Annotated in this window: 55 protein-coding genes and 4 tRNA genes (1 of these 59 cut by a window edge); 16 read left to right on the top strand and 43 right to left on the bottom strand. The window is 65.6% G+C overall.

The window, feature by feature from the left end; translation table 11 throughout:
* Positions 1 to 260 carry the 5' end (the start) of a hypothetical protein gene (locus MHX64_RS04475; protein ID WP_181889779.1) on the bottom strand. Its footprint begins 331 nt before the window's first position, so only the first 260 of its 591 coding nucleotides appear in the window; it begins with the start codon at positions 258 to 260; its stop codon lies beyond the left edge, outside the window.
* An 81-nt stretch (positions 261 to 341) separates the two neighbouring features.
* Between MHX64_RS04475 and MHX64_RS04470 the strand changes: the two genes are divergently transcribed.
* Positions 342 to 962, top strand: a complete 621-nt coding sequence (locus tag MHX64_RS04470) for a DUF1707 domain-containing protein (RefSeq protein WP_239355873.1) — start codon at positions 342 to 344, stop codon at positions 960 to 962.
* Between the two features lie 99 nt (positions 963 to 1,061).
* On the opposite strand, the gene MHX64_RS04465 is transcribed toward MHX64_RS04470, so the two are convergent.
* From MHX64_RS04465 to MHX64_RS04410, 13 genes are all read right to left on the bottom strand, one after another.
* A complete protein-coding gene (locus tag MHX64_RS04465; protein ID WP_239355874.1) occupies positions 1,062 to 5,060 on the bottom strand; it encodes a DNA-directed RNA polymerase subunit beta' in 3,999 nt (1,332 codons plus the stop codon).
* An 84-nt stretch (positions 5,061 to 5,144) separates the two neighbouring features.
* The gene (locus tag MHX64_RS04460) at positions 5,145 to 8,642 is read right to left on the bottom strand and encodes a DNA-directed RNA polymerase subunit beta (RefSeq protein WP_239355875.1); all 3,498 of its coding nucleotides are present in this window, start codon (positions 8,640 to 8,642) and stop codon (positions 5,145 to 5,147) included.
* Between the two features lie 294 nt (positions 8,643 to 8,936).
* Positions 8,937 to 9,875 (bottom strand): DUF3068 domain-containing protein, encoded by a 939-nt coding sequence (locus MHX64_RS04455; protein ID WP_239355876.1) that lies wholly within the window; start codon positions 9,873 to 9,875, stop codon positions 8,937 to 8,939.
* 91 nt (positions 9,876 to 9,966) lie between these two features.
* Entirely contained in the window at positions 9,967 to 10,356 is a 390-nt protein-coding gene (gene rplL / locus MHX64_RS04450; protein WP_181889774.1) for a 50S ribosomal protein L7/L12, read from the bottom strand.
* Positions 10,357 to 10,408: 52 nt separating this feature from the next.
* A complete protein-coding gene (gene rplJ, locus MHX64_RS04445) occupies positions 10,409 to 10,930 on the bottom strand; it encodes a 50S ribosomal protein L10 (RefSeq protein WP_239306526.1) in 522 nt (173 codons plus the stop codon).
* Positions 10,931 to 11,231: 301 nt separating this feature from the next.
* Positions 11,232 to 11,453, bottom strand: coding sequence for a hypothetical protein (locus tag MHX64_RS04440; RefSeq protein WP_239355877.1), 222 nt, complete (start codon positions 11,451 to 11,453; stop codon positions 11,232 to 11,234).
* Positions 11,446 to 11,679 (bottom strand): colicin E3/pyocin S6 family cytotoxin, encoded by a 234-nt coding sequence (locus MHX64_RS12055; protein WP_181889771.1) that lies wholly within the window; start codon positions 11,677 to 11,679, stop codon positions 11,446 to 11,448. The genes MHX64_RS04440 and MHX64_RS12055 overlap by 8 nt, the downstream gene beginning before the upstream one ends.
* A 52-nt stretch (positions 11,680 to 11,731) precedes the next feature.
* Entirely contained in the window at positions 11,732 to 14,005 is a 2,274-nt protein-coding gene (locus tag MHX64_RS04435) for a choice-of-anchor M domain-containing protein (protein WP_239355878.1), read from the bottom strand.
* Complete coding sequence (locus MHX64_RS04430) at positions 14,002 to 14,871, bottom strand: anchored repeat-type ABC transporter permease subunit (RefSeq protein WP_269952415.1); 870 nt, start codon at positions 14,869 to 14,871, stop codon at positions 14,002 to 14,004. The genes MHX64_RS04435 and MHX64_RS04430 overlap by 4 nt, the downstream gene beginning before the upstream one ends.
* Positions 14,864 to 15,616, bottom strand: coding sequence for an anchored repeat-type ABC transporter ATP-binding subunit (locus tag MHX64_RS04425; protein ID WP_239355879.1), 753 nt, complete (start codon positions 15,614 to 15,616; stop codon positions 14,864 to 14,866). Before MHX64_RS04425 ends, MHX64_RS04430 begins: the two co-directional genes overlap by 8 nt.
* A complete protein-coding gene (locus MHX64_RS04420; RefSeq protein WP_239306522.1) occupies positions 15,613 to 16,467 on the bottom strand; it encodes a choice-of-anchor M domain-containing protein in 855 nt (284 codons plus the stop codon). Before MHX64_RS04420 ends, MHX64_RS04425 begins: the two co-directional genes overlap by 4 nt.
* Positions 16,464 to 17,963 (bottom strand): anchored repeat ABC transporter, substrate-binding protein, encoded by a 1,500-nt coding sequence (locus MHX64_RS04415; protein ID WP_239355880.1) that lies wholly within the window; start codon positions 17,961 to 17,963, stop codon positions 16,464 to 16,466. Before MHX64_RS04415 ends, MHX64_RS04420 begins: the two co-directional genes overlap by 4 nt.
* Positions 17,960 to 18,904, bottom strand: a complete 945-nt coding sequence (locus MHX64_RS04410) for a choice-of-anchor M domain-containing protein (protein WP_181890046.1) — start codon at positions 18,902 to 18,904, stop codon at positions 17,960 to 17,962. The genes MHX64_RS04415 and MHX64_RS04410 overlap by 4 nt, the downstream gene beginning before the upstream one ends.
* A 173-nt stretch (positions 18,905 to 19,077) precedes the next feature.
* Here MHX64_RS04410 and MHX64_RS04405 point away from each other — a divergent pair, with 173 nt between their 5' ends.
* The gene (locus MHX64_RS04405) at positions 19,078 to 20,160 is read left to right on the top strand and encodes an HNH endonuclease signature motif containing protein (protein ID WP_239355882.1); all 1,083 of its coding nucleotides are present in this window, start codon (positions 19,078 to 19,080) and stop codon (positions 20,158 to 20,160) included.
* A gap of 64 nt (positions 20,161 to 20,224) precedes the next feature.
* On the opposite strand, the gene rplA is transcribed toward MHX64_RS04405, so the two are convergent.
* The 9 genes from rplA to MHX64_RS04360 form a co-directional block, all read right to left on the bottom strand.
* Positions 20,225 to 20,932 (bottom strand): 50S ribosomal protein L1, encoded by a 708-nt coding sequence (gene rplA, locus MHX64_RS04400; protein ID WP_239355883.1) that lies wholly within the window; start codon positions 20,930 to 20,932, stop codon positions 20,225 to 20,227.
* Positions 20,933 to 20,996: 64 nt separating this feature from the next.
* Positions 20,997 to 21,425 (bottom strand): 50S ribosomal protein L11, encoded by a 429-nt coding sequence (gene rplK / locus MHX64_RS04395; protein ID WP_034997189.1) that lies wholly within the window; start codon positions 21,423 to 21,425, stop codon positions 20,997 to 20,999.
* Between the two features lie 171 nt (positions 21,426 to 21,596).
* Positions 21,597 to 22,520: a transcription termination/antitermination protein NusG gene (gene nusG, locus MHX64_RS04390; RefSeq protein ID WP_239355884.1), complete on the bottom strand. Its 924-nt coding sequence runs from the start codon at positions 22,518 to 22,520 to the stop codon at positions 21,597 to 21,599.
* A gap of 115 nt (positions 22,521 to 22,635) precedes the next feature.
* Complete coding sequence (gene secE, locus MHX64_RS04385; RefSeq protein ID WP_181889763.1) at positions 22,636 to 22,953, bottom strand: preprotein translocase subunit SecE; 318 nt, start codon at positions 22,951 to 22,953, stop codon at positions 22,636 to 22,638.
* A 21-nt stretch (positions 22,954 to 22,974) separates the two neighbouring features.
* Positions 22,975 to 23,050 (bottom strand) — tRNA-Trp (locus tag MHX64_RS04380).
* Positions 23,051 to 23,114: 64 nt separating this feature from the next.
* Positions 23,115 to 23,186: transfer RNA gene (locus MHX64_RS04375), tRNA-Met, on the bottom strand.
* Positions 23,187 to 23,225: 39 nt separating this feature from the next.
* A tRNA-Thr gene (locus MHX64_RS04370) sits at positions 23,226 to 23,298 on the bottom strand.
* Between the two features lie 200 nt (positions 23,299 to 23,498).
* A tRNA-Tyr gene (locus MHX64_RS04365) sits at positions 23,499 to 23,583 on the bottom strand.
* 64 nt (positions 23,584 to 23,647) lie between these two features.
* On the bottom strand, positions 23,648 to 24,673 hold the full coding sequence (locus tag MHX64_RS04360; protein ID WP_239355885.1) for a polyprenyl synthetase family protein: 1,026 nt from the start codon (positions 24,671 to 24,673) through the stop codon (positions 23,648 to 23,650).
* 95 nt (positions 24,674 to 24,768) lie between these two features.
* On the opposite strand from MHX64_RS04360, the gene MHX64_RS04355 reads away from it, so the two are divergent.
* Entirely contained in the window at positions 24,769 to 25,989 is a 1,221-nt protein-coding gene (locus MHX64_RS04355; protein WP_370642063.1) for a geranylgeranyl reductase family protein, read from the top strand.
* Here the strand turns inward: MHX64_RS04355 and MHX64_RS04350 are convergent.
* Positions 25,986 to 26,675 carry a demethylmenaquinone methyltransferase gene (locus tag MHX64_RS04350; RefSeq protein WP_239355887.1) on the bottom strand — a complete coding sequence of 230 codons (690 nt, stop codon included), beginning with the start codon at positions 26,673 to 26,675 and terminating at the stop codon, positions 25,986 to 25,988. The genes MHX64_RS04355 and MHX64_RS04350 overlap by 4 nt on opposite strands.
* A 93-nt stretch (positions 26,676 to 26,768) precedes the next feature.
* Here MHX64_RS04350 and MHX64_RS04345 point away from each other — a divergent pair, with 93 nt between their 5' ends.
* The 4 genes from MHX64_RS04345 to MHX64_RS04330 are packed head-to-tail and all read left to right on the top strand — an operon-like array spanning position 26,769 to position 29,617.
* On the top strand, positions 26,769 to 27,005 hold the full coding sequence (locus MHX64_RS04345) for a hypothetical protein (protein ID WP_239355888.1): 237 nt from the start codon (positions 26,769 to 26,771) through the stop codon (positions 27,003 to 27,005).
* A 46-nt stretch (positions 27,006 to 27,051) separates the two neighbouring features.
* A complete protein-coding gene (locus MHX64_RS04340; protein WP_239355889.1) occupies positions 27,052 to 27,975 on the top strand; it encodes a metal ABC transporter substrate-binding protein in 924 nt (307 codons plus the stop codon).
* On the top strand, positions 27,972 to 28,697 hold the full coding sequence (locus tag MHX64_RS04335; RefSeq protein WP_034997179.1) for a metal ABC transporter ATP-binding protein: 726 nt from the start codon (positions 27,972 to 27,974) through the stop codon (positions 28,695 to 28,697). Before MHX64_RS04340 ends, MHX64_RS04335 begins: the two co-directional genes overlap by 4 nt.
* A complete protein-coding gene (locus MHX64_RS04330) occupies positions 28,694 to 29,617 on the top strand; it encodes a metal ABC transporter permease (protein WP_239355890.1) in 924 nt (307 codons plus the stop codon). The genes MHX64_RS04335 and MHX64_RS04330 overlap by 4 nt, the downstream gene beginning before the upstream one ends.
* On the opposite strand, the gene MHX64_RS04325 is transcribed toward MHX64_RS04330, so the two are convergent.
* Both MHX64_RS04325 and MHX64_RS04320 read right to left on the bottom strand, forming a co-directional pair.
* On the bottom strand, positions 29,518 to 30,195 hold the full coding sequence (locus tag MHX64_RS04325) for a metal-dependent transcriptional regulator (protein WP_038609549.1): 678 nt from the start codon (positions 30,193 to 30,195) through the stop codon (positions 29,518 to 29,520). The genes MHX64_RS04330 and MHX64_RS04325 overlap by 100 nt on opposite strands.
* A gap of 32 nt (positions 30,196 to 30,227) precedes the next feature.
* A complete protein-coding gene (locus MHX64_RS04320; RefSeq protein WP_181889758.1) occupies positions 30,228 to 31,451 on the bottom strand; it encodes a glycosyltransferase family 1 protein in 1,224 nt (407 codons plus the stop codon).
* A 107-nt stretch (positions 31,452 to 31,558) separates the two neighbouring features.
* On the opposite strand from MHX64_RS04320, the gene MHX64_RS04315 reads away from it, so the two are divergent.
* Positions 31,559 to 32,155 (top strand): sugar O-acetyltransferase, encoded by a 597-nt coding sequence (locus tag MHX64_RS04315; protein ID WP_239355891.1) that lies wholly within the window; start codon positions 31,559 to 31,561, stop codon positions 32,153 to 32,155.
* Here the strand turns inward: MHX64_RS04315 and MHX64_RS04310 are convergent.
* The 7 genes from MHX64_RS04310 to MHX64_RS04280 all read right to left on the bottom strand — a co-directional run bounded on the left by MHX64_RS04310 (position 32,097) and on the right by MHX64_RS04280 (position 38,809).
* The gene (locus MHX64_RS04310) at positions 32,097 to 32,513 is read right to left on the bottom strand and encodes a DUF3592 domain-containing protein (RefSeq protein WP_239355892.1); all 417 of its coding nucleotides are present in this window, start codon (positions 32,511 to 32,513) and stop codon (positions 32,097 to 32,099) included. The genes MHX64_RS04315 and MHX64_RS04310 overlap by 59 nt on opposite strands.
* Positions 32,510 to 34,126, bottom strand: coding sequence for a 2-succinyl-5-enolpyruvyl-6-hydroxy-3-cyclohexene-1-carboxylic-acid synthase (menD, locus tag MHX64_RS04305; RefSeq protein WP_239355893.1), 1,617 nt, complete (start codon positions 34,124 to 34,126; stop codon positions 32,510 to 32,512). The genes MHX64_RS04310 and menD overlap by 4 nt, the downstream gene beginning before the upstream one ends.
* The gene (locus MHX64_RS04300; RefSeq protein WP_239355894.1) at positions 34,127 to 34,663 is read right to left on the bottom strand and encodes a hypothetical protein; all 537 of its coding nucleotides are present in this window, start codon (positions 34,661 to 34,663) and stop codon (positions 34,127 to 34,129) included. It lies immediately after the preceding gene.
* A gap of 68 nt (positions 34,664 to 34,731) precedes the next feature.
* Positions 34,732 to 36,312: a DASS family sodium-coupled anion symporter gene (locus tag MHX64_RS04295; protein WP_239355895.1), complete on the bottom strand. Its 1,581-nt coding sequence runs from the start codon at positions 36,310 to 36,312 to the stop codon at positions 34,732 to 34,734.
* A gap of 49 nt (positions 36,313 to 36,361) precedes the next feature.
* Entirely contained in the window at positions 36,362 to 37,324 is a 963-nt protein-coding gene (locus MHX64_RS04290; protein WP_239355896.1) for an o-succinylbenzoate synthase, read from the bottom strand.
* A 693-nt stretch (positions 37,325 to 38,017) separates the two neighbouring features.
* Positions 38,018 to 38,356: a hypothetical protein gene (locus tag MHX64_RS04285; protein ID WP_239355897.1), complete on the bottom strand. Its 339-nt coding sequence runs from the start codon at positions 38,354 to 38,356 to the stop codon at positions 38,018 to 38,020.
* Between the two features lie 57 nt (positions 38,357 to 38,413).
* A complete protein-coding gene (locus MHX64_RS04280; protein ID WP_239355898.1) occupies positions 38,414 to 38,809 on the bottom strand; it encodes a hypothetical protein in 396 nt (131 codons plus the stop codon).
* A gap of 399 nt (positions 38,810 to 39,208) precedes the next feature.
* Between MHX64_RS04280 and MHX64_RS04275 the strand changes: the two genes are divergently transcribed.
* Positions 39,209 to 40,141, top strand: a complete 933-nt coding sequence (locus MHX64_RS04275; RefSeq protein ID WP_085956856.1) for a 1,4-dihydroxy-2-naphthoyl-CoA synthase — start codon at positions 39,209 to 39,211, stop codon at positions 40,139 to 40,141.
* Here MHX64_RS04275 and MHX64_RS04270 read toward each other — a convergent pair.
* A complete protein-coding gene (locus tag MHX64_RS04270) occupies positions 40,138 to 41,502 on the bottom strand; it encodes a M20 family metallopeptidase (RefSeq protein WP_085956857.1) in 1,365 nt (454 codons plus the stop codon). The genes MHX64_RS04275 and MHX64_RS04270 overlap by 4 nt on opposite strands.
* Before the next feature lie 166 nt (positions 41,503 to 41,668).
* Here MHX64_RS04270 and MHX64_RS04265 point away from each other — a divergent pair, with 166 nt between their 5' ends.
* Positions 41,669 to 42,691 (top strand): hypothetical protein, encoded by a 1,023-nt coding sequence (locus MHX64_RS04265; protein WP_239355899.1) that lies wholly within the window; start codon positions 41,669 to 41,671, stop codon positions 42,689 to 42,691.
* A gap of 7 nt (positions 42,692 to 42,698) precedes the next feature.
* Here the strand turns inward: MHX64_RS04265 and MHX64_RS04260 are convergent, their stop codons facing one another.
* The 5 genes from MHX64_RS04260 to MHX64_RS04240 form a co-directional block, all read right to left on the bottom strand.
* A complete protein-coding gene (locus MHX64_RS04260) occupies positions 42,699 to 44,114 on the bottom strand; it encodes a hypothetical protein (protein WP_239355900.1) in 1,416 nt (471 codons plus the stop codon).
* Positions 44,111 to 44,812 carry an ATP-binding cassette domain-containing protein gene (locus MHX64_RS04255; protein WP_239355902.1) on the bottom strand — a complete coding sequence of 234 codons (702 nt, stop codon included), beginning with the start codon at positions 44,810 to 44,812 and terminating at the stop codon, positions 44,111 to 44,113. The genes MHX64_RS04260 and MHX64_RS04255 overlap by 4 nt, the downstream gene beginning before the upstream one ends.
* A gap of 64 nt (positions 44,813 to 44,876) precedes the next feature.
* Complete coding sequence (locus tag MHX64_RS04250) at positions 44,877 to 45,515, bottom strand: response regulator transcription factor (RefSeq protein ID WP_239355904.1); 639 nt, start codon at positions 45,513 to 45,515, stop codon at positions 44,877 to 44,879.
* Positions 45,512 to 46,624, bottom strand: a complete 1,113-nt coding sequence (locus MHX64_RS04245; RefSeq protein WP_239355906.1) for a histidine kinase — start codon at positions 46,622 to 46,624, stop codon at positions 45,512 to 45,514. Before MHX64_RS04245 ends, MHX64_RS04250 begins: the two co-directional genes overlap by 4 nt.
* Before the next feature lie 55 nt (positions 46,625 to 46,679).
* Positions 46,680 to 47,657, bottom strand: coding sequence for a hypothetical protein (locus MHX64_RS04240; RefSeq protein WP_239355908.1), 978 nt, complete (start codon positions 47,655 to 47,657; stop codon positions 46,680 to 46,682).
* A gap of 275 nt (positions 47,658 to 47,932) precedes the next feature.
* Between MHX64_RS04240 and MHX64_RS04235 the strand changes: the two genes are divergently transcribed.
* Both MHX64_RS04235 and menE read left to right on the top strand, forming a co-directional pair.
* Entirely contained in the window at positions 47,933 to 48,742 is an 810-nt protein-coding gene (locus MHX64_RS04235) for a YhfC family glutamic-type intramembrane protease (protein WP_239355910.1), read from the top strand.
* Positions 48,739 to 49,881 carry an o-succinylbenzoate--CoA ligase gene (menE, locus tag MHX64_RS04230; protein WP_239355911.1) on the top strand — a complete coding sequence of 381 codons (1,143 nt, stop codon included), beginning with the start codon at positions 48,739 to 48,741 and terminating at the stop codon, positions 49,879 to 49,881. The genes MHX64_RS04235 and menE overlap by 4 nt, the downstream gene beginning before the upstream one ends.
* On the opposite strand, the gene MHX64_RS04225 is transcribed toward menE, so the two are convergent.
* Complete coding sequence (locus tag MHX64_RS04225; protein ID WP_239307142.1) at positions 49,878 to 50,228, bottom strand: hypothetical protein; 351 nt, start codon at positions 50,226 to 50,228, stop codon at positions 49,878 to 49,880. The genes menE and MHX64_RS04225 overlap by 4 nt on opposite strands.
* Before the next feature lie 299 nt (positions 50,229 to 50,527).
* Positions 50,528 to 50,890 (bottom strand): hypothetical protein, encoded by a 363-nt coding sequence (locus tag MHX64_RS04220; protein ID WP_239355912.1) that lies wholly within the window; start codon positions 50,888 to 50,890, stop codon positions 50,528 to 50,530.
* A 618-nt stretch (positions 50,891 to 51,508) separates the two neighbouring features.
* On the opposite strand from MHX64_RS04220, the gene MHX64_RS04215 reads away from it, so the two are divergent.
* The 3 genes from MHX64_RS04215 to MHX64_RS04205 all read left to right on the top strand — a co-directional run bounded on the left by MHX64_RS04215 (position 51,509) and on the right by MHX64_RS04205 (position 53,151).
* Positions 51,509 to 51,895 (top strand): hypothetical protein, encoded by a 387-nt coding sequence (locus MHX64_RS04215; protein ID WP_239307144.1) that lies wholly within the window; start codon positions 51,509 to 51,511, stop codon positions 51,893 to 51,895.
* A gap of 174 nt (positions 51,896 to 52,069) precedes the next feature.
* Complete coding sequence (locus MHX64_RS04210) at positions 52,070 to 52,384, top strand: hypothetical protein (protein ID WP_239355913.1); 315 nt, start codon at positions 52,070 to 52,072, stop codon at positions 52,382 to 52,384.
* A 155-nt stretch (positions 52,385 to 52,539) separates the two neighbouring features.
* A complete protein-coding gene (locus tag MHX64_RS04205) occupies positions 52,540 to 53,151 on the top strand; it encodes a DUF433 domain-containing protein (protein ID WP_286362213.1) in 612 nt (203 codons plus the stop codon).
* 522 nt (positions 53,152 to 53,673) lie between these two features.
* Here the strand turns inward: MHX64_RS04205 and MHX64_RS04200 are convergent.
* Together MHX64_RS04200 and MHX64_RS04195 are read right to left on the bottom strand one after the other, a co-directional pair.
* The gene (locus MHX64_RS04200) at positions 53,674 to 54,534 is read right to left on the bottom strand and encodes a bifunctional 2-polyprenyl-6-hydroxyphenol methylase/3-demethylubiquinol 3-O-methyltransferase UbiG (protein WP_239355915.1); all 861 of its coding nucleotides are present in this window, start codon (positions 54,532 to 54,534) and stop codon (positions 53,674 to 53,676) included.
* An 11-nt stretch (positions 54,535 to 54,545) separates the two neighbouring features.
* Complete coding sequence (locus tag MHX64_RS04195; protein ID WP_239355916.1) at positions 54,546 to 54,854, bottom strand: hypothetical protein; 309 nt, start codon at positions 54,852 to 54,854, stop codon at positions 54,546 to 54,548.
* Between the two features lie 363 nt (positions 54,855 to 55,217).
* On the opposite strand from MHX64_RS04195, the gene MHX64_RS04190 reads away from it, so the two are divergent.
* Positions 55,218 to 55,871 (top strand): hypothetical protein, encoded by a 654-nt coding sequence (locus MHX64_RS04190; protein ID WP_141764948.1) that lies wholly within the window; start codon positions 55,218 to 55,220, stop codon positions 55,869 to 55,871.
* Positions 55,872 to 55,906: the final 35 nt, after the last annotated feature.

The following is a 55,906-nucleotide window of genomic DNA, read 5'->3' as shown; positions in this document are numbered from 1 at the left end:
ACCACCCGCGCGCCGTCGAGGACGTAGGTGCGTTGCACCTGGACGGTCAACGGCGAAACGTCCAGCTCCTGCGGCTCCGCCGTCTCGGTGGCGGTGACGACTTGCTCGGGCGCCGCCTCCTCGAACCCGCCGGCCAGCCCTGTCACGCCGGCGAGCGCAAGCAAGCCCGCGACGGTCGCGTTCGTCCTCGTCCCGATGTCCGCCGCGACCGACTTCGCCAACCCCCGCACGGGCTGGTGCTTCGCCGACTTTTCGCTCACACGTCGAATCTAAGCAGAATACGTGCACTTCTGCGCGCCTTTCGCCTGCCGACGCCACCTTCGGCAACTACTGTCCAAGTTATGGACAACCCCACCCCGCCCCGCAAACGCGCCTCCGACGCAGAGCGCGACACCGCCGCCAAACACCTCCAAGACGCCTTCGCCGACGGGCAGATCACCATGGCCGAGTTCGACGAACGCTCCCGCGCCCTCTACGCCGCCACCTACGCCGACGAACTTCCCGGCCTGGTGGAGGACCTCTCGCCCGTCAAACGCCCGGACCGGGAAGTTGCCCCATCCCACGCGCTGGTCACCGGCGAAAGCGGCGGTTCCGCATTCACGCTGTCAGTCATGGGCGGGTCCGAACGCACCGGCCAGTGGCTCATGGCGCCGACACACACCTCCCTCACCCTGATGGGCGGCAACGCACTCGACCTGCGCGAAGCCCGGTTCGCCGCGCACGAAACCACGGTCAACGCCGTGGCGATCATGGGCGGCATCGACATCATCGTGCCCGAAGACGTCCGCGTGATCGACGACGGCATCGGCATCATGGGCGGCTTCGGGTTGGAAGACCACCCCTCCTGCACCGTCTCCGTCGCGCAGCTGCCTGCCGACGCGCCCGTGATCCGCGTCCGCGGCCTCGCCCTGATGGGCGGCGTGGGCATCACGCGCGCGGCCCGCGGCGCACGGGTGCGGTAGGGCGGGGCGTCGAAAAGCAAAACGCCCGGTCTCCCCTTTCGCGGGGAAGCCGGGCGTTTCTCACGCAGACCTAGCTAAGCCAGAATGCTGGGCCTGGTGTTACAGCTCCTCGAAGCCGAACTCGTCCATCGGGACGGAGGCGCCGGTGAACTCGCCGTAGCCCTCGTCGCCGTAGATCGAGTCGCCGAACGTCGGGATGGAGTACGCCGCGGAGCGCGCTGCCTCGGTCGGCTTGACCTGGATGTTGCGGTAGCGGGAAATACCCGTACCGGCCGGGATCAGCTTGCCGATGATCACGTTCTCCTTCAGGCCGATCAGCTTGTCGGAACGCTTGTTGATCGCGGCGTCCGTGAGCACGCGGGTGGTCTCCTGGAAGGAGGCCGCCGACAGCCAGGACTCCGTGGCCAGCGAGGCCTTGGTGATGCCCATGATCTCGGAGCGCATCTCCGCCGGCTCGCCGCCGTCCGCCACAGCTGCGGCGTTGACCTGGCGTGCCTCGGACAGATCCACCAGGGTGCCCGGCAGGAACTCGGTGGAACCAGAGTCGATGACGGTGCCGCGGCGCAGCATCTGGCGGATGATGATCTCGATGTGCTTGTCGTGGATGGACACACCCTGGGTGCGGTACACAGCCTGGACCTCGTCGATCAGGTGCTTTTCCACACCGCGGCGGCCGAGGACCTCGAGCACGTCGTGCGGGTCGGCAGCGCCGCGGAGCAGACGCTCGCCCACCTCGACGTGGTCGCCCTCGCGCAGGCCGCGCTCGATCATGGCCTCCGGGTTGGACTCCATCGGGCGGCGCACCTGGGCCAGGCCCTGGCGCTTGGACAGCTTCTCGTAGACCACCACGTCGGAGCCGTCGTCCGGGTGGATGGTCAGGGTCCAGAAATTGCCCTCGTCCTCGAGCGAGATGGTGCCCGCCACGGATGCGATCGGGGCGCGGTTCTTCGGCACACGGGCCTCGAACAGCTCCTGCACACGCGGCAGACCGCCGGTGATGTCGCCGCCGACGCCGCCCTGGTGGAAGGTACGCATGGTCAGCTGCGTACCCGGCTCACCAATGGACTGCGCAGCCACGATGCCGACAGCCTCGCCGATGTCCACGAGCTGGCCGGACGCCATGGACTTGCCGTAGCACTTGGCGCAGACACCGGTCGGGGTCTGGCAGGTCAGCACGGAACGGACCTTGATCTCGGTGACACCGGCGGCCACGAGCTCGTCGATACGCTCCTCGGTCAGCTCGGTGCCGGCCTCGGCGATGACCTTGTCGTCGGCGCCCTTGACGTCGGCGGCCAGGACGCGGCCGGACACGGAGGTCTCAACTAGGTCGTGGCGCACGAATGAACCGCCGGCCTCGACCGCAACCGGAACCTTGACGCCCTGGCGGGTGCCACAGTCCTCCTCGCGGACGATGACGTCCTGCGCCACGTCCACCAGACGGCGGGTGAGGTAGCCGGAGTCCGCGGTACGAAGCGCGGTATCTGCCAGGCCCTTGCGGGAACCGTGGGAGTTGTTGAAGTACTCCATCACGGACAGGCCCTCGCGGAAGGAGGTCTTGATCGGGCGGGTGATGTACTCACCACGCGAGTTCACGACCATGCCCTTCATGCCGGCCAGGGTCCAGATCTGGCGCATGTTACCGGCGGCACCGGACTTCACGATCATCGGAATCGGGTTGTCGTCCGGGTACAGGTCCTCCACGGCCTGGCCCACCTTGTTGGTGGCGTCCTGCCACAGCTCGACCAGGCGGTCGTAGCGGTTCTCCTCGGTCAGCGCACCCTTCTCCCAGAACTTGCGCTCGATGGCCTCGGCTTCCTTCTCGTACTGCTCGAGGACCTCGGTCTTGTTCGGGAGGATGAGCACGTCGGCCATGGAGATGGTCACGCCGGAACGCGTCGCCCAGTAGAAGCCGGCATCCTTCATCTTGTCCAGCACCTGCGCGACGGTGATCATCGGGTACTTCTCAACCATGGACTGGATGATGTCGCCCAGCAGCACCTTGCCGCCGCCACCGCCCTTGCGGACCATGGCGCCTTCCTGGTACGGGAAGTTGAACGGCAGCAGCTCGTTGAACATGATGCGGCCCAAGGTGGTGTCCGTCATCCAGGCCTGGCCCTTTTCCCAGCCGTCCGGGAACTGCTCGGCCTCGATCTCCGGGGTCGGACGCAGGTGGTCGATGCGCACCTTGATCGGAGCCTGCAAGCCCAAAACGCCCAGGTCGTAGGCCATGATGGCCTCACGGTAGGACGAGTAGACGCCACGGGCCGGGCCGTTGTCGTCGGCAGGTGCGTACGCGCCCTCGCCGCCGATCTCCTGCGGGCCCTTCTCCATGGTCAGGAAGTACAGGCCGGTGACCATGTCCAGGCGCGGCATCGCCAGCGGCTTGCCGGATGCCGGGGACAGGATGTTGTTCGACGACAGCATGAGCACGCGGGCCTCGGCCTGCGCTTCTGCGGACAGCGGCAGGTGGACTGCCATCTGGTCGCCGTCGAAGTCGGCGTTGAACGCCTCACAGGCCAGCGGATGCAGCTGGATGGCTTTACCCTCGACCAGCTTCGGCTCGAAGGCCTGGATACCCAGGCGGTGCAGCGTCGGTGCGCGGTTGAGCAGCACCGGGTGCTCCGAAATCGCCTCTTCCAGCACGTCCCACACCTCGGGGCGCTGGCGCTCCACCATGCGCTTGGCGGACTTGATGTTCTGCGCGTAGTCGTTGTCCACCAGGCGCTTCATCACGAACGGCTTGAACAGCTCGAGCGCCATGCGCTTCGGCAGACCGCACTCGTGCAGTTTCAGCTGCGGGCCAACGATAATCACGGAACGGCCGGAGTAGTCCACGCGCTTGCCCAGCAGGTTCTGGCGGAAGCGGCCCTGCTTGCCCTTGAGCAGGTCGGACAGGGACTTCAGCGGGCGGGTGCCCGGGCCGGTGACAGGGCGGCCGCGGCGGCCGTTGTCGAACAGGGCGTCAACGGACTCCTGCAGCATGCGCTTCTCGTTGTTCACGATGATCTCGGGCGCGCCCAGGTCGATCATGCGCTTCAAACGGTTGTTGCGGTTGATCACGCGGCGGTACAGGTCGTTCAGGTCGGAGGTGGCGAAGCGGCCACCGTCGAGCTGGACCATCGGGCGCAGCTCCGGCGGGATCACCGGGATCGCGTCCAGGATCATGCCGGCCGGGTCGTTGCCGGAGCGCTGGAACGCGGCGACGACACGCAGGCGCTTCAGGGCACGGACTTTCTTCTGGCCCTTGCCCTCGGCGATGATGCCGCGCAGCTCCTCGGCCTCGGCGTCGAGGTCGAAGTTGCGGATCAGGGTCTGGATCGCCTCCGCGCCCATACCGCCGGTGAAGTAGTCCTCGTAGCGGTCAACGAGCTCCTCGTAGAGATTCTCGTCGATGATCATCTGCTTCGGCGCGAGCTTCTGGAAGGTGGTCCAGATCTCGTCGAGGCGCTCAACCTCGCGCTCACCGGCCTCGCGCAGGTGCTGCATCTCCTTGTCGGCAGCGTTCTGCACCTTCTTGCGGGCAGCGGCGGTCGCGCCGGAAGCCTCGAGCTCTGCGAGGTCCTCCTCCAGCTTCTGCGCGCGGTCCGCGATCTCGGAGTTGGTGTCGTCCTCGACATCCTTCTTCTCCATCAACATCTCCGCCTCGAGGGTGGACATGTCGTTGTGGCGCGCCTCCTCGTCAACGGAGGTGATGATGTTCGCCGCGAAGTAGATGATGCGCTCGAGGTCCTTCGGCGCCAGGTCCAGCAGGTAGCCCAAGCGGGACGGAACGCCCTTGAAGTACCAGATGTGGGTCACCGGAGCGGCCAGCTCGATGTGGCCCATGCGCTCGCGGCGCACCTTGGACTTGGTCACCTCGACGCCGCAGCGCTCGCAGATGATGCCCTTGTAGCGGACGCGCTTGTACTTGCCGCAGGCGCACTCCCAGTCGCGGGTCGGGCCGAAGATGCGCTCGCAGAACAGGCCGTCCTTCTCCGGCTTGAGCGTGCGGTAGTTAATGGTCTCGGGCTTCTTCACCTCGCCGTGGGACCAACGGCGGATGTCGTCGGCGGTGGCCAGGCCGATGCGAAGCTCGTCGAAGAGGTTTACGTCAAACACGTAAAAATTCCTTTTCTTCTAGATGTGTGCTGTTCGTTCGTCGTGCCGTCGAAAAGCAAAAGCTTTACGACGGCTACCTGGCGCTTAGGCGGTATCCGCCGCTGCACCCTCGTCACGGGAAAGGTTGATGCCAAGCGAGGAGCCGGCCTGATCGAACTCGTCGTCGTCGCCGTCGAGCTCCATCGGGGTGCCGTCGGTGGAAAGGACCTCCACGTTCAGGCACAGGGACTGCAGCTCCTTGAGCAGCACCTTGAAGGACTCCGGGATGCCCGGATCCGGGATGTTGTCGCCCTTGACAATCGCCTCGTAGACCTTCACGCGGCCCACCACGTCATCCGACTTGATGGTCAGCAGCTCCTGCAGGGTGTAAGCGGCGCCGTATGCCTGCATCGCCCACACCTCCATCTCGCCGAAGCGCTGGCCGCCGAACTGGGCTTTACCGCCCAGCGGCTGCTGCGTAATCATGGAGTACGGGCCGGTGGAACGGGCGTGGATCTTCTCGTCCACCAGGTGGTGCAGCTTGAGCATGTACATGTAGCCGACGGAAACCGGGTACTTGTACGGCTCGCCGGAACGGCCGTCGAACAGGGTGGTCTTGCCCTCGCCGTCGACCATGACGTCGCCGTCGCGGTTCGGCTTGGAGTTTGCCAAGAGGCCTGCGATCTCGTCGTTGGTCGCGCCGTCGAACACCGGGGTTGCGGTGAGCGAATCAGCCGGCACGTCGTAGAGGTGCTCCGGCAGGGTCTCCAGCAGCTTGGCGTTTGCCGGGTCGTCCGGGTTGACGGTCCAGCCGGCCTTGGCCAGCCAGCCCAGGTGGATCTCCAGCACCTGGCCGATGTTCATACGGCGCGGCACACCGTGGGTGTTCAGGATGATGTCCACCGGGGTGCCGTCAGCCATGAACGGCATGTCTTCCTGCGGCAGGATCTTGCCCACGACACCCTTGTTGCCGTGGCGGCCGGCCATCTTGTCGCCGTCCTGGATCTTGCGCTTCTGAGCCACGTACACGCGGATCATCTCGTTGACGCCCGGGGACAGATCGTCGTCGTCCTCGCGGGAGAAGCGGCGCACAGCAATGACCTTGCCCTGCTCGCCGTGCGGCACCTTCAGGGAGGTGTCGCGCACCTCGCGGGCCTTCTCGCCGAAGATGGCGCGCAGCAGGCGCTCCTCCGGGGTCAGCTCGGTCTCGCCCTTCGGGGTGACCTTGCCCACCAGGATGTCGCCGTCGCGCACGTCCGCGCCGATGCGGATGATGCCGCGCTCGTCGAGGTCCTTGAGCACGTCCTCGGAGACGTTCGGGATCTCGCGGGTGATCTCCTCGGCGCCCAGCTTGGTGTCGCGGGCGTCAATCTCGTGCTCCTCAATGTGCACGGAGGTGAGGATGTCCTCCTCCACCACGCGCTGGTTGAGGATGATGGCGTCCTCGTAGTTGTGGCCTTCCCACGGCATGAACGCGACCAGCAGGTTGCGGCCGAGCGCCATCTCGCCGTTCTTGGTGCCCGGGCCGTCTGCGATGACCTGGCCGGCCTCGACGCGGTCGCCCGCGGAGACGATCGGGGTCTGGTTGTAGCAGGTGCCCTGGTTGGTGCGCTCGAAGGTGCGCAGCATGTAGGTGTCGCGGCCGCCCTCATCGTCCATGACGGTGATGAAGTCGCCGGTGACGTTCTCAATCACGCCGGCCTTCTTGGAGATGACGGTGTCGCCAGCGTCGTAGGCGGCGCGCTGCTCCATGCCGGTGGCCACGTAGGCGGACTCGGCGCGCAGCAGCGGCACAGCCTGCTTCTGCATGTTGGCGCCCATCAGCGCACGGTTCGCGTCGTCGTGCTCCAGGAACGGAATCATCGCGGTTGCGACGGACACCATCTGACGCGGGGAGATGTCCAGGTAGTCGACGCCCTGCGGGCCGACGACGCCGATGTCGCCGTCCTTCAGACGGACCTCGATGCGCTCGCCGGTGAGGTTGTTGTCCTTGTCCATCGGGGTCGCGGCCTCGGCGATGGCGTAGCGGTCTTCCTCATCGGCGGTGAGGTAGTCGATCTGGCCGGTGAGCTTGCCGTCGTCTACCTTCTGGTACGGCGTCTCAATAAAGCCGAACGGGTTCACGCGCGCGTAGGTGGCCAGCGCGCCGATCAGGCCGATGTTCGGGCCTTCCGGGGTCTCAATCGGGCACATGCGGCCGTAGTGGGACGGGTGCACGTCTCGCACCTCGATGCCGGCGCGCTCACGGCTCAAGCCGCCCGGGCCAAGCGCGGACAGGCGACGCTTGTGGGTCAGGCCGGACAGGGAGTTGTTCTGGTCCATGAACTGCGACAGCTGGGAGGTGCCGAAGAACTCGCGGATCGCCGCGGAGACCGGGCGCACGTTAATCAGGGACGTCGGGGTGATGGACTCCGCGTCCTGGGTGGTCATGCGCTCGCGCACGACGCGCTCCATGCGGGACAGGCCGACGCGGACCTGGTTCTGGATCAGCTCGCCCACGGTGCGCAGGCGGCGGTTGCCAAAGTGGTCGATGTCGTCGGTGTTGATCGGGATGATCTCGCCGGCCGGGGAGGTCATCTCGGTCTCGCCGGCGTGCAGGCGCACGAGGTACTCGAGCGTGGTGGCGATGTCCTCTTCGGTCAGCGTCATCAGACCGTCGTGGTCGCCGCCCAGGCCGAGCTTGCGGTTGACCTTGTAGCGGCCCACGCGGGCCAGGTCGTAGCGCTTGGCCTTGAAGAAGGAGTTCTCCAGCAACGACTGCGCCAGGTCGCGCGTCGGCTGCTCACCCGGGCGCTGCTTGCGGTAGATCTCCAGCAGCGCCTCGTCGGTGTTGGACACACCGTCGTTTTCCAGGGTGGACATCATGATCTCGGAGAAGCCGAAGCGCTCCGTGATCTGCTCGGTGGTCCAGCCCAGTGCCTTCAGCAGCACGGTGACCGGCTGGCGGCGCTTGCGGTCGATGCGCACGCCGACGGTGTCGCGCTTGTCCACGTCGAACTCCAGCCACGCGCCACGCGACGGGATGACCTTCACGGAGTGCAGCGGGCGCTCCGTGGACTTGTCGATGGTCTCGTCGAAGTACACGCCCGGGGAGCGCACCAGCTGCGAGACGACGACACGCTCAGTGCCGTTGACGATGAAGGTGCCCTTGTCCGTCATCAGCGGGAAGTCGCCGATGAACACGGTCTGGGACTTGATCTCCTGCGTGTCGTTGTTAATGAACTCCGCGGTCACGTACAGCGGCGCGGAGTAGTTGATGTCCTTGTCCTTGCACTCGTCGATCGTGTACTTCACGTCTTCGAAGCGCGGCTCGGACAGCGTCAGGCTCATGTTGCCGGAGTAGTCCTCGATCGGGGAGATCTCGTCGAGGATGTCCTCCAGGCCGGACGTGATGCGTGCATCGTCGCCGCGGTTGGCCTGCTCGCGCTCGCGCCACTCTTGCGTGCCGACGAGCCACGCAAAGGATTCGAGCTGCACATCAAGAAGCCCCGGGACGGTGATCGGCTCATTAATCTTCGCGAACGAGTAACGTTCGGGAGCCCCGGGGATATCAGCCATGTTCATGGTCTGGTCTGAGACTGCCAAGTTGGGTCCTTCCAGCACCTCTGGCGGAGGCTCACCGCACCGCGTCTGGCTTCGCGGCCCAGTGGCGTTTCCGCAGGATAAGTTAGCATTCGGTCTGCTTCGGAAGACCCGCCCCCAGAGACAACAAAATCACCTTGTCAAATCGGGTTTTTCCATTCCCGTTGCACAAGGCTCTCTATGCGTACTGGAGACGGCTTCCAGCGCAAAGAATAACCATAGAGTAATCTCCCCCGTTTGTAAAGGCTGCCCGATGCCGTCTGGGCGCCTCGTGCGGTTGCTGCCGGAAGCCTACCACCCGCCAACCGCGCGCGGTCAATCGCGACGCGCCGCACGCCCCGGCCGCAGCGCGCCCGCCAGGCCCGCAAGGGTCAGCGCCGCACCGACCCAGGCCAGCACGCGCCACAGCCCGCGGTCCGCAGCGGCGGTCTGCGCGTCAGCAACCTTCTGCACAAGCTTCTCGACGTCCTGCCGGTCCATCACCCCGTCATAGGTGACCACATTCTGCGCCCCGGTGCCCTCGGCGTCTGCGTAGTAGTCGTCCACCTTCTCGTCGATGCCCACGACAACGCCGGTCTCCTGGTCCACCAGGATCTCGCGCTCGGCGGCGTGGTGCAGGAAGGTTCGCTGCGGCTCGCCGTTGTCGTCCTCGAGCGTGAGCGTGTTGCGCGGGTCCGCGTAGCGCATGGCCACGTTCGTCGGTGCGATGTGCTGCGAGTAGCGGTACACCGTGCGCCCGGCGATCTCTTCCTCACCCGCGAACTCCGCAGGCGCCGCGCCGCGCAGCACCGGGTCGAAGACCTGGACGGTGTCCTGTGTCGCTGGGGCGGGGAAGGTCAACCACGCGCCGTCGATAGGCAATTGCGTTGCGGGCATACCCATGACCAAAAGCGCCTCCGCCGGCCCGGTCGCGGCACCCGTGACGCGATCCACGGCGTACGACCACGTCGACGCCGTGAGCAGGTCGTTGAAGTCCGAGCCGGACTCCCCCGCCCGTAGCGTGTCGCCCACGCGCACGCTCGCCGTGTCGGAATCGGACGGCTCCTGGATCTCCATGTGCAGCTGGCGCGTCACCGGCGCCGCCTCGCCGTCGCGGGTGCCGTTCGGGTCCGTGATGGTCCACGTGGCCTCCCCCAGCGCCAACGGCAGGCGGTTGCCGGAAAGCAGCACGTTCGGCGCCAACAGCCCCGCCACCACCAGTGCAGCACCGACGCCGGCGAGCAACACGGAAAGAATGCGGGAAGTGGGCAGCATGGTGGGTTACTTTACCGCACCCCAAACACGCGAAACCCCCGCCCGCCGGTTGATACCGGCGACGGGGGTGTCGTCGTCAAGCAAAAAGCTCTTACTTGAGGGTGACCTTTGCGCCAGCCTCCTCGAGCTTGGTCTTGGCAGCCTCGGCGTCGTCCTTGTTGGCGCCCTCGAGGATTGCCTTCGGAGCACCCTCGACCATTTCCTTGGCGTCCTTCAGGCCCAGGCCCGGAACCAGCTCGCGGACAACCTTGATCACGCCGATCTTCTTGTCGCCAGCGTCCTCGAGAACGACATCGAACTCGTCCTTCTCCTCAGCGGCAGCCTCGCCGCCAGCGGCCGGAGCGCCTGCAGCTGCAACAGCAACCGGAGCGGCTGCGGTCACGTCGAAGACCTCCTCGAACTCCTTCAGGAACTCGGAGAGCTCGATGAGGGTCATTTCCTTGAACTGCTCGATGAGCTCGTCCTTGGTGAGCTTAGCCATTGTGGCTTCCTTTCTGTTGTTGGGCGTTTACAGCCCGGATGTAAAAGAGTGTTTATGCGGCTTCCTGCTTGTCCTGCAGTGCAGCGACAAGGCGGGCCGTCTTGGATGCCGGAGCCTGGAACAGGCCGGCTGCCTTTGCCAAAGAGCCCTCGAATGCGCCAGCAAGCTTGGCAAGGGTGGTCTCGCGGTTGTCCATCTCGGCCAGAGCGTCGACCTGGGAAGCGTCCAGGACGTTGCCGTCCATGTAGCCGCCCTTGATCACGAACGCGTCGTGGTCCTTGTTGAACTTCTTCATCACCTTCGCAGCGTCGACAGCAGCGTCGCCCTTGATGAACGCGACGGCGGTCGGGCCGGTGAGAAGATCATCGAGACCCTCAATACCGTGCTCGTTTGCAGCGATCTTGATGAGGGTGTTCTTGGCGACGTGGTACTCGACATCGAAGCCCATATCGCCGCGCAGCTGCTGCAGCTGGCCGACGGTCAGGCCACGGTACTCAGTCAGCACGAGGGAATCCGCCTCAGCGAACTTCTCCTTCAGAACTGCAAGTTCCGCAGTGTTCTTCGGGTTTGCCATGACACACGCCTCCTTCCGATAACTTCATGTTGTTCAATCCGCCCGGAGCATCTTGCCTATCGACGTTCGCTTCGCGCGAAGCTGACGTCTATAAGCAAAAATGCCCCGTGCAGAAGCACGAGGCATACGTTGGAGTGTGCCGCGTTTCTCCTGCGTGGGTCGGCCCCGTAAGTGGAGCACCTTCGACTCCCTCACGAGAGTAACCGACGGTCTTCGGTGAAACTTGAGCTCGGCCTTTGCGGGCCGTTCAAACTTCGGTAGGGAATGCTAGCGGCTGGACGCGGGTTTAACCAAATCGCGGTTACGCGGGCTGGCGGTTACGGCGGCGGTTCTCCAGGATCTCGCCGAGCCTAGAGCCGTAGCGCGCCCAAATCGCGCCCTCTTCCGGAGTGAAACCGAGGTACTCGTCGAGGGTGAGATCCTCACTTCCGGGGGCGGATTCGTGCCAGGCATCCACCCAGTCATCGATGTCGCCCGGCTGCGCGGTGCCTTCCAGGCAGCGTTCCACAAACGTCTTAAACATCGATCCTCCTCCCTCGTTTGGCTTCTCCAATTTTTTCTCCGGTGATCGCGTCAAATACGCCGAGATGTATCCCCCGCAGGTTATAGCCCTCAATGTGGCCGTGTAAAGGGTCATACTCAAAGAGACGCTTTTCTTTGAGATCACGCCACCTGGGCGGACCGCTTCTACTCAGCCGCTCCAGTTTGTCCAAGAATCCCGGCCTCGGCCGCGGAATATAGCTCGCCATAGTTCCCTCCCCACCCGTTAGACGTTGTGGAGAGAGTTCCGGTTCCCTTGCTTTACGACGTGCTCCGCTCCACCTTCCGCAGCAATCTCGCCGCCACGACGAACAGGACGCAACCGCCGATCAGCGCCATGACGCCCACGCCAATGGCGAGGCCCGCCCAGAATCCGCCCGCGGTCGGCGACGTGTCCGCCGCCTGGCTGTCTGGCTGCGCGCCGGCTGCGTCGAGCGACGAGTGGATCCCGGTGCGGCTTCCGCCGGCGGGGTTGCGCGACGGAGCGTAATCGTCCGGCGAGGCTGGGGCTTCAGACGTTGCAGGGCTGCTGGTGGACCTCGCGGGCTTCGAGGACTTGAAGTCTTCCCGGGAGTCGGCGCTGGGCTTGCTTTTACTGGTTTGCTGGTTGCTGGGCTTGCTTGAGGGTTTGCTGGCTCGACTGCGTTCCGGCGCGCGCTGCGCCTGCGCCGCCGGTTTCGCGGAGGATGGCTCCGCTGCACGAGCCGGCGCAGCCTGAGCCGGCTCAGCCTGAGCCGGCGCAGCCTGGGCGGGTACCGGTTGCTGGGCGTGAGCGGCCTGGGCCGGCGCCGCCGGCGTTGCCAGCGTCGAAACAGCCCCTGAACCGCCTTTGCCGCCGTCGTTGGTCTTGCGCGCCAGCGGCGCGAGCGTGTCGCCGGCCTTCTTCAGCTCCTTTTCCAGCGAGCGGATGCCCTCCGCCAGCGCGCCTGGCAGCGTGAGCTTGCCCTTGCCGGCACTAGCCGCAGCGCCGGCGTCGCCGAGGCGGCCGTCGCGTGCGGCGGCGACGGCCTCGTCGCCCACGGCGAAGGTGGCCACCAGGTCCTCGGAGAAGTCCTCGCCGGAGGCGGACGTGCCGGCGAAGGTGAACGTGGCGGTGTACACGCCGGGTTCGGTGAACCCGAAGCCTTGGTGGTCGTGCGCGTTGACCGGGTACTCAAGTTGCTTGGAGGCGTCGCCGGAGTCCAGCTCCACGCGCAAACCCCGCAGGTCCTCGTGCCAGGTGTAGATGCGACCGGGCCCGGACACGTCGCGCATGGACACTGTGACCTTCGAACCTTGCGACAGCGCGTCGGCACCCACCCGGGTGGTGGAAAAACCCAGCCAAGGCAGGTTCTTCTCCTGCGCCTGCGGCAGGATCCACATCGCCTCAGGCGGCTCCGGGAAGCTTTCGCGCGCGCCTTCCGGCAGCGTCTTCTTGGCCGCGTCGGGCACGGCGAAAATGAAGCTGCCGGATTCGCGTTTGGCCTGGTTGTGGGGGTCGGAGTCGTCGATAAGCATTGCGCCTATCGACGACCCTTCGGCCACCAACGCCATATCCATATGTCCGGCCTCGATGAGCTTGCGCCGGTCCTCGGCCGCGGCGGAACCGGTGCTCGTGGGCGTTGGCGCGGTCGTGGACGTGGGCGGCGACGTGGGCGGCGACGTGGGCGGCGACGTGGGCCGCGACGTGGGCCGCGGCGCGGGCTTCGGCGACGGCTTCGCGCTCGTCGTCGGGCTGGCGGTGGTGGTTTCCTCCGTGGTGTTGGGGGTGCGCAGGTCGGTGGTGGTGCCCTCGGGGAGGCCGACGGTGGTGTCGTCGCCGACGAGCCAGTACTGGGTCACCGGCTCGGAGCGCTCCACCCCGCCGCCTTTGAGCTCGGCGCGGCCCTGCCAGGTCATCTCGTAGATGCCTGGTTCGGAAAATGTCCAGGTGAAGTGGCCGTGGCCGCCGACGTCGTAGGTGATGGTGCGCATGTCCTCGTCTGCGGAGCTAAACAGCCGCTCCGGGTCACCCACGCGCGAGGAGAAAAACACGTTGACGTCGCCGGGGCCGTCCATCTCCACCAGGTCGAAGTGCATGACGTCGTCGACGAAGTTGTCCGGGATGTCGCCCGCCTCGTGCGCGGGGTCGAACGCGCCCAGGCCCGACCAGATGGGCCGCCAGCTGTCGGTCCAGTCCGCGGACTGCGGCGCGGCCCACACGGTGCTGCCGGGCTCGCCGAGGAAGTCCAAGGAGCCGTCCTCAGGCACGGTCAAGGTGGACACGTCGTTGCCGTCGGCATCCGCGTCCGGGGCGAGGCGGAAGCAAACCTTTTCCTGGTCGGTGACCTGCTGGCCGTCCACTGCCATCACGGTGAGCTTGTCGTTTTTGTAGGTGCCGTAGAGCGCGTCGTTGTGGGAGTGGTAGAGCAGTTTGCGCCCGGCGCACGGGTGGTCGATCTTCCCCAGTTCCACGCTGTGGCCCGGGTCGCCGGGGTTGTGCTCCGAGGCCTGCGCCAGCGGCGCGGCCACGAGCGTGAGCACTGCTGCGGCTGCTGCTGCGACGAATCGCTTCACCGTTTCACCCCCTGAAGCCAGCCGGCCAGCGCACCGCGCTTCGGGGCGAACAGCCAGCTCAGCGCGAAGATGGCGGTCACGGCCAAAACGATGGTCGCGCCCGTGGGCGAGTCGTAGGACCACGCCAGCCACACCCCCATCACGCTGCCGGCCACGCCGAACGCGGCGGCGATGCACATCATCGCGCCCAGCTTGTCCGTGAACAGGCGCGCCGCGGCGGCCGGGGTGATCAGCAGGGCCACCACCAGGATGTTGCCCACCGTCTGCACCGCCAGCACCACTGCAAAAGTCACGCACAGGTACAGCGCCAGATCCAGCGCGGCGACCGGCAGGTTCATCGCCCGGGCGGTCTCCCGGTCCAGTGCCACCGCTGTGAGCCACGGGCGAAGCGCCACCACCACGGCCACGATCAGCGCGCCGGCGACGGCGTGGACGGCCAGTGTGGCGGAGCTGACGCCCGTCAGCGAGCCGAACAGGAACGAGCTGACGGAGGCGGTGTAGCCCTCCGCACGGGAGATCACCACCAGGCCGAAGGCGAACGCGGCGGTGAACACGATGCCGATCACGGAGTCCTCTTTAATGGTGCGCCGCTGCGACATCACCGCGATCAACACCGCGACGATCGCGCCGGCCACCGCCCCGCCCAGCAGCACGGAGACCTGCCACGCAAACGCCACCGCGATGCCCGGAAAGACGGCGTGCGCCACCGCGTCGCCGATAAAGGCCATGCCGCGCAGCACCACAAAACAGCCCACCACCGCGCACAGCACCGCCGCGATTACCGCGGCCGCCAGCGCGCGCGGCAGAAACGCCAGCTGGGGGTTGGCCATGTCGGCCAGGAATTGCACAAACGAAATCTCAGGCACGGGTAGCCTCCAAATGCGCTCGCACGCCGCGCAGCCACGGCGAATCCTCGTCGACGGAGAAGGTGCGGGTCCACGGGGCGTCGTCGTTAAGCTCATGCGTCGCGGCATCGGCGACGACACCGCGGTTGAACAGCACCAAGCGGTCGCAGGAATCGATGGCCTCGGCGATGTTGTGGGTGGACATGACAACGCCGAGCCCCCGGTCCACCAGGCGGCGGAACAGCCGCAGCAGATGCTCGGTGGTGGGGATGTCCAGGCCGGTAAACGGTTCGTCGAGAAGCAGCATGCCCGGTCGCCGCACCAGGGCGCGCGCGATGAGCACACGCTGGCGCTGGCCGCCGGACAGGTCGTGGATTGGGCGCGCGGCCAGGTCGGTCAGATTGACCATCGCCAAAGCTCGCTCGGCGGCGCGGTGCTCGCGCTCGCCAGCGCGGTGCCACCACGGGCGCTGGCCCAGGGTGGCGTTGAGCGTGGCGTCATAGACGTCGATGGGGAAATCCCAGGCCACGTTGTGCGCCTGCGGCACGTACCCCACCACCTTGCGCACCGGACGCCTGCCAGCGGAGACCGTCCCCGCGTCCGCGGGGATAAGGCCCAGCACCGCGCGCATGAGGGTGGTCTTGCCCGCGCCGTTTGGCCCGAGCAGGCCGACGAACTCGCCGCCGCGCAGCGTGAGGTCCACCCCGCGGAACACGTCGCGGCCCGGATACGACACCGCCAGGTCGCGCACCTCAATCCTTCTCATCGGCGGCCCCGCACAACAAACAGCGCAATCAAGGCGAGAAGCAGCACGCCCGCACCCGCCAGCAGTCCGATTTTCAGGCCGTTGTTCTGCTGCTCCGCGCCAGCCTGCCCCTCAGCCCGAAACTCACCGAACTGGGCATCCGCCGCCTCCGCCGGGTCAACACCCACGGCGATGCGCACGACCTGCTCGTCGGTGTGCACGGTGCCGTCTTGGTCCTCCACCGTCGCGCGCACCCCCACCAGGTGAGCGCCCGGCTCGGTGAACACCCAGTTGGCGTGGGTGTGCGTGTTCGGCTCCACCCACATCGACTGCGTGCCGGGCTCCTGCTCGTTCCACAGCTGCTGCGGCTCGTGGAACCCGCCGGGCTGGACAAACAGGGAGAACTGGCCCGGGCCCTCGTGTCCGCCGAACTCCAGGCTCATCCCGTTGGCGGAGCGTTCCAGAAGCGATGGCGCCTGCGAGTTCCACCCCAGCCACGGCACGCCGGCGACCTCGGTCTGCGGGATCACCCACACCTCGGCCCCCGGCTTCGCGCCGGTGAACGCGAACTGGTCGGTCTCCGGCAGGGTCTGCTTCGCGCCGTCGCCGACGGCGAAGACCACGTCCTCGAGGTGGCGCCACACGGGCGTGTCCTGCGTGTCGTCGCGCACCAGGAACTGCATTTTTCCGTCGGCGAAGACGGGCCCCAGGTCCGCGTGACCGGCGTCGATGACGGCGCGCTCGCCCAGCGGGGCGACCTGTTCGTCGGCGCCGACGACCTGCTGCAACGCCGGGTCGTTGTCCGGCACCTGCGCGGCAGCGACGGGTGCGGCCGCGATCATTGCGGCGGTGATAATGGCGGGAATCTTCATGGTTGTCCTTTCAAACATTTGCTTATCGACGCCCCATTGGCCCGCACCAGATCCACATACGTCTGCGCAGGCCCCTCCCCCGGCGGGTCCAAGGTGTCGCCCCAGATCGGGCACACCTCAACCCCGTGCGAGGCAGCGGTTTCGTTCAAAACGGGCGTTTCGTCTTCCTCGCCGTGCTCGACGAACACGGCCGGCACGCCCAGGTTGTCCAGCGTGCGCGACAACGCCATCAGATCGCGCGGGCTCGGCTCCACGCTCGGATTCGGGGTGACAAACCCGGCCACGCGCAGCCCGTAGGCGCGCGCCAGGTAGGCGTAGCCGTGGTGGGTGGTGACCAGGTTGCGGTTGGTCTCCGGGACCTGGTCGAACTGTTCGCGCACCTCCTGCGCCACCTGCTTGAGCTGAGCGCGGTAGCGCTCCGCGTTGTCGGCGTACGCGCTGGCGTGGCGCGGATCCGCCGCGGACAGCTCGTCGCGCACCACCTGCACCACCGCATCCATCGCGGCCGGGTCGTGCCAGATGTGCGGATCCAGCTCGCCGTGGACGTGGCGGCCCAGCACCGCCTGCGGCAGCAGGTACGTCTCCTCGCCCGGGTCGCCGAGAAAGCGGAACTCGCGCTGCGGCGGGATCGGCTGCAGCGTCTTCGAGGGCACCACGACCACCGTGCCCGCGGGGTCCAGGTCGCCCTCGTCGTCCGTGCGCAGGGTCAGCTGCGTGTTGTCGTTGTCGGCGACCGTGGCGATGTCCACGTGCCCGCGCTCCACCGCATGCTTGCCCGGGGCGGCCTGGGCCGGGTCCTGCCCCACCACGAGGGTGACCGTCTGCTCCGTCTGACTGCGCACCGGCGCGTCCACCGCGTCGCGCACTGAGGCGCGAAGCTTCAGTTCGTACACGCCGGGGGCGGAAAAAGCCCAGCTGACGTGGGTGTGCGCGTCCACTGGCAGCGTGGTGGCGCCACCCGTGGAGTCAAACAGCAGCTCCGGGGTGCCAAAGGTGCCGAGGATGAAGGCGGAGGCGGTGCCGGGGCCGGAGGCGTCGACAAGCTCAAGCTCCGCCACCGCCGTGCGCGGCAGATCCGCCGCAAACCGCAACCCCAGCCACACCGTGTCCAGGCTCGCGTCCTCCACCAGCGGAATCGGCGCGTAGCCGAAGCGCTGCGTCTGCTCCGCCAGCGCCACCACCCGCGCCTGCGGGCGCGCCGTCGCATCAATCGTGCGGGTCAGCGCCTGCGGCTCCAGCAACAACCCGTTGGTAAACACCGCGTCCGCGTACGCGATATCGCGCGTGTTGTGCAGCGTCGGCTCGTACGAGTGCGGGTCGGCGCCGCGGCGCATCAGCGTCTTGACCTCGGCGTTATCGCCGGCGACGTTGCGCACGACGTCCGCAAGAATGCTTGTCGACGCCACCACGTTCAGCCCCTCCTCCGCCGGAGCCTGCGCGCACCCCGCGAGCCCGGCAGCGAGCGCGCACGCGGCAAGCGCCCGCGCACGCGTCACCGCTTCGCCCCCGCGAGCAGCTTGCGGCGCAACGCCGTGTCCAGACAGCACATCGCCGCGCCAAACACCGCCACGCCGAGGCCGAGGACCGCGAACGGGACAGTCATCACCGTCGTACCGGTCTCCGCGAGAGCGTCAGGGCGCTGCTCGGGCTCCGGTTGGGGCTGAGCTTCGGCCGGGGCCGGCTTGGCTTCTTGCTTCGGGGCTTGCTTTGGAGCCTGCTTCGGGGCCGAGCTTGTCGACGCCTTGCTCGCCGGCGCCGCAGGTGCTGCGGGTGCGGCTGACGTTGCGCTCGCCTCAGAAGTTGTCGCCTGCGCCGGTGCTGCGGGCGCCGCTTCACCGTCGCCGACAACCCAGGTGTATGTGGCCTCGTTCGAGCTCGAGCCGCCGCCCTCCGCCACAACGCGCATCTGGTAGGTGCCGGGCGCGGTGAACAGCCAGTTCGCGTGCACGTGCGCCGGCTCTTCCTGGGCGATGACCGCACCGGATTCCAAACGCGTCGCACCGCCCTCAAGCACCGCATCCAGCGAGCCGAAGCTGCCCGTCTGGAACAGGTACACCTCGCCGGGGCCGGTGACCTCGACGAACTCCAGGTCAATCGCGCCGACATCGCGCGCGCCCTGCGTGTCCCAACCCGGCCAAATCAGATCCGAGCGCTGCGTCTGCGGCAGCAGGTATCCGGCCTTGCCGATCTCCGGGACCTCGGCGGTGCGATCGGTGTACGCATCCTTGCCGACGACTAACTCCACGTCTTCCGGCGCCCTCCGCACGTGGGTGCCGGTGGCGTCCTCCTTCAGGTCCAGGGTGAGCTCGCCGCCGTCCGCGGTGACGTTGAACGCGTCGATGTGGCCGCGATCCAGGCGTTCAACCTGTGCGCTTGCTGGGGTGACGCCAAGCAACGCGAGTAGAAACACCGCCAAGCTAATGAAAACTTTTTTCAACACTTAATGGAGATTAGTTTCAATAGCGTTTGGCGCGGGAACGCTACCCCCATCACGGGGAAAACGCAAGGGTCTTCCCCGGCTGTGGACAACTTTGGGGCTGGTGTGGCGAGTTGTCCACAGATTTCGGTTCGGGGGTTGTGTGGGGTTGCGTTGTGTTTAGTGTTCGTGGCATGAACCCGTTCGACGCATTCATTCAGGCGATGGCCGCAGCATCCATGGAGACACTGCGGCACTTCGACCTGTCTGTTGCGCTGGGCGCCGGGATGGCGCCGGATCGGGCACGGGCGTGGGACGCAATGCAGAAGGTGTACTACGGGCCGACCAAGTTCACCCGCAAACAAGCTGTGGCAGCACAGAAGGCCCGCGGGTTCTCCCTGGACGAGCTCGCGCTGATCGAACGCCGCGTCGGGGGCGTGAAAGATCTTGGTGAGCGGTGGCGGCTGCGCCTCGCCTTGCTGGACGTCACCGGCGGATACCGCGCGATCGAACGCGCCGCACGAGAGCTGGTGCCCCGCGACGATGACACCCCGAAAAAGCAACAGGTCGCGTTCTCCGCACCGAGAAACGGCCGGGCGCGCATCACCATCGACACCACCGACCGCAAAGCCGCAGACCTCGAGCACCGCCTGCGCCAAGACATCGACGCCACACAGCCGGCCGCAGCCCAGATGGAGGAGGCGTTTTGGCGCATCGTCGAAGGCAAAACCGGCGGGGTCGTCGCCGCGGCACCACGCCCGATCGTGATGGTGCCGATTTCGGAGCACGCGCGCATCATGGCGGGTGACGGCGACGACGTCATCCTCACCTTGACTGACGGCACCACCATGACCGGGGCGGAGTACATGCAGCAAGAGTTCGGCGACACCTTGGAGGTTGCCGCCTTCCACCCGGAGGAAGGCGCGGTGAACCTCTACGACACCGAGCGCTTCGCCAACCAGAAACAACGCGACCTCGCCTGCATGGTCTCACCCGTGTGCGCCTTCCCAGGCTGCAGGCACGGGGCGTTGGGCTCCGAGATCCACCACGTGGATGCGTGGAAACACGGCGGCTACACCAACATGAACAACCTCGTGCCGCTGTGCCGCTACCACAACCGGGTCAACGACGACGACCCCTGGCGCAAGAGCCGCGGCCGCATCACCATGATCAGAGGCGCACCCTGGTGGATCTCACCGCGGGGATACCACCTGAGAAACACCGACCGCGGAGCACTCGACCAACTCTTCGGACCCCGAAGCACACCCCTGCCCTAACAACGCGAAACGCCGCCGCCCAACAACGGACGACGGCGATTCGGCGCGCGCGAAAGAAGACGAACTACTTGGTGGCGTAGTTCTTCTCCACGGAGGTGTCCACCGGAACACCCGGGCCCTGGGTAGCGGAGACGGTGATCTTCTTCAGGTAGATGCCCTTGGCGGACGCCGGCTTCAGGCGGATGACCTCGTCGAGCAGCGCGCCGTAGTTCTCAGCGAGCTGCTCCGGGGTAAACGACGCCTTGCCGATGATGGCGTGCAGGTTGGACGCCTTGTCCACGCGGAAGGCGATCTTGCCGCCCTTGGAGTCGGCGACAGCCTTAGCCACGTCCGGGGTGACGGTGCCGGTCTTCGGGTTCGGCATCAGACCACGCGGGCCCAGCACGCGGGCGACGCGGCCGACCTTGGCCATCTGGTCCGGCGTAGCGATAGCCACGTCGAAGTCGATGGTGCCTGCGTTGATCTGCTCGATCAGCTCGTCGGTGCCGACGATGTCCGCGCCAGCCTCCTGCGCCTTGGTTGCGTTCTCGCCCTCGGCGAAGACAGCGACGCGGACGGTCTTACCGGTGCCGTGCGGCAGGTTGACGGTGCCGCGAACCATCTGGTCGGCCTTGCGCGGGTCGACGGACAGGCGCATTGCAACGTCGATGGTTGCGTCGTACTTGTCGGAGGAGGTCTCCTTCGCAAGCGTGACGGCGTCGAGCGGGTGGTAGAAGCTGTCGCGGTCGACCTTCGCCAGCTGCTCGATGTAGTGCTTGGACTTCTTAGCCATGTTGGGTTCCTTTCAGGAGCTGTGGTTTGCGGGCCTGGCTAAAGGCCCTTCCACGCGAAGCTTTTTACTTCTCGACGTCAATACCCATGGAACGGGCGGTACCAGCGATGATCGCAGCACCTGCCTCGATGTCGCGGGCGTTGAGGTCGTTCTTCTTGGTCTCGGCGATCTCCTTGCACTGCTCCCAGGTGACCTTGCCAACCTTGTCAGTGTGCGGGACGCCGGAGCCCTTCTTCAGGCCTGCAGCCTTCAGCAGCAGCGACGCTGCCGGCGGGGACTTCAGGATGAAGTCGAAGGAGCGGTCTTCGTAGACCGTGATCTCCACCGGCACGATGTTGCCGCGCATGGACTCGGTTGCGGCGTTGTAGGCCTTGGTGAACTCGACGATGTTGACGCCGTGCGCACCCAGGGCCGGACCGACCGGCGGGGCCGGGTTGGCCATGCCTGCTTCGATCTGCAGCTTGATCAGGCCGGTGACCTTCTTCTTTGCCATCGCAGTACCTCCTAGTTACAGCACCCGCAGCCACGATGAGCTGCCGCGGGGCTTCCGGATGCCGGGGGTAGACCCAGCCACCGGGGATTTACAAGAATTGAAAACGTCGCGCGTGCGTGCACGCGCGACGAATTAGGATACGCCGTGAGGACGTCGAGAAGCAAAACGCTCCTACATGATGCGCTCGATCTGGTCGGCGGTCAGCTCCACCGGGGTCTCGCGGCCGAAGATGGACACCAGCGCCTCGATCTTGCCGGTCTCCGGGTCGATCGCGTTGATGGTGGCGGACACGCTCGCCAGCGCGCCGGAGAGGATCGTGACAGCCTCGCCAACCTTGTAGTCGTGCGCGAGCTTCTTCGGCGCCTCTTCCTCCGGCATCGCCACGACGGTCTCGCCCTCGGCGTTGACCTCCGGCTTCGCGCCGGTTGCGGCGGACTTGGGAAGCAAGAACTTTGCGACGTCCCGGTGCTTCACCGGCGTCGCATTACCCTCGTTGCCCACGAACGAGGTCACACCCGGGGTCTCGCGGACCACGGACCAGGCAGCATCGTTCATGTCCATGCGCACGAGCACGTAGCCCGGCAGAAGCTTACGCTTGACCAGCTTCTTCTTGCCGTCCTTGTTCTCGATGGCCTGCTCGATGGGCACGACAACCTCGTAGATGGAGTCCTCGACCTCGAGGGTCTGGGAGCGCATCTCCAGGTTGGTCTTTACCTTGTTTTCGTAGCCGGAGTAGGACTGGATGATGTACCAGTCGCCCGGCTGCTTCTTCAGCTCGCGGGTGTACTCGCGCAGGCGGCGCTTGTACTCGCTGTCGGAATCGGCGTCTGCCTCGGCGCCGGTGTCGCCCTCGGCGGCCTCGATGGTGTTCAGGTCGGTCTCCTGGACCGGCTCCTCCACCGCGCCCTCGGCTGCGGCGTCGGCGCTACTGTCGCTCTCCTCGTCGGAGGAGTCACCGCCTTCGGTGCCGGCCGGGTCGTCGTCGCCGCCGTTCAGGGCCGGGTCGGTGGACGGCTGCACGGGCGCGCCCTCGTCGATCATTTCCTGCTCGTTGTTCTCGATTGCGCCTTCAACGTCTTTGTTTGCCTCAGTCATGGGTGTGTCTCCTCATCCGTCGAAACGTGTGCGCCCCAGGGTACCGGGGCAAAAATTATCCCGCCCTCCTCGGCGTCCGAGGCGGCGGGAAAAGTTTGTGCGCGTTGAATTGTACCTAGCGGATGAAGATCCAGCGAATCAGCCAGGATGCCAGCGCGTCGGTGCCCCACACGAAGATGGTCAGCACGATCAGGAACGCGAACACGATGAGGGTGTAGTTGAGCATCTGCTTGCCGGTCGGCCAGATGACTTTGTTCATCTCGGAGACGACTTCACCCGGGAAGGCGGCGACGCTGGAGCCGTCCTTCTCGTCCGCGTCGTCGGCGACGGGGGCACGCTTCGCTTCGTAGCCCTCGGAGGAAACGGGAGAAGCCCCACGCAGCTGACGCTTGCCGGTCGGCTGTGCGGGGTTTTGACCGTTGGGGTTAGTCACAAAAACTCCTCCAGGTTGTTTTGGCAGGGGCGACAGGACTCGAACCTGCAACCTACGGTTTTGGAGACCGTTGCGCTACCAATTGCGCCACGCCCCTAGGGCACTCGTTCAAGTGCGCCTAACCCTACCACGGTCACCTTTCAGCTCCCGTTTGAGGTGAGTAGCGATGGAGAGAATTGAACTCTCGACACAGCGATTATGAGTCGCTTGCTCTACCACTGAGCTACACCGCCCTGGTGCTCGCCGGGCCAAAAGGCCCTAGCAAACAACAGAGCCCCCTGACAGAATCGAACTGTCGACCTTTTCCTTACCATGGAAACGCTCTGCCGACTGAGCTAAGGGGGCACAGCCTCTGTGTTGTGGATCTTCGCTTTCGCTCTGACCCGCTCCGTTGAAGCCTTGGAAAGATTAACCTGATGTTGTTTTCAAACACAAATCGCCAGGCAGTTGCGGGTTTTTTAGGCGGTTACGGTGCGCACTTTAGGCGTCGTGAAGCAATTGCTTAACGACGAAACCCCGCCGGTGAAACCGACGGGGTTTGTGTGTGGTGCCAGGTAGAAGATTCGAACTTCTGAAGGCAATGCCGGCGGATTTACAGTCCGCTCCCTTTGGCCGCTCGGGCAACCTGGCGAGCACGTTCAAAGTGCGGGATTTACTCTACAACACGCTCCCGCGATCGGTGCAAATCGGCAGGTTAACCGACCCGTTCGACGGTCATGCGGGTCATGGTGCGAAGCGCTTCGCGGGCGGGGCCTTCCGGCAGGGCGTCGAGTTCGCGCTCCACTGTCTCCACGTAGCCGCGCACCGTCTCCAGGGCGCGCTCGCGCCCGCGGGTTTGGCCGAGGAGTTCCAGGGCGCGGGCGACGTCGGCGTCGTCGGTGAGCGGGCCGGTGAGCAGGCCGCGCAGCTCCTCGCCGGCGGGCGAGTCCTCCTTCAGCGCGTAGAGCACCGGCAGGGTGAACACACCCTCGCGCAGGTCGGTGCCGGGGGTCTTCCCGGACTGCTCGGGGTCGGAGAAGATGTCGATGATGTCGTCGACGATCTGGAAGATCATGCCCACCGCGTCGCCGATGCGGGAGCAGCGCTCCACCACCTCGTCGGAGGCGCCGGCGTGGCGCGCGCCCAGGTAGGCGGCGGAGGAGATGAGCACACCGGTCTTTTCCTCGATGACCTTCAGGTAGTGCTCCACCGGGTCCGCCGCGCCCGTGCCGTCCGCGCCGACGGTTTCGCGCATCTGGCCGGTGACCAGCTCGGAGAAGGTGTCCGCGAAGTGGGCCACGGTGTCCAGGTCCATCAGGCTCATCTGCCGCGACGCGTGGGCGAACAGGATGTCGCCGGCGAGGATGGCCACGGTGTTGGTCCAACGGGTGTTGGCGGATTCCACGCCGCGGCGGCGCTCGGCTTCGTCCATGACGTCGTCGTGGTAGAGCGTGGCTAGGTGCACCATCTCGGTCGCCGCGGCGCCGCGGATGACGTTCTCAGCGCCGGGGTTCGGCCCGAACTCGCTGCACAGCAGCGCCATCATGGGGCGGAAGCGTTTGCCGCCGGCTTTGGCCAGGTGGGTGACTTTGTCGGTGAGGAAGCTCTCCCCGCGGGAAAGTTCCGTAATCAGCAGCTCCTCCACCGCTTCGAGCCCGGTGTTGAGCCGGGTGTTGAGCGCGTCGTCGCCCAGGTCCAGGTTGAATCCGTGGCGCGGTGACGGAGTGGTGCCGTACGTCATAGATAACGTCCTTGCAGGTTGGATGGGCCCATGTGTAACGCACTAACCGTAGCCCAATTACCCCGCCGGGTGCACTTGCGGGTGGCGCTGGCAGAATGTGGCGCGTGAGTGAGTTGTTCGACCTCGTCGTTGTGGGCGCAGGCCCTGCGGGTTCCGCCGCCGCGATCGCCGCGCAAAGGGCCGGCATGAGCACCCTGCTTCTCGACGCGCAATCCCCCCGCCGCGACAAAACCTGCGGGGACGGGCTCACGCCGCGCGCCGTCGATACGCTTGTGCGCCTGGGGCTGGAGGTGCCCGCGTACCGCAACAAAGGGCTGAAGCTGCACGGCTTCGGCGGCGATGTGGTCGCGCCGTGGCCGCGCGGCGAGGGGTCCGCGTCCCCGCGCGCGAGATTCGACGCGATGCTTGTCGACGAAGCTTCGCTCGCCGGCGCCACCGTCCGCCACAACTGCGCCGCGACGGGGGTGCGTTTCAGCGGTTCCGCGATCAGCGCGGTGGAGACCGAGCAGGGGGTGGTCCGCGCCCGCTGGGTGATTGTCGCGGACGGGGTGCGCTCCCCCTTCGGCAAGCTGCTGGGGCGTACGTGGCACCGCGGGCAGGTCTACGGTATCGCGGCGCGCTCCTACTGCACGTCTCCGTATGCGGACGAGCCGTGGATGCACTCGCACGTGGAGCTCCGCGACGCCGACGGGGTGATCCAGCCCGGCTACGGCTGGATCTTCCCACTCGGCGACGGCACCGTGAACCTCGGCTGCGGCGCACTGTCCACGGACGCGCGCCCGGCGAAGGTGAACACGAAGAAGCTGCTCGCCCTGTACGCCTCGCAGCAGCGCGAGGCGTGGCAGCTCGGCCCAGAACAGGCCGTGGCCTCGGCGCTGCTGCCGATGGGCGGGGCGGTGTCCAACGTGGCGGGCCCGAACTGGGCGCTGATCGGCGACGCGGCGGCGTGCGTGAACCCGCTCAACGGCGAGGGCATCGACTACGGACTGGAAACGGCGGTCGCCGCCGTCGAGCTGATCGCAGGCGGCGGCGACCTGACGCTCGCGTGGCCGGCGCTTCTGCGCGAGCACTACGGCGAGGCGTTCACCCTGGCCCGCACCCTGGCGCGTCTGCTCACCTACCCGCAGTTTTTGCCGCTGGCGGGACCGGTGGCGCTGCGCGGGCTGGGCGGGCGTTACCTCATGCCGGTGGCGGCGCGGCTGATGGGCAACCTCGTGGCTGAGGAGGACACGGACCTCGTCGCAAGGCTGTGGCGTATGGCCGGTAAGGGCGCGCGGGCGGTGTCGGGCGACCAGCCGCTTTGGGACGTGCGCTAGGCAGGCTTGACCGCGCTGTGCAGCGCGACAATACCGCCGGTGAGGTTCTGCCAGCCAGCATCGGCCCAACCGTTGGCGTTGATCGCCGCGGCGAGCTCCTCCTGGCCCGGCCAGGCGCGGATGGATTCGGCGAGGTACTCGTAGGCCTCCGCGTTGGAGGAAAACAGCTTCGCCAGCGCTGGCACCGCCAGCGGCAGGTACTCCTTGTACAGGGTGCGGAAACCCGGCACCACGGGGGTGGAGAACTCGTTGACGGCCAGACGCCCGCCCGGCTTGGTCACGCGCGCCATCTCGCGCAGGCCCGCCTCGAAGTCGTGGACGTTGCGCAGGCCGTAGGAGATGGTCACCGCGTCGAAGGTCTCGTCGGCGAACGGCAGGTGCATCGCGTCGCCGACGACCTTGGGCACGTCGCGGTCCTTGCCGGCGGCGAGCATGCCCTGGGAAAAGTCGCAGGCCACCACCCACGCGCCGGACTTGCCCAGCTCCACGGTGGACACGGCGGTGCCGGCGGCCAGATCGAGCACGAGCTCGCCGGGCTTTAAGTCCAGGCGCTCGCGGGTGCGACGTCGCCAGTACTTGTCCAAGCCGAACGACAGCACGGTGTTCGTCGTATCGTACTTCGCGCCGACATCGTCGAACATCCCCGCGACGTCGAAGGGCTTTTTCTCCAGATCCGCTTTGGCCATGGTGCGCAAGTCTACTTTGCCACCCACAAACGGAGGCCGTACGACAACTCAACACTTGCAAGTTCGGCGCGCCGAACTTTATTATTCGCCGGTATGGGACTTGATGACTCCAACATGGGCGCATGGCTCGAAGCCATCGCATTGTTCGAGACCGCACGCGAAGGCGACTACCTCGCGTCCGCGCGGCTCGTGCGCTCGAGCGCCAACCCGGAAGACGTCACGCTCAACCTGATGCGGCTGCTCGCCGTCTACCTGCGCGACGAATCCCCGGAAAAGCTCGACCGATTCATTGCCACGTCCCACCGCGTCGGCCCGCCGCCGCTTCTCTAACCGCACGGAAAAGAACACAGAAGAACACGGAAAGAAAAGGACCAACATGCTGAAATCCAAGGTGCTCGCACTCGCCGCCACGGCTGCGCTAGCCGCCGGCCTGGCAGGCTGTTCGCAGGACAGCACCGACGCCGCAGGCGGCAAAGACACCCCCGTGGTACTCACCACGTTCACGGTGATCCAGGACATCGCTTCGAACGTCGCCGGCGACCACCTGCGGGTGGAGTCCATCACCAAACCCGGCGCGGAAATCCACGGCTACGAGCCCACCCCGGGCGACATCTCGCGCGCCTCCGACGCCGACCTGATCCTGGACAACGGCATGAACCTGGAAAACTGGTTCTCCCAGTTCGTCGCCGACCTGGACGTGCCCCACGCCGTGGTCAGCGAAGGTGTCGACCCGATCGACATCGCGGAGGACGCCTACGCCGGCAAGCCCAACCCGCACGCCTGGATGAGTCCGGTGAACGTGCAGAAGTACGTGGACAACATCGTCGACGCGTTCAGCGAACTCGACCCGGAGCACGCCGATGATTTCAAGGCCAACGGCGAAACATACAAGCAGGAACTGCAGGCTGTGCAAGACGAGCTGGAAACCAAGCTCGCCGCTGTCCCCGACAAGCAGCGCGCCTTGGTCACCTGCGAAGGTGCGTTCTCCTATCTGGCTCGCGACGCGAAGTTGACCGAGCGCTACATCTGGCCGGTCAACGCTGAGCAGGAAGCCACCCCGCAGCAGATCGCCGGCGCGATCGAGTTTGTGAAGGAAAACAACGTCCCGTCTGTGTTCTGTGAATCCACGGTCTCTAACGCGCCGATGATGCAGGTCGTGAAGGCCACCGGCGCGGAGTACGGCGGCACCCTCTACGTCGATTCGCTTTCTGAGGAAAACGGTCCGGTGCCGACCTACCTGGATCTGATTCGCCACGACACGAAGGTGATCATCGACGGTTTGAACGGGGGCAAGCAGTGATCCCCGCAATCGCGGTTGACGATGTTGCGGTGCGCTACGGCGACGTCGTCGCGCTCGACGGCGCAACTTTGAGCGTCCAACCAGGCCGTATCTGTGGGCTGATCGGGATGAACGGCGCGGGCAAATCCACGCTACTCAAGGCGATCATGGGGTTGGTCAAGCCGGATCGCGGCACGGTTCGTATCAACGGCATCGACCCCATGCGCGCCCGCAAGACGCAGGTGCTGGGCTACGTCCCGCAGAGCGAGGACGTGGACTGGCAGTTCCCGGTCACAGTGCGTGATGTGGTCATGATGGGCCGCTACGGCCACATGGGCTTTACCCGCCACGCGCGTGCGGAGGACATTGCGGCTGTGGATCGCGCGCTTGAGCGCACCCACCTTGAGTCGTTCGCAGACCGCCAGATCGGTCAGCTTTCGGGTGGCCAGAAGAAGCGTGCCTTCATCGCCCGCGGTATCGCTCAGGGTGCGAGCATCATGCTTCTCGACGAACCCTTCGCCGGCGTGGACAAACATTCCGAGGCCACCATCACTGAGCTGCTGCGTGACCTCGCGGCAGAAGGCACCACTATTTTTGTGGTGACGCACGACCTGGTTGCCTTGCCCCAGCTCGCGCCGGAGACAGTGCTGTTGAACCGCCGGGTGTTGATGCACGCCCCGACTGAAGTGGTGTTAGAGCCGGACAATTTGGTACAGGGCTTCGGTATGGGGGTGTCAGCATGATTGCGCTGCTTACGGAGCCGTTTGGGTACGAGTTCATGATGCGTGCGCTTGCGACCTCGCTGGTGGCGTCGATTGTCTGCGCGCTGTTGTCGTGCTGGCTGGTGTTGGTTGGCTGGTCGCTGATGGGCGATGCGGTAAGCCACGCTGTCCTGCCCGGCGTGGTGCTGGCCTACATTCTGGGCGTGCCGTTTGCCGTCGGCGCGGTGGTGTTCGGGTTCCTTGCGGTGGCACTGATCGGGCTGGTGCGCGATACGTCCCGGGTGAAGGAGGATGCGGCCATTGGCATTGTGTTCACCACCATGTTCGCGCTGGGGCTCGTGCTCATTTCGGTAACCCCTTCGCACACGGATCTGAACCACATCATCTTCGGCAATCTGCTTGGTGTGTCCCGTGGGGACCTGCTGCAGGTGGCCATCCTGGGAGCGATCGTGTTGAGCGCGCTGGTGCTCAAGCGGCGCGACTTCACCCTCTACGCGTTCGATCCCACCCATGCACACGCGATTGGGTTGAATCCGCGCCTGCTCGGTGCGGCCCTGCTGGCACTGCTGGCGCTGACGTCAGTGGTGGCACTCCAGGCCGTTGGCGTGATCCTGGTGGTGGCGATGCTGATCATCCCGGGTGCGACCGCCTACCTGCTCACCAACAAATTCGGCACGATGCTGATCATCGCCCCGACCATGTCGGCGGCGTGTGCGATTGTGGGCCTGTACTGCTCCTACTACCTGGACACGGCCTCTGGCGGCATGATCGTGCTCGCCCAAGGTGTGGTGTTTGGTGTGGTGTACCTGTTCGGCCCGCATGGGGTGCTGCGGGGTCGTCGTTACGCATCCACGCGCACGAAGACGGAATCCGTGGCTTCCTCGCCGAGCGGCACCGCCTCCGCCGCGCCGGCAAGCCGGACCGCGACCGCGCCGGAGTAAGGGGCACCCTCTCCCACCTCGAGGGTTGCGCCGACGACGAGCCCGTGACTGTCGAAGAATTGCAGCAGTTTCGGGTCGTCGTCGGCAATGCGTTCAATCGTGGCCTTCTGCCCCGGCTGCACGCCGGTCAGTGGGACGGCCTCGGGGGCATCAACACGCCCGCTGGCTGAGGGGATGGGGTCACCGTGGGGGTCGCGGCTGGGGTAGTCCAAAAACGCGTCGATGCGGTCGACCATAAAGTCGCTCACCGAGTGTTCGAGGTTTTCGGCCTCGTCGTGCACCTGGTCCCAGGTGTAGCCCAACGCCTCCACCAAAAACGTTTCAATCAGGCGGTGGCGGCGGATCATCGCCACCGCGTACGTGCGGCCTGTGTCGGTCAGCTCGACGGCGCCGTAGGGCTTATGTTCCACCAGGCCCTGCTCGCCGAGTTTGCGCACCCCGTCGGAGACGGTGGATTTGCGCAGTCCAAGGTGCTTGGCCACTGACGACGGCGTCACCGGCGTATCTGACCACTCCGAAAGCGCCCAGATGCCTTTGAGGTAGTTCTGGGTGCTGGTGGACAGGTCGCCGACGGACATGCTCGCCACTCTACTTGGCGGCGCGCATGCGCCTACGCGGTGTCGCCGCGCCGCGCTTGCCTGCGGGATTGGCCTAGGCGTGCCGGTGCCCAGCGCGGCAGGGCCACGTCGCGGCCGAACAGGCTGACCACCTTGCGCTCGTAGGAGTCCAGCACCTCGGTGTAGTAACCCAGCAGCTGGTCGCCGAGTGCGGCCCAGGTCTTGTCGGCCACGGACTCGCGGGCGGCGGCCTGCAGGGTGGCGTGGCGGACGTCGTCGAGGATCCAGCGCGCGGCGTCCGGCAGCTCGTCTTCGAAGGTGTCCACCTCAAGCAGCAGGCCGTTGTCTCCGTGCTTAATCAGGTCGATGGGGCCGCCGGCGCGCGGGCCGATCGTCGGCACGCCCGAGGCCTGCGCCTCCTGGATGGCCTGGCAGAACGTCTCAAACTCGCCGGTGTGCACGAACAGGTCCAGCGACGCGTAGGCGCGGGCGAGCTCCTCGCCGGACAGCGCGCCGGTGAACACGGCGGAAGGCAGGGTCTCGGCAAGGCAATCCCGCTCCGGGCCGTCGCCGACGATGACGAGTTGGACCGCAGGGTCGTCGACAAGCGGGGCAAGGCGGTGCACCGACTTCTCCGCGGCCAACCTGCCCACGAAGCCGACGATCTTCTTCTCGCCCGTGGGATCCCACATGCGGCGCAGCACGTCGGAGCGCTTTGCCGGATTGAACAGCTCGGTGTCCACGCCGCGGCCCCAGTGGCGCACGTTTTTGATGCCGTGGGACTCGAGCATGCGGATGTAGCTCGACGACGGCGCCAGCGTCATCTCGCTCATATTGTGAATCGTGCGCGTCCAGTCCCACGCCAAATTCGCCACCATGGGCAGGTGGTACTTGGTGGCGAAGCCGGCGACGTCCGTCTGGTACAGCGCCACCGCCGGCACGCCGAGCTGGCGCGCCGCGAACGCGCCCGCCCCGCCGAGGACGAACGGGCTAGCCAGGTGGATGATGTCCGGCTTGAACCCGGACAGCGCCGCGGCGACGGTGGAGGTGGGCACGCCGATCGGCAGCGAATCCACCAGCGGGACCATGACGGTAGGCACGCGGACGATCTCGAAACCGAGGTAGTCCGGGATCTCGTCCTGAAAGTCGCGCGCGCCGGGTGCGACGACCATCGCCTCGTGGCCTTCGCGCTTGAGGTGCTCGAGCACGCGCAGCACCGAATTGGTCACTCCGTTGACGTTGGGGAGGAAAGACTCCGCCACGATTCCCACTCGCATAGCCACATACTTTTGCACACCCAGGCGAACCACCGCCCAACCGCAGTTAAACGGCGCGTGAATTTTCGCAAACGCTACGTTGGGGCCCATGGAGCACAACCTATGACATGGCCCATATCCGGTCCGGCCGCTGGTACTTGCCGGGCGGCGAGGAGCCAAGCGCCTGCAGCGCCGAGGTGTGCCGCGCGCTGCGCGAGCTCAACGGCCCTGCCCTGACGGATCCACAACGCTCGGCCGAGCTGCTGCGGGAGATTTTCCCGCAGGGCGAGCTGCCCGAGGTGTTCGCCCCGCTGTACGTGGAGCTCGGCGCCAACACCGAATTCGGCCCGGGATGTTTCCTCAACTTCAACTGCGTCATCCTGGACCTGGCAGACATAAACATCGGCGCGAGGACGCTGTTCGGCCCCGGCTGCCAGCTCATCACCGTGGAGCACCCGGTGACGGATCACGCCCGCCGGGCGCAGGGGTGGGAGCGCGCCCGCCCGATCACTATCGGCGAGGATTGCTGGTTCGGCGCGGGCGCGATGGTGATGCCGGGTGTGAGCATCGGCGACCGTGTGGTGGTGGCCGCGGGGTCGGTGGTCACGCGCGACGTCCCCAGCGACACCTTGGCCGCGGGGGTGCCGGCGGCGCGGAAGCGAGAGCTTATCGACGTTCCTCCGGCCCCCAACGCCCAACAGCAAACCACGCCCCGGCCGCGATGAGCGTGGCCACCGCCCACGTCGACAGCGCAGGCAGAAGCGCCAGCGCCCAGCCGCGGCCTTCCACCTTGACCAGGTCAGGGTCGGTTTTGTCGTAGGTCACCCACACCTGCTGCCCCTCCCCCAGGCCGGTCGGGTACAACAGCCCGCGCGGCGGGGAGACCAGCTGGCCGTCTTCGGTCTGGTACTCCACAAAGGTGCGCATGCGCCCGGCTTCGGTGACTATCGCGGTGCCGCGGCCGGGGTTGGCCTGGATGCGGGCGTCGTTGAGCGCGGGACCTGCGACCATGGCCACGCTGCCGAGGGTGGCAAAGGCGTAGAGCGCGAGCACCACCTGGTGCGCGCGGCGGCGCCACCTCATCGGTTCAGGCGCGCCGCCAACGCTCGGCGGGTGGTGCGTGTGGTGGCGGCCTCCACGACGGTGATCGGGTTCGGCTGCGCCTCGAGCTCCAGCAGCACCTCGTTGAGCTCGGCGAGGGTGTCGGCGCGCCGGTAGTCGGCGCCGTACGCTTCCGCCAGCTGCTCGATGTCCGCGCCGTGCGGCGTGCCGAAGACCCGCTCAAACGCGCCGCGGAGGTGATCCGCACCCGGCTCGAGGGCTTCGAAGATGCCGCCGCCGTCGTCGTTGGCCACCACGATGGTGAGGTTGCCCGGGCGCGGCTCGTCGGGCCCGATGAGCAGGCCGTTGGCGTCGTGGAGGAAGGTCAAATCCCCCATGAGCGCGACGGTGCGCGGGGCGCGGATCTCGTCCGGGCGCAGCGCCTGGGTGGCAAGGGCCACGCCGACGGCCTGGGAGACGGTGCCGTCGATGCCCGCAGCACCCCGGGCGGAATAGGTGTCCACGCCGTCGAAGGGCATGCCCACGAACGACGCGTCGCGCACCGGGTTGGACGAGCCGAGCACCAGCGTGTCGCCGACACCGAGGGTGTCGCACACCGCGGCGGCGACGTGCAGACCGGTGAACCCGAACTCGTCTTCCGTGAGCGCTTGGCGCACGGTTTCGGCGCCGACGTCGCCGGCGGCCTCGCAGATCTTCAGCCACGTGTCCGTGGGCTGGCCGGTGGCGTTGACCCGCGAGCCGCGCTTATCCGGCTGCCCGGTGAACGTCTCGGTGCGCGAGATGCCGACGACCTCGATGTCCGGGTCCGCCAACAACGCCATCACGTCGCGGTGCAGCGTCGGGTGGCCCACCACGATGACCTGCTCCGGCTTGGTGTCGGCAGCGAAGTCGCCCCCGTCGTGGGAGATGGCCACCTCGGACTGGGCGAAAAATCGCGCGGCCAGCGGGTGCACCTGGTGGAACGGCGTGGGCGCGGTCGGCTCAGCGATGGTGGGCACGTGCTCCAGCCCCGGCACCTCCCAGGCCTCGTCGCCGGCAATGACCAGGGTGTTGCGGGTCAGGTCCACGTCCACGACGCCGTGATCCTCCCAGCCGCGCGAGCCCTCGAGGGCGCCCGGCCCGACCCGGCGCGGCTGCCCCACCGGTTCCGGCAGCTGCTCCGGCACGAGCGGGGTGTCCAGGGCCACGTTGATGTGGACCTGGGGGGTGGCAAAGGAGGCCGCGTGGACGTCGTCAAGCGATTGCACCTGCTGCGTTTCGGCGTAACGGCCGAAGATGCCCTGCTGCCAGATGGTCTGCGACGCGCCTGTGCCGACGAGGCGCTCCGGGCGGTCCGCGCTGATCACCGCGAGCGGGGTGTGCGACATGTGCGCCTCAATCACCGCCGGGTACGCGTTGGCCACGGCGGTGCCGGAGGTCATCACCACGCCGACGTGCCGGCGCTGCACCCGTGCGAGGCCGAGGGCGGTGAAGGCGGCGGAGCGCTCGTCGATACGCATGTGCACCGTCACGTCGCGGCGCGCCAAAAGCGCGTAGGCCAGCGGCGAGTTGCGCGAGCCCGGGCTCATGACCACATCGGTGCAATGCTTCGCGACGAGCTCCGCCACCGCCGCCGCAATCTCCATAGCTGCCATCTACTGCTCCTGTAGGTACTCGTCCGCGCCGCCGCGCAGCTGGTCCAGAATGTCGCGGGCGCCGTCGCGGATCTCGCGCTCGATCTCGTTCGGATCCGGCGCAGGCTCCATCGGCTCCAGCGTGGCGGTGGGGTTGTCCCGGTCCCGGAAAATGGACGGGAACTTGGTGGTGGTCTCCGTCTTCGTTTCCGTGGTGGTCTGGGTAACCGTGCTGGTCTCCGTCACCGGCGGCTTGTCCGCCTCCGCCGCCGCGCCGCGCCACAGCACGGCCAGCACCACCGCCGCGATGAAGCTCAACGCCGCGAACACGCCAAGTGCGATCGCGCCCGCCGAGGTGCCTTTCTCCGGCTCCGGCTCGTAACCATTGTCGTAGTACGGCTGTTCGTACTCGTACTGTGGCTGGGCGTAGTGCTCCTCGTAGCGCGGCTGCGCCTGTTGCTGGTACTGGTTTTGGGACTGGTCCGGGAAGTACTGCCGGGGCCGCTCGCGGCGCGGCTCGCCACCCTGGGGGCCGTACTGTCTCGTCTCGTTATCCATGCGAAATACACTAGCGCGCCCCGCCAAATGCTCTTGACGGGGCGCGGAAGTGTCGGGCTATAGAAGCTTTACAGCACGAGCCCGAACACGGGCACCGCGATGAAGTATGTCGCCAGCGTGATCAGCACCATGGCGATGGCGTTGAGCCAGACGCCGCCCTTGATCATCTCGCCCATGGTGACGTAGCCGGAGGAGTACGCGATCGCGTTCGGCGGGGTCGCCACCGGCAGCATGAACGCGCAGGTGGCGGACAGTGCCACCGGGATGGCGAGCAACATGACGTTCATCTCCGTGGCGTCGGTAAGCCCGATGCCCACTGCCACGCCGCCCATGATCGGCAGGAACGTCGCGGCGGTGGCGGTGTTGGACGTCAGCTCCGTCAAAATCAGCACAAGCGCGGCGACGGCGAGGATGAGCAGGAACATCGGCAGCGACGACAAGCCCTTCGCCTTCTCACCGATCCACAGGGACAGACCGGTGGCGGTGAACATGCCGGACAGGGAAAGCCCGCCGCCGAACAGCAGCAGCACGTCCCACGGCATCTCGTTGGCCGTCTCCCAGTCCAACAGGCGCTTGCCGTTGGCGGTGCCGGGCACGATGAACATGAGCAGGCCGGCGATAATGCCCACAATCGCGTCGTCGTACGGGAAGTCCCAGCCGAACTGGCTGCGGCCAAGCGGGATGAAGATCCACGCCAATGCGGCCACGAGGAAAATCACACCGACTGCGACCTGGGGGAAGGTCCAGGGGCCGAGCTTTTTCAGCTCGGCGTCGATGAGCTCGCGCCCGCCCGGGATGGTGTCCACCTCAGGCTTGAACACGGTGATGAGCACCCACCAGGCGATGAAGGTGAACACCACGGCCACCGGCAGGCCCACCAGCATCCACTCGCCGAAACCGATGACGATGCCGTGAGCCTCTTCCATGTAGCCCTTCAGCAGCGCGTTCGGCGGGGTGCCGATGAGCGTTGCCAGCGAGCCAATCGACGCCGAGTACGCGATCGCCAGCATGAGCGCGGTAGCGAACTTCTTCTGGTTTTTCATCCCGCCGACGGTGTCCGCGGTGAGCATGAGCACGGAGGTGCCGATAGGCAGCATCACCACGGCGGTTGCGGTGTTGGACACCCACATGGACATAAAGCCGGTGGCGAGCATGAAGCCTAAGATGATGCGCTTCGGGCTGGTGCCCACCACCTTGACCACCATCAGCGCCAGGCGGCGGTGCAGGTTCCAGCGCTGCAGGCCCAGCGCCATGAGGAAGCCGCCCATGAACAAAAAGATCGTCGCGGAGGCGTACGGCGAGGAGACGTCCTTAAACGGCGCGACACCCGCCAGCGGGAACACGGCAATGGGCAGCAGCGCGGTGGCGGCTAGCGGGATCGCCTCGGTCATCCACCACGCGCCCATGAGCACGGTGGTGGCGGCGACGATGCGCATGGTGTCCGCGGAGTACTCCACGCCCTCCTTCGCGCCGGAGGACTGCGCGACGGTCTCCGCCGCGCCAGAGGGGAAGAAGATGTAGACGAGCACGGCCAGCACCACACCGGTGATCAGGCCGATGAGCTGGCGGCGCCACTCGCCGGGTTCGGGCGCTTTGGCGAGGTCGCCGTCTGAAAGTGCGGCGGATTCGTGGGTCACGGGAGTCGACATGGGCGAAAGAGTAGCGGACACCCCCTATCCCACACACCCGTTTCCGGAATTACACCCGGATTCGGGGGTCTTGCCGCAGTACGTCTACGCAGGCGCGGACGCGGTCGAACCACCAGTCGCGGCGCTCGGCGGGCGCACGCAGCGCGTGCAGCCTGTCCGGATCGGGGGTAGTGCGGGAAACGGCCATACGCCCGCGCACGATCTCGCGCGGCTCGGCGACGTCTTCGACAAACAGCCGCTGCGTGGCCAGCCCCGCCGCGCGCGAGCCGGCGAGCTTGGCGGCGATAAGCCCCGCGTCCATGCCGACGGCGGTGTCCAGCGCGCTGGCCACGGTCACACCGAGACGCAGGTCGCGGGCAATCCGCAGAAGCCTATCGACGCCACCTAACGGCGCGACCTTGCACACCGCCACATCAGCCGCCCCGAGCTCGGCCACACGGTACGGGTCGGCGGCGCGTCGGATGGACTCGTCCGCCGCAATCGGTGTCTTGGTGCGCCGTCGAACCTCCGCGAGTTCCTCCACGGTGGCGCAGGGCTGCTCGATGTATTCCAGCTCCCCCAGCTTCTCGGCGGCCTCGACGGCCTCGTCGACGCTCCAGCCGCGGTTGGCGTCCACGCGCAGTGTCGCGTCGGGGCGAAGCTTGCGGACGGCGGCGACGCGCCGGAGGTCGTCGTCAAGCGTCTGCCCCTTCTCGGCGACCTTGATTTTGAAGGTGGTGACGCCGGGGTAGCGCGCGAGCACCGGCTCGACGTCCTCCACGGCCGGGATGGTGCCGTTGACCTCGACTTCCCCGTGCGCTTCTGGCAGGCCCGTGAACGCGGCTTCGATGCCGGACGCGAGCCAGGCGGCGGACTCCTGCGGGCCGTATTCGGTGAACGGGGAGAATTCGCCCCAGCCGGCGGGGCCGTCGATGAGCAGGGCCTCGCGGGTGGTCACGCCGCGGAATTTCACGGCCATGGGCAGGGCGACGACGTGGGCGCGCTCGAGGATTTCGTCGGCGGAAGGCAGCATGGGTGCTTTATACCTCTTTATAGGTTGGGGTAGTTATAAAGAGTTATAAAGCAGGCGCATCGGCCAGTTCGCAGGACACTGCCCATCAAAGCAAAGCCGCCTGACTAGAAATGTCCGTGAGTACGATTACCCCATGCTGTACTCCACCGCCCAGCCCTTCGATCTCGCGCAGGGACCAACGGCAGGCAACATAACACTATGGGTCCTTTCAGTGATTCCGTCGAGGTCAGCACAGTTGGAATAACCTGCGACATCGTGAAGGCCCTCGCGTACACGCCCCATAACAATTGATTACGGCGCGGCATCCTCAGCCCATTTATAGAGACGCCCGCTGCCTGCAACGAATGCGTAGAGAAGAATCGGATAGAGCAAGGAAGCCGCAGAAAGTCCCCCCTGCCAAAACCCGATGACACCGGGGATGTACGCCGCAAACAATGGAGCAAAGGAACTGGGCAGAAATCGCCTGGGCTTCGTGCGGGAATACCTGGGAACCAAATAGAAGAGGGCTCCAAACACAATTACGGCTGCGGAGATGCCCCAACAATATTCAGCTGCAGACTGTGCATTGGTAATGCACGAATAAGCCAAGCCCAACGCGGGCACCGTCAGCGCGACCAGCCACGAGAGATTGAGGCCCCTCTCCCGCCTAGTGAGCCTGGCAGAGTGAAGATTTGCTCCAGAGATCGGCATCAGCTAAGCACATCCCTGCGTGTAGTGTTCCGGAGTTACTCCTAACGATGGAGGAGAAACGCTGCCCGTAGCGCCAACTTTGAGCGCGAGACATTTGTCCTGCGCCACCGCCGCTGTTGCCCAGACGGTCACGTTAACACTATTGTCTGCCCACCACGCCCCTAATACCTCGCCGAACGGGGGCGGAACCAGAACCCAGAAAGGTGAAATTGCTGCCCCCGCTGCCGATGAGGCAGCCATTCGCCGAGTTTCTTCCTTGCTGAAGTAAATATGACCGCTGACAATCCCCCAATTCACGCGGGGATCGGCTTCAATGGGATAGGCCACGTCGGGTTGATTCACCTCGACAACTTGGGTGAACGTATCGCCAGCGACTTCGTAGTGGGTGGGGAGCGCCTTTCAGGCAGCGTCGCGCGCCCACGGAGCGTCAATGAGCGCCACATCAGATCCGTCAACTCGGACGAGTAGAGCGCCACTGTTCCGATCGACATGCAGGTCAACCTGACCATCCGCCTCTACCCTGAACGACTTTTGATGTTCCTCTACGGGCGACTCAATACTCCACTCGAGTTGCACCCCCGAAGGAGTATCGATCTTCTCCCCGATCCCACCTCCCGAGGCATTCCGAATTGTAATGCTCTTTGCGGATGGAGAGACGCTACGCGCAGCGTCACTGTTGTTGTTCACGGTTACAATCTGATCTGAGTCGGTGACGTCTTTAGCATTCGCCTTTTCGGTCACAAATCCGCCGGAAAGGATCACCGAAACACAGAGACTTGCGAGCAATTTCTTCATGGACTACTCCTTGTGTCGACGCGAATCCAATACTCACGCATTGAATTAGGGCTGTCCCCAAAACCAGGGACTGCGAGCTCCCTCTCCGAAGAGTCGGCCACTCGACTTAGGTTCTCCAGCCAAGAGGCTAGAACCCACATCCCGCGGGCGCAACCCGATTTTGAAAGTCGGCACTAAAGTAGATGAGAATTGCGTGAGTTTGCGCACGGGTGAGAATGATGGAAGGTATCGTCCGCACCCTTTACACGACAGTGGTGACGCCGTAAGCAAAAACCGACGCGAGCGATGTCGGAAAGGCCGTGGTTTTCACGATTACCCCCCCGCCTGAGGTAAGCAATACCTAACTTCGGATTTCTCCACACTTCTGTTGTGAAATTGGCGACACGTAGGATGAGCCGCATGAGCTACTCCACCGCCCAGCCCTTCGACCCCAGCCAGTGGCGCGAGGTCGAGGGCTTCGATTTCACCGACATCACCTACCACCGCCACGTGGGCGACACGCGTGCCGACGGCACCGTGCGCATCGCGTTCGACCGCCCCGAGGTGCGCAACGCGTTTCGCCCCCACACCGTGGACGAGCTGTACCAGGCGCTCGACCACGCCCGGTGCGACCCGTCGGTGGGCGTGGTGTTGCTCACCGGCAACGGACCGAGCGAGAAGGACGGCGGCTGGGCGTTTTGCTCCGGCGGCGACCAGCGCATCCGCGGCCGCTCCGGCTACCAGTACGCGGGCGGCGAGACGGCGGAGACCGTCGATGAAGCGCGCGTGAAGGCCGAGGGCGGGCGCCTGCACATCCTGGAGGTCCAGCGTTTGATCCGCACGATGCCGAAGGTGGTCATCGCCGTGGTGAACGGTTGGGCGGCCGGCGGCGGGCACTCGCTACACGTGGTGTGCGACATGACCATCGCTTCGAAGGAGGAGGCCAGGTTCAAGCAGACCGACGCGGACGTGGGCTCCTTCGACGCCGGCTACGGCTCGGCGTACCTTGCCAAGATGGTGGGCCAGAAGTTCGCCCGCGAGATCTTCTTCCTGGGCCGGACCTACTCTGCGGAGGAGATGCAGCGCATGGGCGCGGTGAACATCGTCGCGCCGCATGCCTCGCTTGAGGACGAGGCGATCCAGGTCGCCCGCGAGATCAACGGCAAGTCCCCCACCGCGCAGCGCATGCTGAAATTCGCGTTCAACTTGGTCGACGACGGCCTGATGGGCCAGCAAGTCTTCGCCGGCGAGGCCACCCGCCTGGCGTACATGACCGACGAGGCCGTCGAGGGCCGCGACTCTTTCCTAGAGAAGCGCCCGCCGAACTGGGAGGAATTCCCCTTCTACTACTAGGGCTGCTCGGCCGCGCCGGCGAGCAGCTTCTCGACGGAGATCGCGCCGCCGGCGAGGCGGAACTCCTCCTGCGCGTCAGCGAGCAGCTGGGGGTCGTTGAGGATGTCCGCGATGGTTTGCGCCAGCCCGACCGCGGCGTCGAACGCGCCCTCAAACGCCTGGTCCGAGATCGCCGCCGCGGCGAAATCAGTGGTGTGCAGCGCGGTGCCCTCCGGCGCGATCTTCACCAGCGGATGGATGCCCGGAACCAGATGGGACACGTTGCCGAAATCGGTCGACGCGGCCTGCGAATCCGGCAGGGTGCCCGCCGGAAGCACGTCTCTTCCGCGTGACGCTTGCGTCGCACCCCACCGCCGAGCAAGCGTCGCGTTGTTGCGGACAGGCAGCGACATCGGATGTTCGTCCCACTGCGCATCTACGGTCGTGCCCGTCATCAGGGCCGCGCCTTTGAGGATGTCCTCCACGCGCTGGCTTAAGTCCATCAGCGTCTCGGTGTAGAGCGAGCGGACGTACATCTGCAGGGTGGCGGTCTCGGGGATGATCGAGGCGCGGGCTCCGCCGTCGGAAAGCACTGCATGCAACCTGTCCGAAGGCGGCATCTGCTGGCGCAGCAACCCGCACGCTTGATAGGCGAGCGTGGCCGCGTCGAGGGCGTTTCGCCCCATGTACGGCTGCATCGAGGCGTGCGCGGGCACGCCGGTAAACGTCGCGGTCAGGGTGCGGCGCCCCACCCACACGTGGGAGACAAGGTCGTAGGAAAACGGGTGGACCATCACCGCGCAATCGACGCCGTCCAGCATCCCGCCGCGGATCATGTACTCCTTGCCGGTGTGCCCCTCCTCCGCGGGGGTGCCCAGGAACACGATCCGGCCGCTGCCGCTTCCCACGGCACCGAGGAAGGCCCCCACCCCAGCGGCCGCAATGACGTTGTGCCCGCAGGCGTGGCCGATGCCGGGAAGCGCATCGTACTCGGCCAGCACGGCGACCGTGGGATGCACCGTCGAGTCGTAATCGGCGCTGGACCATTCGGCCCGCACTGACGTCGATACGCCATGTGCACCGCGTTCCACCTGGAACCCGTGGCGTTCAAGAACCCCGGCGATCACCGCTTGCGCGTGGTGCTCTTCAAACGCCTCTTCCGGGTGGGCGTGCAGGTCGCGAACGATGTGGTCGAGGTCCGCGCGGACCTTTTCCACCCGCGCCTCCGCGTCCTCCCAGGACTGCAGGTGCTCAGGGCTTCTGGTCCCAAGGTTAAAGTCCGGCTCCGCCTCCGCGAGCCGGTCCTGGACGGCTTCATCCATGCGCTCCAAGAACGCGCTGGAGGGGGCGGTCGGTCGGGCGGGTGGGTCGAAAGTAGACATTGGTGCTCAGCAGTGATCTTGTCGAAAAGGACATTTCGGCCGACGGTAACAAAAAGCCCGCGCACCACGTCGGAGCCAATTCCCCCGCTACTATTAGACACCTGTACGGGTATTTCAGGGCGCTTCAAGGTCCGCGGGTTACGCTCCGGGCATGTTGAGACGAACGATGACAGCCACAATCGTCGCCGCCTCGCTGACTCTGGCCGCGTGCGACGGAAACATTCCAGACACCCCGACCGCCGCTGATGCCGCCGATACCTCCGCGGAGGCGGCACCGCCTGCTGATGCCCCCGCCCCTGCTGAGCCTGCGACCCCGCCCGCCGACGATCCCGCTGCCGACCCTGTCGCGCCGGTTGCGGACGAAGACAACCTCCCCGCGCCCCCGCCATCGTCGGCGGTACCCAACAAGCGCGACGCGTACGCCGCAGCACTTGCGGACCCGGCGCAATACTTCGCCGACCAGGACGGCCTCGACGGCACGTTCACCTACGACCTCATCGATGTCGACGGCGACACCGAGCTCGAGCTGCTCCTGCGCGCCGGCAAGGAAGGCCCGGCACCGGTGCGCGTACTGCAGCTTTTCGACGGCACCCTCACGGCCACCACCGACTACCTGGTGGATTCGACGGAGTCCTACCCCACCGTGTTCACCGCCGGCGTGCAGCCGGGCCTGACGCAGTACGAGACGGACGGCACGACGCTGACCGCGACCCAGTTCGAGCTGCACGGCAACCGCCTGGTCAAGGCGTTCGGCCCGGAGGAGACCGTCGTGGGCAACCCACTGGACAACGTGACCCTGATCCACTGGACCCCCACCACGGACACCGCGCAACTGGCGGAGATGGACCAACCCGACCCGTTCAACGTGCCGCGGGAAGGCACCATGAAGCAGGTCTCGGACATCCCGGAGCTCAACGACCAGTCCTACCGTGTGCAGTTCGGCACTCGCGACCGCGGCGGCCGCATCCCGGTGACCTACCCGGACCTCGGCTGCGCAGGTCTCCTCGAGCCGGTGCACGCCTCCGCCGGCGCAGAGATCCAGGACGGTTTCCGCGAGAACATCACGGAAGGCACCTGCGACAACGGCGGCACCTGGCACTTCTCCATCAACGAGTCCCGCGAGCGCGCCACCTACAACGCCCCCACCGGGCGCTACCACGCGGAAGGCCCGCTCAACCGCGCGGGTTAAGCGCGGCTCAGCGCCGGACCGGGCGCATCCCGCGCAGTACCCGGAGCAGCACAACCACCACCGCGGCTAGCAGGATTGCGCCAACCGCGAGCGCAACCCACACCCGCGGGCCGGTGGCGGTGACGGGCCAGGCGGGCACCGCGGCGATCCACAGGAAGGACTCCGCCAGCACGTCGCCGCCGATGGTGGCAGAGACGATCGTGACCAGGATTGTCGCCGCCAGCGTCCACATCACGCCAAAGCGCACGGTCACGGCGAGCGCGGCGAGGGTGAGGACGGTGCCGGCAATCACGGCGAGCACACCAAAACGCGCGCTCCCAGCCACTGCGCCCGCGAGCAGGCACACAAGCGCAACAATGCTGGTAAACCAGCTCATCAACGCGAGGCCGACTCGCGGGTGCTCCACTTGCATCAGCGCCCATGCCGGGCGGATCCGCGGCCACACAAGCGTGGGCAACACGCCCGCGCCTACCGGGAGGATCGCGTACGCGAACAGCGCCTGGCGCACGTCCGCCGGATAACGTATGGCGAACAGCAGCACCAGTGCGGTGAGCACAAGCACCATGCTTAACGACGGCATCCGCCCCGCCCTCGCAACCCCCTTCCACGCGGACACAAACCCGGTGTGCGCGGGCCTCGGCATGGCCGGCCCAGCAGGCGCGGGCGCAACGACTTCGTGGGTGGTGCGGCGCCTAAAAATGGGTCGCGTGCGGCGCGGGGTGAGCACGGCAGCGGCGAATCCGGCCGTGGCTAGAAGCAAGGTGAGCGCGAGCGCAGGAAACGGCGACTCACCAGCCATGGGCGAGGTGTCCTCCAGCGGCAACAGGTTGAAGTGCATCTCCATCGTGGGCAGCGCCAAGCGCGCGGGCCAGGCACCGGGGTTGCACCACCACCAGCTTCGCTCCACGAAGTACCCGAGCTCGATGGTGAACACGAATGCGGCTACGAGCGTCGGCAACAGCCCAACACGGCGGGTGGCCGCGGCTGCCAGGCCTGCCGGGCCGAGCATGCCGAGCCACACAAACGCAGCGACAAGCGCGACTTTCGCAGCGCCGTCCAGGCCGAACACCAGCGCCGCCGCAACGGGCACCACGAAGTCCAAAATGACGAACACGGCCAGGGCCAGCCACACCACTGTGACGCGGGCGGCGCGGGTGCCCGTGGAAGAGACGGGCCGCCAAAACGTGCCACCGGCGCGGGAGTCGCGCTCGCGGTTTTCAGCCAGTCCCGCAAACAGCGCCGCAACGGGAGCGGCCATGCCAGTGACCAGAAGCCCCTGGGGATACAGCAGGGACGTCGCGGAGCCGACATCGCCGACCAACGAAAAAGCAGTCAGCAACAGGCCAAGAAGTAGCCCAGCTCCTGCGAGCCACCACAGTGTTGAGCCTTTGGCGCGGATCCATTCGGCGCGAAGCAGACTCATTGCGCGCCCCCAGCGGTCAAGCGGAAGAAGGATTCCTCCAGGTTCGGTCCCAGCTCCGCAAGTTCCCCGGCGAAGCGGACGTCGCCGCCGGCAATGACGGTGGCATCGTCCGCCATGTGCAACACCTCGCCCAACTGGTGCGAGCTGACCAGCACAGTGCGCCCGGCGCGGGCGTAGTCCCTCAGGTAGGCGCGCAGGTGGGCGATGCCCTCGGGGTCGAGGCCGTTTTGGGGCTCGTCCAAAATGAGCACCTCCGGCTCACCGATGAGCGCCTGCGCCAGCGCCAACCTGCCCTTCATTCCGGTGGAGAAGGTGCCTGCCTTCTTCTTGCCTGCGTCCTGCAGGCCGACGAGTTGGAGCACCCGGTCCGCCTCCGAGTCGGGCAGGCCGAGCAGCGTCGTGTGCACGCGCAGGTTGTTGCGCGCGCTCAGGTGGCTGTAGAAGGCGGGGTCATTGATCGAGGCGCCCACGTGCCGCAGCGCCTCGCGGGTGAACGGCTGGCCCATTAGTGTCACCTCGCCCCCGTCCGGCTGGATCAGGCCGAGCAGCACCGACATCAGCGTAGATTTCCCCGCGCCGTTTGGCCCCAACAACGCGTGGACACGGCCCGGAGTGGTTGTCAGTGAAATATCGCGCAGCACCTGGTGCCCGCCGAACGAAACTGCGACACCGCGGCAGGCGAGTTGTGTATCGGTCATGCCCCCATCGTCCGCGGTGAGCGAGCCTCACACATCGGCCGGCGGGACCACAGCGCCTCCTTCTCTAGGAGGAGATGCCAGCGCGTTGCGCGATCAGCGCCAGCGCCACCCGGTCGCGTGCGCCGAGTTTGGCCAGCAGGCTGGATACGTGCGTTTTCACTGTGGTTTCCGCGATGTACAGCGCGGCGGAGATCTCTGCGTTGGTCGCTCCGCGGCCGATCTCGGCGAGCACGTCACGCTCGCGGGTGGTCAGCCCCTCCAGCACAGTGGCCGACGCCGGGCTACCTGGACCTTCGCGCACCCACTCCATCACCCTGCCGGTCACGCCGGGCGCGAGGACGGATTCGCCGCTGGCTACCGCGCGCACCGCTCCCGCGAGCACGTCCGGCTCTGCGTCCTTGAGCAAGAATCCGTGGACGCCGGCGGCGATGGCTGCGTGGATGAGCGCGTCGTCGTCGAACGTGGTCAGCATGATCACCCGCGGGCCCAGCTCCATGATTGTGCGGGCGGCGGCGATGCCGTCGAGCACCGGCATGCGGATGTCGAGCACGGCGACGTCGATGCGGTGCGCCCGCGCCTTCTCCACAGCCTCCGCCCCATCGGCGGCTGTGGCCGCGACGGTGATGTCGTCTTGCGCGCCCAGGATGGTCTCGAGTGCGCTGAGCAGCAACGGTTGGTCGTCCGCAAGCAAAATCCGGATCATGCCGCCAACTCCGCCCGCACGGTGAATGCCTCGCCTGCCTGCCATGCTTCGAGCGTGCCGCCGGCGCTCGCGGCGCGCTCGCGCAGGCCTTCCAAACCGACGCCGGTGCCGGGCTGCGGGCACACCCGCCCGGTGGAGACCACCTCCACCACAACAGTCTGCCCCGGTGTCACTTTTACAGAGACGACCGGGTCCACTTGGTGGCGGGCCGCGTTGGTCAGCGCTTCAGCCACGATGCGGTGGATGGCAAGGGAGGTCACCGGAGGGACGCTGATAGGCGGGGCGTCGAGTGTGACCTGCATGCCGGCGTCGCGGAAACGCTGCACCAGCGCAGGCACGTCGCCCACCCCCGCCACCGGCGCGAACCCAAGGTCGCTGTCGCGCAGGCCCCGAACCAGCATGCGTATCTCTGCCAACGACTCCCCCGCAGCCGCGTTGATCTGCCGCAGCGCCTCTCGCTCGCGGCCGGATGCCAACCCGGCGTTCGCCTGCGCCTTTATCAAAGTGAGCGAGTGCCCGAGCACGTCGTGGATTTCGCGCGCGATATCTTGGCGCTCCTGCTGGCGGGCGGCGGCGCGACGGGTCTCTTTCGCCTCCGCTTCGCGGGCACGGGCGTCGTGCTCGGCCGCAAGGTTCGCGCCCAACAGGTACGCCACCGCTGCGACCGCCCAGTGCAGTCCCAATGAGACCGCCCTGTCGGAGCCCTGGCGGTAAAACAGCACGAAGTGCTCATCCCATGTCCACATAAACGGCGACACAAACGCCCACGCGCACGCAGCCGCCAGCACCCCCAGCGCGAAGCGTTTGTCCGCGTAACGGCTGGCCACAAACACGGCCACGGGCACCGCGAGGACCCACAAGGTGTAGCCGATGTTTACCGGCGCTGCCAACCACGCCGCCGCCCAGACCACGTTCAGCGCAACTAGTGCCGCGGCAGAGGTTTTCGGCCGGCTGGTCAGCACACCGAAAAAGGCCGCAAATCCCCAGGACAACACGGCCTGCACCCAACCGTAAGCGTTGGTGGGGTCACCGATCGCGCTCACGGTGTAGAAAGCGGCGAGCACCGCCATAGCCACCGCGAGCACTGCGTCACCCGTTTTCACATGCACGGGCGCCTAGCTTATCGACGGCTCCGCGTCCCCACCTCCTCCCCAAGGAGGAGACCTACTTGGTCAACCCCGGGATCTGCGGAATGGTGGGCAGGCCCTTGACGCCCGCGTTCTGCAGCAGCGCGAACAGCGCGCCCACGGCGGCGAGCACCGCGGCGACGATGCCGATAATCTGCGCCAGCTTGGCGTCGAAGGTCTCCGGTGCCTTCTCGTCCGGTGTCTCCTCAGGGTCCTTCGGTGCGGGGCCCGGCTCAGGCGCGGTGTCGCCAAGGTCGGCGTTTTCCAGCTTCGGCGCCTCCGGCAGCTTTAAATCCTGCGTGGGGAAGATGACGTGGCTGGTGCCGTCGTGGCAGGTCTTGGCCTCCTCGAGCGCGTAGTAGTACGAGCTTTCCAACGTGTCCTGGACTTGGCCGAAGTAGGTCTTCTTCATGTTCGCGGCGAACGCGTCGCGCTGCCAGCCCTCCACATGTCGCAGCCACTGCGCGGTGTTTTTGCCGGTGCGGCCGAACACGTAATCGTCGCCGAGCGGCTGTGCCTTCGGCACCCCGCCGTCAATGCCCACGAACCAGTCGGCGTTGCCTTTGAGCGCGCGACCGGCCGGACCGAGCGGAATCTGGGATCCTTCCTTCATGTCCAGGTAGAAGTCGGCGTCGGTGGTGTGCAGGCCCAGCGGCGCCAGCTTCTCCTTCACGGCGGCGCGGACGTCGCCCTCGGGCGTTTTGTCGTCCCGCAGCAGGCGCAAATGCTTGACGACGTCCGGCTCGGCCACGTAATCGTCGCCAAGCTTCTTAAGCTCCGGGAACGTCGCCTCGAACGCCTCGACGACCGAGGTGGCGTACATGCCGTGCGTGAGCGTTTTCGCGGCGCGTTCGGCTTGGTTGGCGGGGCCGCGCTCGACGTCGTTGAGCGTGACGCGGCAGTAGTTGGTGCCGTCCTTGGTGAACGGGGTCAAGGTGGCGGCGGTAGCAGTGGCAGGGACGGTGAGTGAAAGGGCGGTCGCCGCAGCGACGGCCGGTGCGATGATCTTCCTCATGCTTGTTTTATCGGCGGGCGGTGAGATCTGCGTTACAGGTGACTAGGAGCGGGGCAGCCAGGTCGATAGCTCGATGTCGATACTTCCAGGTCGATAGTTCCAGGTCAGCGCGTCGGGAGTATTTTCGGTTTAAAATCGGCGCAACGCTGTGACCAGCAACTATCAACATCAAGATATCGACCTCGACGCAAACGCCCGTTTATCCGCCCCGCCTATCCCGCCCCGTCGCACCGCTCACCGCGACCCGCCACGACCGCAGCGGTATCGTTTCTGCCATGACGATGGGCCTTCTCATTCTGCAATTCGTCGGCTTGGCCGCTCTCGTGCTGGCCGCGTGGTTTGTGGGGAAGCGCAGGCTCGGCTTCAGGTGGGCGTCGCTCGGCTGGGGCACACTGGCGTTCCCCCTGTCCCAGGTGGCCAGGTTTGCGTTGGTGATCCCCCTGCAGTTCTTGCTCAGCGAAACGTTCGACCCCGCGACAGCCACCGCCCTGACCACTGCGCTGTTCCTGGTCACCTCGGGCCTGTTTGAGGAGACCGCCCGCTGGATCGTGCTGCGTTTCTGGGACAAGAACACGCGCGAGTGGAACGACGGCGTCGGCTTCGGCCTGGGCCACGGCGGCATAGAGGCGCTGCTGCTCTTTACCAACCTGTTTGTCGGCAACATCATGCTGCTGACCACCGGCGACGCGATTAAAGCGCAGGCCACCGGGAACGACGATCCTTCCACCGCGCAAGCCATCGCCGACCAGATTGAGGCGCTGCAAAACCTCGGCATGGGCATGGTCGCCGCAAGCTGGTACGAGCGCGCGCTCGCGATCGCCGCACACGTGGTGTTCACCCTGATCGTGCTGCGCGCGGTGCGCGAGCGCCGCTGGCAGCTCTGGGCGCTGGCGGTTGTGTGCCACATCGGGTTCAACGCCGTTGCCGTGCTCATCGCGCCCCACAGCGCGCCGGTGATGTACGTGTTGCTCACCGCACTCACAGCCGCGGGGCTTTGGGCGACTATCGACGGCCCGCTGTCGCGCAAGGCCTTCGCCCGCACCACTCCCACGAACCCCCTCGAGAACGAAACGCCCGCCAAGTGACCCACCTGCTGGAACTTCTCCCCGTCGACCCCGCCAACCCGCTGGCCATCATCCCCGCGCTGGAAGAGGCCCTGACCGGCCAGCGCACGCTGCTGCCCGTGCCCGCGAACGACCCGGCGCGCACGAACCTGCTGCGCAACACACTCAAACCCGGCGCGCCCATCGACGAAGACATCGCCCTGGTCGTGTCCACCTCCGGCTCCACGGGCAAGCCGAAGGGCGCGATGCTCACGCCAGCGAACCTGATCTCCAGCGCGGACGCCACCCACCAGGAACTCGGCGGCGAGGGCCAGTGGCTGCTGGCCATGCCCGCCGCGTATATCGCTGGCCTGCAAGTCCTCGTCCGCAGCATGGTCGCCGGCGTCGAGCCCGGGTTCATCGACCTGACCCGCGGCTTCAACGTCGCCGAGTTCGCCACCCGCGCCCACGAGCTCGCGCAAACCGGCGAGCGCACTTACACCGCGCTGACCCCGATGCAGCTGGCCAAGGCCACGTCCACGCTCAAGGGCATCGACGCGCTGCGCACGTTTTCCGCGGTCCTCGTCGGCGGAGCAGCAACCAACCCGCGTCTGCTCGACTCGGCTAAGAAGCTGCGCATCAACGTGGTCACCACCTACGGCTCCTCCGAAACCTCCGGCGGCTGCGTCTACGACGGCCGCCCCATCGCCGGCGCCCGCGTGCGCATCCAGAACGGCCGCATCCACCTCGGCGGCCCCATGGTCGCCCGCGGCTACCACCAGCTCGACTCCCCCGACCTCTCCGGCGGCTGGTTCCGCACCTCGGACGCCGGCGAGCTCGACGGCGGCGTGCTCACGGTCCTCGGCCGCACGGACAACGTCATTTCTTCCGGCGGCCTCAAGCTCCACCCCGAGGTGCTAGAAGAGGAGCTTTTGCTTATCGACGGCGTCACCGCCGCCACCGTCATCGGCAAAGACGACGACCGCTTCGGCCAGCGCATCTGCGCCGCCTACACCGGCTCCGCGACAGTGCCCGATATCCTGGACGCCCTCGCCGACGCGGAGGACGCTGGCCGCATCGCGCACTGGCAGATCCCCAAAGAACTCAAGATAGTGGCCGCGTTGCCGCAGCTCGGCCCGGGCAAAGTGGACCGCGCGGCCGTCAAGGAGCTGTTCGACTAAGACGGTTTTTCGGGGGCCTGCATGTAAGCGGCAACACCCCAAACTGCAGCACAGCAAAGAATCACCGGCACAGTGCCTGGCCACTCGATGAGTGCAATACCGAATATCGCAAGCGCCGATATCAAATCTCGAATAAGAAGTGATTGAACCGATTGCTTGGTCCTGTCTGCTTTCAACGCGGCCACTGCAACGAAGCACAGTGCCGCAGCGGCCATGACTGCGAAGAACACACCGGTAACCACAGGTGCATCTGCATAGGTGCCGTCATCGAGGTTGTGGCGTAGCGCAAGAGCAACGCCACCTACTAGCAGCGGACTCCAAAACCGCAGTCCCAGTTTCTTTTGCATAGCGCACGCCCTTTCTCATTCAATCTTTGGCTTAACTGGCGGAACCCCGGCCAACGTACTATGCAACGCCTTTATCTTGGAGCATCGCGCCCGTAATCTTGGCAGCAAAATCGATGAAGAAGCCGATTCCAAGGAGCGCTACTCCACCCGACAGCGCTACCCGGCCAGCTTCATTACAGCTACGACCGGTTTCGCCAGCTGGTGGCGATCTCCCCCTGGTGCGGCGGACGCTTGAGGCGCAGTCCGTCGAGAGACTTGATTTCCTTGTAGCTATACCGCATCTTCGCCGCTCCTTTTCCTTACCCGGCCGCCAACTCCGACGCTCGCTGGTACGACACCCCGAGCACCTGCCCCATCTCGCGGAGCGTGAACCCCTCGTCCTTCAACTTGCGGGCCAGCGCCGACCTCGCCGCCGCAGCATCATCCGATGCGGCTTTCGCCTTCACGCCGAGTTCGTCGGCACGCTTACGCAACGACTCAACCTCAGCAGGCAGGATAGGCACGACCTCGATCTTGAACTCGCCCGGCTTCAACCTGGACTGAAACGCGATCGCCTCCGCGACTTCATCCTGTGCGCGGTCGAGCCTCAGAGTCTGCGAGACCACCCCCAGTTCGTCGCATTCCAGCACCCAAGCGCCGCTCGGCCCACGCTCTGCAGTCACCGTGAACGCCTTCATCGCCACCACCCTTTTCCTAATTCGTTCTGAAATTGGTCAAAGAACTTCCGCGCCGCAAGATCATCAATCTCGTTATGTCTGCCCAGCGTCCGAGTCGTGTCTCCAACCCGGTATGCGTCATGGCGAGTTAGGCGTATCTCCTCAAATTCGAGTCCGCGTCTGCGCGCTTCAGCTCGCAACTTCCTAATTACTGCATAACGCTTCATAGTTCAACCTCCCCCATCGCATATCTGTCAACCATAGATTGACACTCCGACATTCGCCCTTCACTTCTTTAGACGAAATGAACCCGCCGCCGGTTCCATGGAGCTTTTGCCTATCGACGCCCTCCGGTCCCCTCCCCCGCCGCCAACTCCGACGCCCGCTGGTACGACACCCCGAGCGCCTTCCCCATCTCGCGGAGCGTGAACCCACGTCCTTCAATTTGCGAGCCAGCGCAGTAGGCCACTTACTGCTCTAGTCTCGGGGAAGAAGATAAACGCACCGCCGGTTGGAGAAGCAATGGACCAGGAGACAACCCGCACGGGACAGCCAGGCGATCCGCAGAGCAACGTATTCAGCCGTATTCCGGAGCCGCTACCTCCCCACGGTGCTCAGCTGGACTTGACCACACGACCTCTCCAGCCCGCTGAGGCAACGCCCGTCGCCGAACCGCAAGCACCCGCACCCTCAGACCCGACCCCCGAAGAGCTCCTCACCGCTGCGAACGCTCCGCAGTACACCCCTGCGCCGGTGCCCTCATCCTGGAGCACCCCAGCTCCGACGGAACCCACACCCGCGCCGGTCAAGCGCCCGAAAGCCGCCAAGGTGTTCAAGTGGTCCGCGGGCCTCGGTGTGCTGTGCTTCTTCCTGTTCGGTTTGTGCATCGAGACCTTCGACCCGGACGCCGAGTCCTTCATCGCGGGAGTATTCGCATTCGGCTTCTTCTTCGGTGGCCTCACCGCTGCGATTTCGGGAGTAATGGCGCTTTTCAACTTGTTTCGGAAGTGACGGAAAGCTCTCGAATCCCTCATCCCTAAATGAAGGAGAGTCACTCGAGAGACATCGACCGATCGTCGAACCCCCTCGCCAGTCCGCCTAATCGCATGACTCACAGGAAAAACCCTCGCGTTTGCGCGATAGTGGATCCGAGAACATATTGGCGACGCAACTTCCACTCAGTCTTTGAGCACGGATTCTGCGAAGCCCGCCGAGGACGAGCTCTCCTTCGAGGCCCTGCTCGACGGCAACTACCTGCTGCCAGGCGATCTACTCGACCCCATCGACCCAGATTGGGAAATCGATGCCGTCATTACCGACGACCGGACCATTCGCATCGACGGTGTAGACGAATTCGACAGCCTTGACGAAGCGGCACAGCACGTCGGTGTCGAGAACCTCAGCGGTTTCAATTTTTGGGCCCTCGAGAAGGACGGTGGTCTCGCAACGATGGCCGAACTCGTTACTGATGGGCCGCGTGAACCGGAAACCGTCGAGTAGCGCAACTCAGCTTCGAGTGTTTCAGCCGCCTTCTCGTGTCGCGCTTCCAACCAATTGTCTACTGAAATGCGCAGGTCCGAGCCGCTGATAGCACCTGCGCAGGCTAAACTTCACTCAAACCTAGATGCCAGAAGCTGTGAGGAAGGAGAGCCGCTGTGTCATACGACTCCAAACTCGCGTCGTTCCTCAGCGGCGCCACCCGTTCGCAGTTAGACGGGTGGGCAAAGAGCGGCGTGCTGCGACCCGAAATCTCGTCCCGCCCTAGGCGATATTCTTTTCGCGATGTCGTGGCTTTACGGACCATCGCCAAGTTGCGTTCAAAAGTGTCACTGCAGAAGATCCGGGCCGCTCTTGCCACCTTGAACGACCAAGAATTCAACGAGCACCTCTCCACGTACAGGTTCGCTACCGACGGCGAGTCCGTGAAACTGTGGACGGACGAGGGCTGGCTGGATCTGGTGTCCAATCCGGGACAGTGGGAGCTCTACACGTTCGAGGATATTTACGGCGAGTTCCCCAATTGGAAGAACCGGATTGTTCCTCCGCTTCTGCGGCCGCACGCGGGAATTGAAATTGACCCTCAGAAAATGCACGGCACTCCCGTGCTTACTGGCACAAGGGTTCCATTCGACCTAGTCATCGATCTATGCAGCGGCGACGAGGCGATGGATATGGAAGAACTCAAAGACGCATACCCGTCACTAGACCGGGACGCCATTGCACACGCCCTTGACTTTGAATCAGCCGTTAAAGAGTGGTCTGCGTGAGATTCCTCTTCGACGAGAACTTTCCGGGGAACACGATCGGACCTCTGCAACGACTAACCAAGTCGCGACACGTTTTTTTTGAAACCGGGCCGCGACTACCCAACTGGGATCAGCGATGTCGAGCTATTCGACACCGCTGCATCGCTCGGCGCCGAGGCAGTCATCACAGCTGACCTACTCCAAATTCAGGGGTTGGACCGGAAGCACGAACGGGCCGCGTGCAGGTCAGCGGGATTGCACTGGATCGGGGTTCCTCGGCATCCCCAGGCCCGGGGCCGGCGCATCGCTCATCTTCAGCTGGCGCAGCTAGTTGCGGCACTCGAACCAATGGCAGCTCAGATCAGTGAAGCTACAGAGCCAAGAGCTTTTCTATTGACATCCGGTTCGTTGAATGCGCATTTCCAAGACGGCTACCCGCAGGCCCTCTAGACCGACGGCAATCCCACTTGCGGCGTGGAGCACTCGGTTCGCGCTTGTATGTTCACGCGCGGCCCACCGAAGGCCCGTCGATAGGCAAAGGCCCTAGGGCTTCGTCGCGGTGATGGCGAATTGGAGCGGCAGGCGCTCGGGGTTGTCGCGGAGGATGAATCCGCGGGAGTCCTCCACCATCAGCTCCGGCCAGGGGCACCACGCGGAGTAGGGGGTTTCTTCGAGGGCGGTGATGGTCAGGCCGGCGTCGATGAGCGCGGTGACAATCTCGCCGAGCGAGTGGTTCCACTGGTGGTTACGCGGGCTCGTCAGCTTCGGTGCACCCGGGGTGGTGACGTAGCTGTCCTCGTCCTCCCAGGTCAGCGGGTCGGGCATTTCGAAGTACGGCTGCTCAATGCGCAGGCCCTGGGAGACGTCCTCGCCGATGGTCATGAACATGGGGTGGTCGTCGCGGATGAAGAAGGTGCCGCCGGGAGCAAGCAGCTTTGCGACGACCTCCGCCCACCCCCGCACCTGCGGCAGCCAACACAGCACGCCGGCGGAGGTGTAGACGAGGTCGAATTCGCCGTCGACAGCTTCGCGGGCGTCGTAGACGTTGCTCTGGATGAACTCGACATCCGCGTCGGCCTGGGCAGCGAAGCCGCGGGCGTAGTTGAGGGACTCGGCGGACAGATCCACGCCGACAACTCGGGACGCCCCGCGGCGGGCAAACCCGATGGTGTCGGTGCCCACGTGGCACTGCAGGTGGCACACGGACTTTCCGGTGAGGTCGCCGAAGCGGTCGATGTCCACCGCGAGGACGCTGCTGATTGCGGTCTTGTCCGCGATCAGCTCGTCCTTGCCGCCGTAGTTGCCGAACATGTGGGCGTGGGCCCGTGAATCCCAGTTGGCTTGGTTGTCCGCTAACCAGGATGCTGTTTCGGACTGCGGTGCGTTGGTCTGCTCGTCGCTCATGGTGGCCGATGTTACGCGCCGCGGGCTTCGTCGATGAGGCGAAGGAGCTTACTCACTGGAATTGAGGCCTCGGCCCCAGCCCGATCATCCACTCCGGCTTCAATGAACCGCCGGAGCACATCGTTGGTAGAAACTCCCTCGGCTGCGGCCATTCCCCGCGCGGCGCGGAGCATCCGATTGGGCATGGTGACAGTAAACGCAACGCTAGCTTCGGGGTCTGCGACATTGCCCAGGTCTCCTGGTTGAGCATCTTCCATGAGATCGGAGGTGTCGGTGTTGTCGTAATAGGAACGTAGTTTTTCCGACTGCTGCTCGTTCATCGTTGCTCCTTCCTCCGGAATTGCCTGATTTCTTGGGCCTCGCACACTTGGTCGGCATTTTTATCACCCGCTGGCGAGACTAGCTTGCGCGAGAGTAGAAACCTACCCATTTAGCTGTCTAAAATGCGTAATTATCTTCCCCATCCTAAAAACTAAGAACGGAGGTGCCATGAGAAAGTCTCTGACCCCAGTTCGGAGAACTGTGGAGGAATTGGATGAAGAACTCGCCAGTTTGAAAGCCCAAATGGCACCTCTCACCGTCGAGCACCTTCGTCGCTTACGGGATGCTGGTGCGATTGAGTATGCGGAAGAGCGACTCTTAGAGCGGTACGAGGCCTGTATGTGGCTCCGATACGGAGTGGCGTGACTTCATCACGGGGCCTCGAAAACGCAGTGCGCGCCTTCATGCTGCTGACGGTGCAATTGCTCGAGAGGACCCTTGAGGGCTCATCGCCGATCGACGCGGAGATTCTGGCTGACGGACAACGAGCATTCGTCGAGGGTACTCATCCGGTCATTATTGCCCACTCTGGGAGCGACCGCCTAGTCCTCCGCTATGAGTATCTACTCAGATATGACGATGTCAACGACGATGTCGAAATAGAGAAAAGCACCTTCAAAATCGAGTTCAGGGCGAGAAAGAAGCCCGTCCCGGTCGTCCGGTTCGAGTACGAATCGCAAGCCAGGAACAAACCCGCTTCGCATTTCCAGTTCCACGCTGACTCGGTGCCACTAGGACTACTGCTTGCCCGTGCGGGAAGGTATGACACCGCAGCCCAGCAGCAGGACATCCATTTCCCGATGGGCGGACCTCAATTCCGTTTGCAACTCACGGATGTCGTCGAACTGCTTATCCGAGAGTTCGGTGCTGCGCCCGAGACAGGATGGGAAGAGTGGCTCGATTTTCACCGCACCCTCTACCACGACGCGGAGGTGGATCGGGTGATCCACGGAAATCTTTCCCGGGCGGTGGCCCTTCTGGAAGAGAGCGGGTACAGGGTCGAAGGACCAGAATAAGGACTGCTACCGGAGGATCGTCGCAAAGCAATTGC

This window comes from Corynebacterium sp. ACRPZ (genome assembly GCF_022346205.1).
Classification (GTDB): domain Bacteria; phylum Actinomycetota; class Actinomycetes; order Mycobacteriales; family Mycobacteriaceae; genus Corynebacterium; species Corynebacterium lehmanniae.
The sequence above is the reverse complement of the archived record's forward strand: the minus strand, read 5'-3'. Positions and strand labels throughout refer to the sequence as shown.

Coding starts and splice junctions, on each gene's coding strand:
- MHX64_RS04470 (WP_239355873.1), top strand. CDS start 342: ATGGACAACCCCACCCCGCCCCGCAAACGCGCCTCCGACGCAGAGCGC.
- MHX64_RS04455 (WP_239355876.1), bottom strand. CDS start 9,875: ATGCTGCCCACTTCCCGCATTCTTTCCGTGTTGCTCGCCGGCGTCGGT.
- rplL (WP_181889774.1), bottom strand. CDS start 10,356: ATGGCTAAGCTCACCAAGGACGAGCTCATCGAGCAGTTCAAGGAAATG.
- rplJ (WP_239306526.1), bottom strand. CDS start 10,930: ATGGCAAACCCGAAGAACACTGCGGAACTTGCAGTTCTGAAGGAGAAG.
- MHX64_RS04440 (WP_239355877.1), bottom strand. CDS start 11,453: ATGTTTAAGACGTTTGTGGAACGCTGCCTGGAAGGCACCGCGCAGCCG.
- MHX64_RS12055 (WP_181889771.1), bottom strand. CDS start 11,679: ATGGCGAGCTATATTCCGCGGCCGAGGCCGGGATTCTTGGACAAACTG.
- MHX64_RS04425 (WP_239355879.1), bottom strand. CDS start 15,616: ATGAGAAGGATTGAGGTGCGCGACCTGGCGGTGTCGTATCCGGGCCGC.
- MHX64_RS04420 (WP_239306522.1), bottom strand. CDS start 16,467: ATGAAGATTCCCGCCATTATCACCGCCGCAATGATCGCGGCCGCACCC.
- MHX64_RS04405 (WP_239355882.1), top strand. CDS start 19,078: ATGAACCCGTTCGACGCATTCATTCAGGCGATGGCCGCAGCATCCATG.
- rplA (WP_239355883.1), bottom strand. CDS start 20,932: ATGGCTAAGAAGTCCAAGCACTACATCGAGCAGCTGGCGAAGGTCGAC.
- rplK (WP_034997189.1), bottom strand. CDS start 21,425: ATGGCAAAGAAGAAGGTCACCGGCCTGATCAAGCTGCAGATCGAAGCA.
- nusG (WP_239355884.1), bottom strand. CDS start 22,520: ATGACTGAGGCAAACAAAGACGTTGAAGGCGCAATCGAGAACAACGAG.
- MHX64_RS04360 (WP_239355885.1), bottom strand. CDS start 24,673: ATGACGTACGGCACCACTCCGTCACCGCGCCACGGATTCAACCTGGAC.
- MHX64_RS04355 (WP_370642063.1), top strand. CDS start 24,769: ATGTGGCGCGTGAGTGAGTTGTTCGACCTCGTCGTTGTGGGCGCAGGC.
- MHX64_RS04350 (WP_239355887.1), bottom strand. CDS start 26,675: ATGGCCAAAGCGGATCTGGAGAAAAAGCCCTTCGACGTCGCGGGGATG.
- MHX64_RS04345 (WP_239355888.1), top strand. CDS start 26,769: ATGGGACTTGATGACTCCAACATGGGCGCATGGCTCGAAGCCATCGCA.
- MHX64_RS04340 (WP_239355889.1), top strand. CDS start 27,052: ATGCTGAAATCCAAGGTGCTCGCACTCGCCGCCACGGCTGCGCTAGCC.
- MHX64_RS04330 (WP_239355890.1), top strand. CDS start 28,694: ATGATTGCGCTGCTTACGGAGCCGTTTGGGTACGAGTTCATGATGCGT.
- MHX64_RS04325 (WP_038609549.1), bottom strand. CDS start 30,195: ATGTCCGTCGGCGACCTGTCCACCAGCACCCAGAACTACCTCAAAGGC.
- MHX64_RS04320 (WP_181889758.1), bottom strand. CDS start 31,451: ATGCGAGTGGGAATCGTGGCGGAGTCTTTCCTCCCCAACGTCAACGGA.
- MHX64_RS04315 (WP_239355891.1), top strand. CDS start 31,559: ATGGCCCATATCCGGTCCGGCCGCTGGTACTTGCCGGGCGGCGAGGAG.
- MHX64_RS04310 (WP_239355892.1), bottom strand. CDS start 32,513: ATGAGGTGGCGCCGCCGCGCGCACCAGGTGGTGCTCGCGCTCTACGCC.
- menD (WP_239355893.1), bottom strand. CDS start 34,126: ATGGCAGCTATGGAGATTGCGGCGGCGGTGGCGGAGCTCGTCGCGAAG.
- MHX64_RS04300 (WP_239355894.1), bottom strand. CDS start 34,663: ATGGATAACGAGACGAGACAGTACGGCCCCCAGGGTGGCGAGCCGCGC.
- MHX64_RS04295 (WP_239355895.1), bottom strand. CDS start 36,312: ATGTCGACTCCCGTGACCCACGAATCCGCCGCACTTTCAGACGGCGAC.
- MHX64_RS04290 (WP_239355896.1), bottom strand. CDS start 37,324: ATGCTGCCTTCCGCCGACGAAATCCTCGAGCGCGCCCACGTCGTCGCC.
- MHX64_RS04280 (WP_239355898.1), bottom strand. CDS start 38,809: ATGAAGAAATTGCTCGCAAGTCTCTGTGTTTCGGTGATCCTTTCCGGC.
- MHX64_RS04275 (WP_085956856.1), top strand. CDS start 39,209: ATGAGCTACTCCACCGCCCAGCCCTTCGACCCCAGCCAGTGGCGCGAG.
- MHX64_RS04270 (WP_085956857.1), bottom strand. CDS start 41,502: ATGTCTACTTTCGACCCACCCGCCCGACCGACCGCCCCCTCCAGCGCG.
- MHX64_RS04265 (WP_239355899.1), top strand. CDS start 41,669: ATGACAGCCACAATCGTCGCCGCCTCGCTGACTCTGGCCGCGTGCGAC.
- MHX64_RS04260 (WP_239355900.1), bottom strand. CDS start 44,114: ATGAGTCTGCTTCGCGCCGAATGGATCCGCGCCAAAGGCTCAACACTG.
- MHX64_RS04255 (WP_239355902.1), bottom strand. CDS start 44,812: ATGACCGATACACAACTCGCCTGCCGCGGTGTCGCAGTTTCGTTCGGC.
- MHX64_RS04250 (WP_239355904.1), bottom strand. CDS start 45,515: ATGATCCGGATTTTGCTTGCGGACGACCAACCGTTGCTGCTCAGCGCA.
- MHX64_RS04240 (WP_239355908.1), bottom strand. CDS start 47,657: ATGAGGAAGATCATCGCACCGGCCGTCGCTGCGGCGACCGCCCTTTCA.
- MHX64_RS04235 (WP_239355910.1), top strand. CDS start 47,933: ATGACGATGGGCCTTCTCATTCTGCAATTCGTCGGCTTGGCCGCTCTC.
- MHX64_RS04225 (WP_239307142.1), bottom strand. CDS start 50,228: ATGCAAAAGAAACTGGGACTGCGGTTTTGGAGTCCGCTGCTAGTAGGT.
- MHX64_RS04200 (WP_239355915.1), bottom strand. CDS start 54,534: ATGAGCGACGAGCAGACCAACGCACCGCAGTCCGAAACAGCATCCTGG.
- MHX64_RS04195 (WP_239355916.1), bottom strand. CDS start 54,854: ATGAACGAGCAGCAGTCGGAAAAACTACGTTCCTATTACGACAACACC.